Annotated in this window: 48 protein-coding genes and 2 tRNA genes (2 of these 50 cut by a window edge); 25 read left to right on the top strand and 25 right to left on the bottom strand. The window is 70.3% G+C overall.

Features of this window, described 5'->3' with window-relative positions; translation table 11 throughout:
- From EBN03_RS02665 to EBN03_RS02645, 5 genes are all read left to right on the top strand, one after another.
- A protein-coding gene (locus EBN03_RS02665; protein ID WP_147471438.1) for a serine hydrolase crosses the window boundary here: on the top strand, positions 1-756 show its 3' portion. It extends 462 nt beyond the left edge of the window; the window shows 756 of its 1,218 coding nt (coding positions 463-1,218); its start codon lies beyond the left edge, outside the window; its stop codon occupies positions 754-756.
- Between the two features lie 262 nt (positions 757-1,018).
- Complete coding sequence (locus EBN03_RS02660; protein ID WP_122186188.1) at positions 1,019-1,417, top strand: roadblock/LC7 domain-containing protein; 399 nt, start codon at positions 1,019-1,021, stop codon at positions 1,415-1,417.
- A complete protein-coding gene (locus EBN03_RS02655; protein WP_122186187.1) occupies positions 1,414-2,274 on the top strand; it encodes a hypothetical protein in 861 nt (286 codons plus the stop codon). Before EBN03_RS02660 ends, EBN03_RS02655 begins: the two co-directional genes overlap by 4 nt.
- Positions 2,275-2,327: 53 nt before the next feature.
- On the top strand, positions 2,328-2,750 hold the full coding sequence (locus EBN03_RS02650) for a roadblock/LC7 domain-containing protein (protein WP_233608069.1): 423 nt from the start codon (positions 2,328-2,330) through the stop codon (positions 2,748-2,750).
- 13 nt (positions 2,751-2,763) lie between these two features.
- Positions 2,764-3,135 carry a hypothetical protein gene (locus EBN03_RS02645; RefSeq protein ID WP_122186186.1) on the top strand — a complete coding sequence of 124 codons (372 nt, stop codon included), beginning with the start codon at positions 2,764-2,766 and terminating at the stop codon, positions 3,133-3,135.
- A gap of 51 nt (positions 3,136-3,186) precedes the next feature.
- On the opposite strand, the gene hrpB is transcribed toward EBN03_RS02645, so the two are convergent.
- The gene (gene hrpB / locus EBN03_RS02640; RefSeq protein ID WP_199742571.1) at positions 3,187-5,628 is read right to left on the bottom strand and encodes an ATP-dependent helicase HrpB; all 2,442 of its coding nucleotides are present in this window, start codon (positions 5,626-5,628) and stop codon (positions 3,187-3,189) included.
- A 238-nt stretch (positions 5,629-5,866) separates the two neighbouring features.
- Between hrpB and EBN03_RS02635 the strand changes: the two genes are divergently transcribed.
- Together EBN03_RS02635 and EBN03_RS02630 are read left to right on the top strand one after the other, a co-directional pair.
- Positions 5,867-7,114 (top strand): alkaline phosphatase family protein, encoded by a 1,248-nt coding sequence (locus EBN03_RS02635; RefSeq protein ID WP_122186185.1) that lies wholly within the window; start codon positions 5,867-5,869, stop codon positions 7,112-7,114.
- Positions 7,115-7,292: 178 nt separating this feature from the next.
- Positions 7,293-7,811 carry a DoxX family protein gene (locus tag EBN03_RS02630; protein ID WP_122186184.1) on the top strand — a complete coding sequence of 173 codons (519 nt, stop codon included), beginning with the start codon at positions 7,293-7,295 and terminating at the stop codon, positions 7,809-7,811.
- Between the two features lie 90 nt (positions 7,812-7,901).
- Here EBN03_RS02630 and EBN03_RS02625 read toward each other — a convergent pair.
- Positions 7,902-7,975: transfer RNA gene (locus EBN03_RS02625), tRNA-Met, on the bottom strand.
- A gap of 622 nt (positions 7,976-8,597) precedes the next feature.
- Between EBN03_RS02625 and EBN03_RS02620 the strand changes: the two genes are divergently transcribed.
- The 6 genes from EBN03_RS02620 to EBN03_RS02595 all read left to right on the top strand — a co-directional run bounded on the left by EBN03_RS02620 (position 8,598) and on the right by EBN03_RS02595 (position 16,409).
- Positions 8,598-10,004: a condensation domain-containing protein gene (locus EBN03_RS02620; RefSeq protein WP_122186183.1), complete on the top strand. Its 1,407-nt coding sequence runs from the start codon at positions 8,598-8,600 to the stop codon at positions 10,002-10,004.
- Positions 10,005-10,006: 2 nt separating this feature from the next.
- On the top strand, positions 10,007-11,245 hold the full coding sequence (locus tag EBN03_RS02615) for a glycosyltransferase (RefSeq protein WP_122186182.1): 1,239 nt from the start codon (positions 10,007-10,009) through the stop codon (positions 11,243-11,245).
- A gap of 55 nt (positions 11,246-11,300) precedes the next feature.
- Positions 11,301-12,659 (top strand): hypothetical protein, encoded by a 1,359-nt coding sequence (locus tag EBN03_RS02610; RefSeq protein WP_122186181.1) that lies wholly within the window; start codon positions 11,301-11,303, stop codon positions 12,657-12,659.
- Positions 12,660-12,663: 4 nt separating this feature from the next.
- On the top strand, positions 12,664-14,028 hold the full coding sequence (locus EBN03_RS02605; protein ID WP_147471437.1) for a hypothetical protein: 1,365 nt from the start codon (positions 12,664-12,666) through the stop codon (positions 14,026-14,028).
- Positions 14,029-15,387, top strand: coding sequence for a hypothetical protein (locus EBN03_RS02600; RefSeq protein WP_122186179.1), 1,359 nt, complete (start codon positions 14,029-14,031; stop codon positions 15,385-15,387). It begins immediately after the preceding gene.
- A 458-nt stretch (positions 15,388-15,845) separates the two neighbouring features.
- Positions 15,846-16,409, top strand: a complete 564-nt coding sequence (locus EBN03_RS02595) for a transglycosylase family protein (protein ID WP_122186178.1) — start codon at positions 15,846-15,848, stop codon at positions 16,407-16,409.
- Between the two features lie 174 nt (positions 16,410-16,583).
- Here EBN03_RS02595 and EBN03_RS02590 read toward each other — a convergent pair whose 3' ends face one another.
- From EBN03_RS02590 to EBN03_RS02580, 3 genes are all read right to left on the bottom strand, one after another.
- On the bottom strand, positions 16,584-19,598 hold the full coding sequence (locus tag EBN03_RS02590; protein WP_122186177.1) for a UPF0182 family protein: 3,015 nt from the start codon (positions 19,596-19,598) through the stop codon (positions 16,584-16,586).
- A 169-nt stretch (positions 19,599-19,767) separates the two neighbouring features.
- A complete protein-coding gene (locus tag EBN03_RS02585; protein WP_122186176.1) occupies positions 19,768-20,370 on the bottom strand; it encodes a PPA1309 family protein in 603 nt (200 codons plus the stop codon).
- Between the two features lie 30 nt (positions 20,371-20,400).
- Positions 20,401-21,426, bottom strand: a complete 1,026-nt coding sequence (locus EBN03_RS02580; RefSeq protein ID WP_199742570.1) for a YlbL family protein — start codon at positions 21,424-21,426, stop codon at positions 20,401-20,403.
- A gap of 86 nt (positions 21,427-21,512) precedes the next feature.
- Here EBN03_RS02580 and EBN03_RS02575 point away from each other — a divergent pair, with 86 nt between their 5' ends.
- Both EBN03_RS02575 and EBN03_RS02570 read left to right on the top strand, forming a co-directional pair.
- Positions 21,513-22,925 (top strand): zinc-dependent metalloprotease, encoded by a 1,413-nt coding sequence (locus EBN03_RS02575; RefSeq protein WP_122186174.1) that lies wholly within the window; start codon positions 21,513-21,515, stop codon positions 22,923-22,925.
- A 57-nt stretch (positions 22,926-22,982) separates the two neighbouring features.
- A tRNA-Met gene (locus EBN03_RS02570) sits at positions 22,983-23,056 on the top strand.
- A gap of 59 nt (positions 23,057-23,115) precedes the next feature.
- Here EBN03_RS02570 and EBN03_RS35440 read toward each other — a convergent pair.
- The gene (locus EBN03_RS35440; RefSeq protein WP_267899248.1) at positions 23,116-23,238 is read right to left on the bottom strand and encodes a hypothetical protein; all 123 of its coding nucleotides are present in this window, start codon (positions 23,236-23,238) and stop codon (positions 23,116-23,118) included.
- Positions 23,239-23,449: 211 nt separating this feature from the next.
- Between EBN03_RS35440 and EBN03_RS02565 the strand changes: the two genes are divergently transcribed.
- On the top strand, positions 23,450-24,307 hold the full coding sequence (locus EBN03_RS02565) for a TOMM precursor leader peptide-binding protein (RefSeq protein WP_122186173.1): 858 nt from the start codon (positions 23,450-23,452) through the stop codon (positions 24,305-24,307).
- A 23-nt stretch (positions 24,308-24,330) separates the two neighbouring features.
- Here the strand turns inward: EBN03_RS02565 and EBN03_RS02560 are convergent, their stop codons facing one another.
- From EBN03_RS02560 to EBN03_RS02540, 4 genes are all read right to left on the bottom strand, one after another.
- Positions 24,331-25,035 (bottom strand): NUDIX domain-containing protein, encoded by a 705-nt coding sequence (locus EBN03_RS02560; RefSeq protein WP_233608067.1) that lies wholly within the window; start codon positions 25,033-25,035, stop codon positions 24,331-24,333.
- Between the two features lie 336 nt (positions 25,036-25,371).
- Complete coding sequence (locus EBN03_RS02555) at positions 25,372-26,661, bottom strand: adenylosuccinate synthetase (protein ID WP_122186759.1); 1,290 nt, start codon at positions 26,659-26,661, stop codon at positions 25,372-25,374.
- 611 nt (positions 26,662-27,272) lie between these two features.
- A complete protein-coding gene (locus EBN03_RS02545) occupies positions 27,273-28,259 on the bottom strand; it encodes a hypothetical protein (RefSeq protein WP_233608066.1) in 987 nt (328 codons plus the stop codon).
- A 2-nt stretch (positions 28,260-28,261) separates the two neighbouring features.
- Positions 28,262-29,263 carry a hypothetical protein gene (locus EBN03_RS02540; protein WP_122186171.1) on the bottom strand — a complete coding sequence of 334 codons (1,002 nt, stop codon included), beginning with the start codon at positions 29,261-29,263 and terminating at the stop codon, positions 28,262-28,264.
- A gap of 108 nt (positions 29,264-29,371) precedes the next feature.
- On the opposite strand from EBN03_RS02540, the gene EBN03_RS02535 reads away from it, so the two are divergent.
- Positions 29,372-30,769 (top strand): ABC1 kinase family protein, encoded by a 1,398-nt coding sequence (locus EBN03_RS02535; protein WP_199742613.1) that lies wholly within the window; start codon positions 29,372-29,374, stop codon positions 30,767-30,769.
- A 492-nt stretch (positions 30,770-31,261) separates the two neighbouring features.
- On the opposite strand, the gene EBN03_RS02530 is transcribed toward EBN03_RS02535, so the two are convergent.
- The 6 genes from EBN03_RS02530 to EBN03_RS02510 all read right to left on the bottom strand — a co-directional run bounded on the left by EBN03_RS02530 (position 31,262) and on the right by EBN03_RS02510 (position 35,820).
- The gene (locus tag EBN03_RS02530) at positions 31,262-31,528 is read right to left on the bottom strand and encodes a WhiB family transcriptional regulator (RefSeq protein ID WP_199742612.1); all 267 of its coding nucleotides are present in this window, start codon (positions 31,526-31,528) and stop codon (positions 31,262-31,264) included.
- 176 nt (positions 31,529-31,704) lie between these two features.
- Entirely contained in the window at positions 31,705-32,031 is a 327-nt protein-coding gene (locus EBN03_RS33580; RefSeq protein ID WP_147471435.1) for a hypothetical protein, read from the bottom strand.
- Between the two features lie 132 nt (positions 32,032-32,163).
- Positions 32,164-34,287, bottom strand: a complete 2,124-nt coding sequence (locus tag EBN03_RS02525) for an ATP-dependent DNA helicase UvrD2 (RefSeq protein WP_233608065.1) — start codon at positions 34,285-34,287, stop codon at positions 32,164-32,166.
- Positions 34,288-34,457: 170 nt separating this feature from the next.
- Positions 34,458-34,931 (bottom strand): MarR family winged helix-turn-helix transcriptional regulator, encoded by a 474-nt coding sequence (locus EBN03_RS02520; protein ID WP_233608064.1) that lies wholly within the window; start codon positions 34,929-34,931, stop codon positions 34,458-34,460.
- Entirely contained in the window at positions 34,928-35,395 is a 468-nt protein-coding gene (locus tag EBN03_RS02515) for an EVE domain-containing protein (RefSeq protein WP_122186169.1), read from the bottom strand. The genes EBN03_RS02520 and EBN03_RS02515 overlap by 4 nt, the downstream gene beginning before the upstream one ends.
- The gene (locus tag EBN03_RS02510; RefSeq protein WP_122186168.1) at positions 35,392-35,820 is read right to left on the bottom strand and encodes an SRPBCC family protein; all 429 of its coding nucleotides are present in this window, start codon (positions 35,818-35,820) and stop codon (positions 35,392-35,394) included. Before EBN03_RS02510 ends, EBN03_RS02515 begins: the two co-directional genes overlap by 4 nt.
- 95 nt (positions 35,821-35,915) lie before the next feature.
- On the opposite strand from EBN03_RS02510, the gene EBN03_RS02505 reads away from it, so the two are divergent.
- The gene (locus tag EBN03_RS02505; RefSeq protein WP_122186167.1) at positions 35,916-36,146 is read left to right on the top strand and encodes a mycoredoxin; all 231 of its coding nucleotides are present in this window, start codon (positions 35,916-35,918) and stop codon (positions 36,144-36,146) included.
- A 48-nt stretch (positions 36,147-36,194) separates the two neighbouring features.
- Here the strand turns inward: EBN03_RS02505 and nudC are convergent, their stop codons facing one another.
- The gene (gene nudC, locus EBN03_RS02500; protein WP_122186166.1) at positions 36,195-37,118 is read right to left on the bottom strand and encodes an NAD(+) diphosphatase; all 924 of its coding nucleotides are present in this window, start codon (positions 37,116-37,118) and stop codon (positions 36,195-36,197) included.
- A 129-nt stretch (positions 37,119-37,247) separates the two neighbouring features.
- Between nudC and EBN03_RS02495 the strand changes: the two genes are divergently transcribed.
- Positions 37,248-37,628: a DoxX family protein gene (locus EBN03_RS02495; RefSeq protein WP_122186755.1), complete on the top strand. Its 381-nt coding sequence runs from the start codon at positions 37,248-37,250 to the stop codon at positions 37,626-37,628.
- A gap of 123 nt (positions 37,629-37,751) precedes the next feature.
- A complete protein-coding gene (locus EBN03_RS02490; protein ID WP_122186165.1) occupies positions 37,752-40,493 on the top strand; it encodes a hypothetical protein in 2,742 nt (913 codons plus the stop codon).
- A 6-nt stretch (positions 40,494-40,499) separates the two neighbouring features.
- On the opposite strand, the gene EBN03_RS02485 is transcribed toward EBN03_RS02490, so the two are convergent.
- Both EBN03_RS02485 and EBN03_RS02480 read right to left on the bottom strand, forming a co-directional pair.
- Positions 40,500-44,204, bottom strand: a complete 3,705-nt coding sequence (locus tag EBN03_RS02485; RefSeq protein WP_122186164.1) for an ATP-dependent helicase — start codon at positions 44,202-44,204, stop codon at positions 40,500-40,502.
- Between the two features lie 25 nt (positions 44,205-44,229).
- Positions 44,230-47,820 (bottom strand): ATP-dependent helicase, encoded by a 3,591-nt coding sequence (locus tag EBN03_RS02480; RefSeq protein WP_233608063.1) that lies wholly within the window; start codon positions 47,818-47,820, stop codon positions 44,230-44,232.
- 133 nt (positions 47,821-47,953) lie between these two features.
- Between EBN03_RS02480 and EBN03_RS02475 the strand changes: the two genes are divergently transcribed.
- Genes EBN03_RS02475 through EBN03_RS02465 form a run of 3 tightly spaced genes read left to right on the top strand, consistent with a single transcriptional unit; the run spans position 47,954 to position 50,791 of the window.
- Complete coding sequence (locus EBN03_RS02475; RefSeq protein ID WP_122186162.1) at positions 47,954-48,712, top strand: alpha/beta fold hydrolase; 759 nt, start codon at positions 47,954-47,956, stop codon at positions 48,710-48,712.
- On the top strand, positions 48,713-49,015 hold the full coding sequence (locus tag EBN03_RS02470) for an MGMT family protein (protein ID WP_122186161.1): 303 nt from the start codon (positions 48,713-48,715) through the stop codon (positions 49,013-49,015).
- Positions 49,016-49,060: 45 nt separating this feature from the next.
- A complete protein-coding gene (locus EBN03_RS02465) occupies positions 49,061-50,791 on the top strand; it encodes an NTP transferase domain-containing protein (RefSeq protein WP_122186160.1) in 1,731 nt (576 codons plus the stop codon).
- A gap of 97 nt (positions 50,792-50,888) precedes the next feature.
- On the opposite strand, the gene EBN03_RS02460 is transcribed toward EBN03_RS02465, so the two are convergent.
- The 6 genes from EBN03_RS02460 to EBN03_RS02435 form a co-directional block, all read right to left on the bottom strand.
- On the bottom strand, positions 50,889-51,677 hold the full coding sequence (locus tag EBN03_RS02460; protein ID WP_122186159.1) for an SDR family NAD(P)-dependent oxidoreductase: 789 nt from the start codon (positions 51,675-51,677) through the stop codon (positions 50,889-50,891).
- A gap of 70 nt (positions 51,678-51,747) precedes the next feature.
- A complete protein-coding gene (locus EBN03_RS02455; protein WP_122186158.1) occupies positions 51,748-52,323 on the bottom strand; it encodes a TetR/AcrR family transcriptional regulator in 576 nt (191 codons plus the stop codon).
- Between the two features lie 47 nt (positions 52,324-52,370).
- Complete coding sequence (locus tag EBN03_RS02450) at positions 52,371-53,111, bottom strand: SDR family NAD(P)-dependent oxidoreductase (protein ID WP_122186157.1); 741 nt, start codon at positions 53,109-53,111, stop codon at positions 52,371-52,373.
- 92 nt (positions 53,112-53,203) lie between these two features.
- Positions 53,204-53,527: a hypothetical protein gene (locus EBN03_RS02445; RefSeq protein ID WP_147471434.1), complete on the bottom strand. Its 324-nt coding sequence runs from the start codon at positions 53,525-53,527 to the stop codon at positions 53,204-53,206.
- Positions 53,528-53,544: 17 nt separating this feature from the next.
- Positions 53,545-55,968, bottom strand: coding sequence for a WXG100 family type VII secretion target (locus EBN03_RS02440; RefSeq protein WP_122186155.1), 2,424 nt, complete (start codon positions 55,966-55,968; stop codon positions 53,545-53,547).
- An 18-nt stretch (positions 55,969-55,986) separates the two neighbouring features.
- Positions 55,987-56,289: a hypothetical protein gene (locus tag EBN03_RS02435; RefSeq protein ID WP_122186154.1), complete on the bottom strand. Its 303-nt coding sequence runs from the start codon at positions 56,287-56,289 to the stop codon at positions 55,987-55,989.
- A gap of 168 nt (positions 56,290-56,457) precedes the next feature.
- On the opposite strand from EBN03_RS02435, the gene EBN03_RS02430 reads away from it, so the two are divergent.
- Together EBN03_RS02430 and EBN03_RS02425 are read left to right on the top strand one after the other, a co-directional pair.
- Positions 56,458-56,904 (top strand): cupin domain-containing protein, encoded by a 447-nt coding sequence (locus tag EBN03_RS02430; RefSeq protein WP_122186153.1) that lies wholly within the window; start codon positions 56,458-56,460, stop codon positions 56,902-56,904.
- 139 nt (positions 56,905-57,043) lie between these two features.
- On the top strand, positions 57,044-57,671 hold the 5' portion of the coding sequence (locus EBN03_RS02425) for a DUF72 domain-containing protein (protein WP_122186152.1). It continues 209 nt past the right edge of the window; only the first 628 of its 837 coding nucleotides appear in the window; its start codon is at positions 57,044-57,046; its stop codon lies off the right edge, out of view.

Raw genomic sequence — 57,671 nt, 5'->3', positions numbered from 1 at the left:
GCGCCTGCCACGTCGGCGCAGCCCGCCCCGACCGGCATCGCCCAGCAGATGGCCGACGCGGTCAATGCCGTCTCCCCCGGCTCGGACATCGGCATCGAGGTGGTCGACACCCAGACCGGTACCGTGCTGGCCGCCCTGAACACCGACAAGCAGTTCTACACCGCGTCGGTGGTGAAACTGATGATCGCGCTGGACGATCTGCAGTCCCGCGACTGGCAGCCCGACCCGGACCGCGAAGCCCTGATCCGCCGCATGCTGGAAGCCAGCGACGACGACATCGCCAACCAGCTGTGGGATACCAACGGCGGCACCGCGATCGTGGACCGCACGGTGGCGCTGGTCGGGCTGACCGGCACCCAGGCTCCCGACGACCAGTACGAGTGGGGCGAGACGCGCACCACGCCGGCCGACGTCGTCACCCTCTACCAGTACATCGAGAGCAAGATCCCGTCGCGGGACCGTGCCCTGATCCTGGGCTCGCTGCGCGGTACCAACGAGATCGCCGGCGACGGCACCAACCAGTTCTTCGGGATCCCGAGCGGGCTGACCGGGCACAGCTGGGCCATCAAGCAGGGCTGGATGACCCTCGACGATTCCACGACGCTGGACACCACCGGACTGGTCGGTGTGGACCCCGAGTATCCGCTTCGCTACGCGGTGGTGCTGCTGACCCAGCAACCGGCCGAAACCTCCTGGGTCACCGGCGGTGCCGCGCTGACCGCCGGTGTCGCGGTACTGCACGGCCTGCTCCGCTGATCGCCCGCTCGAGGCCCGGTGTGACGGCATAACGCCGTCACACCGGGCCTTTTCGCATTCTCCGGATATTCCCCCGGACCGAATTTCTGCGTGGTTCGTTTCGTACCCTCGCCTCAGTAAATACCGACGGGTATTTCTTTTTACGCACGACAATGGCCACGGGAGCTACCGTGCGTAAACATCAGTGAATTCGCACTCATGCGTCCGGGCAATTGTGTAGCGTCACTCCGCGTACGACGACAGCACTACAGACGGTGGCAGGGTGATCGGTATCGATGTCTGCCTCGGACGGATCATCGAGATTCCCGGGGCACGCAATGTGACACTGGTCGACGCCGACAGCGGCCTGGCCGTCGCCGCGGTCGGCCGGCACGAACCGGCCGATCAGCACGAGGTCGCGGCGACCACCACCGATGTGGTCAGGGCAGTGCTCACCTGCACGGGGCTGGCCTCCGCCGACCCCGCCGACGATATCGACGAGGTCATCATCTGCGGCACCAGCGGATATCACATCATGAAATTCGTGGGCAGCGATTTCGGCGCCCGGCTGTTCGTCCACATCCTGTTCGACGACGTCACGGGGAATTTGGGGATGGCACGATTCCAGCTCCGGAGCATTCTTGCCGAATTCACGCCGAGCGGTCCCCGGGCCACGATATGACCGCCACATTGGCGACCGCATTGCGGCGTCTGGAAACCGAGGAACGTACGGGTGTGCTGTGCGCCGGCGACGGCGCATTCCATCTCGCCGGTGGCGCGATCGTCTCCGCGGATTGCCGGCGCACGACCGGACTGGACCGGCTCGTCGTCGAATCCGGGGTCGCCACCGCCGAGGACTGGCAGCGCGCCCGCGCCGGCGACCCGAGCCGGGTCCTGGGCCGACCGCGCCTGGAGAGCCTGGCCCTGCTGTCGGTGTTCGACGCCGCCTACTTCCTGCTGGCCGAGCCGGTGATCCCGGAATTCCGTCCCTCCCCGGCACATTGGCTGGCACCGGTGTGCCGGGTGACCCCACACGTGCTGGTCCGGGAATGCGCCCGCCGCAGCGACCCGCAGGACGGGCCGTGGCCCGCCGACCTGGTGGACTGCGCGCCCGTCGTCCCGGTGCGGCACATCCGGCGCAACCGGGTGGCCCTGACCGCGAGCGAAGTCGAGGTGCTCGCCGCCGCCGACGGCCGCCGCAGCATCGCCGACATCGCCCGGGACCTGGGCCGCACCACCTACGGCTGCCTCGAGGCGGTCCGCACCATGACCGCGAGCGGACTGGTGGAGCGCCCGGCCGACCTGGCGCCGATCGCGCCCGCCCCGGACACCGTCCCGGTCGCCGACGGCCTGCGCCCGCTGGCGCGCCGCCGGCCCCGCATCTCCGGCCCCTACGAGAGCTACGGGCCGGCCGGTGACGGGCCGCTGCCCGCCCGGTCTCCCGCACCCGTACCCAGGGAACGTCCGCAGCCGCAATGGGATCCCGTCGACCGGGATCTGCTCGTCCGGTTGCAGGCCGCGCTGGAGGACCTCGATTGACCGTGCGGAGAAAACTGCTCGGCGACTGGATGGGAAGGCGAACCAAAGTGGCGATGACCGGACCCGAGCCTGACGGCGCCGTACTGGCGGAGCTGAAGGCCCTGCGCGACCGCATCCCACGGCTGACCGGAACCCTGGTGGCCTCCAACGACGGCCTGCTCATTGCCCACGACCTCCCCGACCACCTGGAACCCACCGGGATGGCCGCCATGACCGCCACCCAGCTGGCGCTGTCCTATCGCCTGGTGACCACCGCGCACGGTGGCTCCTTCCAGGAGGTCGTGGTCAACGGCAGCGGCGGGCACGTGGTCATCTACGCGGCCGGCTGGACAGCCCTGACCGTCCTGGCCGCGCCCGAGGTGAACATCGGCCGCCTGCACCTGGAATCGCGGCCCGCGGCCCGCGCCATCGCCGCCCGGCTGAGCGCCCTGACGACCACCGACGCCCGCAACGGGCAACCGCTGGAAACCGAATGAAAGGAATCGACGAATGTCGAATATTGATCTGGCCCTGAAAGACATGATGACGATCGACGGTGCCCTCGGTGCCGCGGTCGTCGACTACAACAGCGGCATGGCGCTGGGCGCGCTCGGCAGCTCCAAGGCCCTCGATCTGCAGATCGCCGCGGCGGGCAACACCGAGGTGGTGCGGGCCAAGATGCGCACCATCGAGCAGTTGGGTCTCAACGAGGGCATCGAGGACATCCTCATCACCCTGACCAACCAGTACCACCTCATTCGGCCGCTGACCGGCCGCAAGTCCAAGGGGCTGTTCCTGTATCTGGCGCTGGACCGCGGCCGGGCCAACCTGGCGCTGGCCCGCCACCGGCTCAAGAGCATCGAAGAGGACCTGGAGGTCTGAGCACCGCGGCCGCGCGGCGGACGCGCGAATCCCCTACATCGCCACGGCGATTCAGCGAGCGTTGCGCGCGGTACCGCGATGGGGGGCCACCGTCGCCGGATCCTCCGGCCAGGCGTGTTTCGGGTAGCGGCCACGCAGATCCGATCGAACCTGCGGCCAGCCCGTCCGCCAGAACGAGGCCAGATCGGCCGTGACCGCCACCGGTCGCCGGGCCGGCGACAACAGGTGCAGCAGCAACGAGATTCGGCCGCCGGCCAGCCGGGGCAGTTCGGCCCAGCCGAAGATCTCCTGCACCTGCACCGCGAGAACCGGTGGGTCACAGGAATAGTCGATGCACACGCGGCTACCGGAAGGCACCGTGATCCGCTCGGGGACCAGTTCGTCGAGGCGGGCCGCGTCCGGCCACGGTAGCAGCCGGCGCAGGGCCTGCCCGGCGTCGATGCGGGCCAGGTCGGCGCGCCGCCGCGCCGAGTCCAGGTCGGGGCCGAGCCAGGATTGCGGGTCGGCCAGCAGCGCTTCGTCGCTCACGTCGGGCCAGGGGTCGCCGTGCGTGCGCCGGAGCAGGTCGAGCCGCTGCCGCAGTGTGGCGGCAGCGGCGTCCCAGCGCAGCAGCCCGATCCCTTCCGCTTGCAGGCCGCGGCGCAGCGCGGCTGCCACCAGGGCGGGGTCGGGATCGCGAATCGGGTTCTCCGCCAGCGTGATCGCGCCGAATCTGGTGACCCGGCGGGTGACGACATCGCCGTCGACCCAGTCGACTTCGTCGGTCGTGGTGCGCAGGTGGGGTGCCGCGACCCGGGCGAGCTGTTCGTCGGCGGGTGCGGCCAGCCGGATCCGGCCCTCGGCCCGTCCCGGGTCGCGGTCGGCGATCGCGACGGCCAGCCATTCCGGCCCGTCCCCGCCGGGCAGGGTCACGGCGGTTCCGCCGGCCAGCAGATAGCTCGCGGAGCCGGGCGCCCGGCGGCGGGCCAGCCGTTCGGGGTGGGCCAGCGCCACCACGAACGCTGGATCATCTTTCACCGCAACAGGTTCCGTGCCCTCCCGCTCGACCCTGCGGACCAGGCGATCGACCTCGCGCACCCAGCGCGCGGGGCGGTCCCGGCGCAGCGCGCGCAATCCGGTCACCAGATCGGTGCCGGAGATCAGGCCGTCGTCGTCGAGGACGGCCACCACCTCCGCTGCCGGCCGGGCCCCGAGTTCGGCGGCACCGTCGAGCAGGGCCCGCGCCAGCCGCGGATGCAGGCCGACCTCCGCCATCCGGCGCCCGCGGGTGGTGACCGCGCCGGTGTCGTCGAGCGCGCCGAGGGTGGCCAGCACTTCCCGGCCGGCGGCCAGCGCGCCGGCCGGTGGCGGGTCCCACCAGGCCAGGCCGCTACCGTCGGGGGTCCCCCAGCACGCCAGTTCCAGTGCCAGCGTGGTCAATTCGGCCGTGCGCAGTTCCGGGTCGGGATAGGCGGGCAGGGTGGTGTGTTCGTACTCGGGCCAGCACCGCCACGCGTGGCCGGGTGCCTCGCGGCCGGCGCGGCCGGCCCGCTGTTCGGCCACTGCCGCCGAGACCCGGACCGTGGCCAGCCCGGCCAGGCCGCGCCGGTGGTCGACCCGCGGCACCCGGGCCAGCCCGCTGTCCACCACCGCGCGCACCCCGGGCACGGTGAGGCTGGTCTCGGCGACCGCGGTGGCCAGCACGACGCGCCGCCGGGCGCCGGGCCGCAGCGCGCGGTCCTGCGCGGCCGCGCTGAGCCGGCCGTGCAGCGGCAGCACGTCCACCGCGGCGAGATCGCTCAAAAGACCTGCGACCCTGGTTATTTCGGGAACTCCCGGCAGGAACACCAGGACGTCGCCGGTAGTCGCGGCGAGGGCGGCGCGGGTGGCGCGCGCGACGTGCGCCTCGACCCGCTCCCGCGGCAGGGACGGCAGGTAGCTCAGCTCTACCGGATGGGCCCGGCCACGCACCTCGAGGATCGGCGCCGGGGTACCGCTGCCCAGCAGTTCCGCGGGGCGGGTGGCGGCGACGGTCGCCGAGGTGGCCAGCAGCCGCAGGTCGGGGCGCAGGCCGTCGCGCGCGTCGAGCAACAGCGCCAGCAACAGGTCCGCGTCGAGCTGGCGTTCGTGACATTCGTCGAGCATGACGAGGGTGGTGCCGGTGAGCTCGGGGTCGTGCTGCAGCCGGCGGACCAGCAAGCCGGACGTGACCACCTCGATCCGGGTGTCCGGGCCTACTCTGCGCTCGCCACGAACCGCGTAACCGACTGTGGCACCCGCCTTTTCGCCGAGCAGCGCGGCCATGCGCGCGGCGGCGGCGCGGGCGGCGATCCGGCGCGGTTCGGCGACCACGACCCGGCCGGGCAGGGCCGCGGCCAGCGCCAACGGCACCAGGGTGGTCTTGCCGGTGCCCGGGGGCGCCACCAGCACCGCGGCACCGGCGGTGGTCAGCGTCTCGGTGATCCGGGGCAGGTCCGCGCGCACCGGAAGGTCGGGAAGTTCGGGCAGTTTCATCCCCCTCAGTGTGCCCGGTGCGCGGTGGTCGCAGCGGCGAAGGGTGATGCCGGAACGGCTATGAAATTGCAACGTGTGCCAGGCCGAGCCGAAACCCCGCGCGCCCCAACTGAACTGTTGTCCAATTCGTCGCCAAGCCGCCCCATCCGTTCGCCGATTCTTCACTCCACCAGCCCAACTCGGTCACCGGCCGCTGGTTAGCTCCGTCGCGGCACAGCGCCGAGATGAGGAGTTCCACATGAAGAAGCCGCAGATGATGCGGACCGCTACCGCCGCGGCAGCGGCGGCGGCAGCCGTCGTACTGGCCGGCACGATCGCGCAGGCCGACACCGGTAGCGCGTCGGGCAGCGCCGGCAGCAGCACCGGTAGCGCGGGCAGCAGCACCGGTAGCGCCGGTAGCAGTACCGGCAGCTCGGGCAGCGCCGGCGACCAGGGCCCGGACCACATCTTCTACATCATGATGGAGAACCACGGCTACTCCCAGGTCATCGGCAACACCGCCGACGCCCCCTACATCAACCAGCTGGCGCAGACCGCCAACGTGGAGACCAACTTCCACGGCGTGACCCACCCCAGCCTCCCGAACTACCTGGCCGCCGTCTCCGGTGACTTCCAGGGCATCTGGGACGACTGCAAGGCCGGCGCCGCCTCCACCTGCGCGCCCGAGGAATTCGTTCCCAGCTCCGGCGACGCCACCGACCAGGTGTCACTGACCCCGGACCAGATCGCCGCCGCGACCGCGAAGGCGCACATGTTCGGCGGGGACACCATCGTCGACCAGCTCGAGGGCGCCGGGAAGTCCTGGAAGGCCTACATGCAGTCGATGCCGTCTGCCGGTTTCACCGGCGAGTACGCGCCCGGCCTGGTCAACGGCCAGAACGTGAAGCTGTACGCGCAGAAGCACAACCCGTTCGCCTACTTCTCCAAGGTGTACGGCAACCCGACCCGCGCCGCGAAGGTCGTTCCGCAGGAAGGCAATCTGGACGCCGACCTGGCCAGCGGGAACGTGCCCAACTTCGTCTGGATCAGCCCCGACCAGTGCCACGACATGCACGGCATGGCCCCGGCCGCCGCGCAGGCCGCCGGCTTCCCGGCCTGTGGCTACCCGGACTCCGGCCTGGACCACGGCGCCATCGGCATGGGTGACCAGTACCTGAAGGACACCATCGCCAAGATCACCGCCTCGCCGGTGTGGAGCAAGGGCCGCAACAGCATCGTCATCTCCTGGGACGAGAACGACTACTCGGGCAACTCCGGCGGCCCGGGCAGCCCGGTCGGCCTCAACGGTGGCGTGCTCGGCGGCGGCGACGCCCCGATGATGGTCCTGAACAACCAGGGCAACGACCAGAAGGGCCACCAGGTCACCACCCTGGCCGACCACTACAGCGTGCTGGCCACCATCGAGAAGCTGTGGCACATGGGCTGCCTGGCGAACACCTGCTCGCCGGCCACCTCCGGGTCGCTCGAGGAGATGTTCCACCAGTAGCCGATACCGGGCTGGACAGCACCGCGCGACTGCCCGCTCGCCTTCTCCGGCGAGTGGGCAGTTTGTCGTTCCCGGCGCATTCGAACGCCTATTTGCTGGCATGTCGCGGGCGCACCGGGAATGCTGGAGACATAACCCAGGCTTACCTTCACTGCCCGACCGGACCGAGGAGAGCGGCATGACCACCAGCAGCACCGGGCGCACCCCGATTACCAGTCATTCCGGCCTGGATCTCGGTTTGCTGATCCTGCGCGTGGGATTCGGCGGATTGCTGGTCGTACACGGCACACAGAAGCTGTTCGGCTGGTTCGGCGGGTCCGGACTCGACGCGGCCGCGCGCGGTTTCACCTCGATGGGCTATCACCCGGGCAAGGTCTTCGCAACCATCGCCGGACTGTGCGAGGCGGGCGGCGGCGCGCTGCTCGTCCTGGGCCTGTTGACCCCGCTGGCTGCGGCGATCGCGATCGGGACCATGATCAACGCCGCGAACGCCGGCTGGCACCACGGCTTCACGAAGGGCATCGAGCTGCCGCTGCTGTTCGGCCTCGCGGCCGCTACCCTGGCCTTCACCGGCCCGGGGCGCCTGGCGGCCGATCACGGCCGTCCCTGGCAGCGTGAGGGCCTGCTGTGGGGCTGCGCGGCCTTGGTGCTGGCCGTGGTGGCCGCGGTGGTCACGCTGCTGATCAAGTGGTCGTGATAGCAGCGAGATAGACACTGTCGCGACGGCGCGGACCGCCGAGAACGAAGAAGGCTCCGGGATCATTGATCCCGGAGCCTTCTCGTCTAGTAGCGGGGACAGGATTTGAACCTGCGACCTCTGGGTTATGAGCCCAGCGAGCTACCGAGCTGCTCCACCCCGCGTCGGTGAACGCAACATTACACACGTCGCGAGCCCAGGTGCAAATCGCTATCGTGACCAGGGAGAACTTTGCCGAGCCCGCGTCCGGCGCGACCGGCGAGCACAGCGGCGGCAGCCCGGGCCGCACCACACGAGCACAGTGGCTAACTTTCAGCACATCTACCGCCCGAGCTTGTGAAGTAACAACGAGCGCGGCCGCATCGTCCACACTTGACCCCGCGTTACACCTCTGTGATTATCTTCTCTAAAGTTCTCAGCGATCAAGGCGACCGACCAGCTCGCGCGGCCGGATTCGAATCTCCACACCCCCGATGTCCCCGGCGTAGTGGACAGCCACCTGCGAAACAGTTAACGTCATGTTTGCTTGCTATCGCAATGCAGCGCGGCGAGGATGGATCTGCAATCCGAGGGAATCGGCCGCCGCAACCCGGCTCATCGGCTAACCTGCCGCTGTCCGTGTCGTCAGTCCGGACACCGGCGCTCGACGAGCATGGGATTAGGGAGTCGAGCCTATGGAGTACACACAGCGGCATGCGGATAAGAGAACTGACCGGTAACTCGCCTCAAGGTTCTACCGTTCAGAAATCGACAACCCGGCCCGCAATTCGATGAGGTTCGACCGAGATGGAATACACTCACCTTTCCGAGTTCCACATTCGCCCAGGCGCACTAGCCGTCTGGCACGGCGAGTTGGCACCCGGCCACCAGTGGCAGGACGACCCCCGTCCGCTGACCACCGTGCACAGCCTCTACTGCTACGGCACCGACCCGGCCGACCCCCGTCCCGGAAAAGGTAAGTGGATCGGCACCGTCTGGGAGATGGACGCTCCGCTCGAGCACGAGGCCTGGGCCGAGACCCTGCGCCTGTGGCACGCCCGCCACGAAGGCCTGCGCACCACGCCGAAGATGAACGCCGACGGCGGCCCGACCCGCCTCGTCTGCGCCCCCGACGCCGTCACCATCGTCCACGAGGAATTCCCGGAGGTCACCGGCTCCGACGAGATCAACGCGTTCCTCACCGACGTCTCCGAGCGTTCGCTGTCCCCGCTGGTGTGGCCGCACGTCCTGTTCGGCACCGTCGACCACGGCGACGGCAACTTCACCGTGCTGGTCGCCGCCGACCACTCCGCCTTCGACGCCTACTCCCAGGCGATCGTCGTCCTCGAAATGCGCCTGCTGTACGACCAGGTCCGCAACGGCCAGCCGATCCGCGAGTCCGAGACCTTCCTCAGCGCCTGCGACTACGCGCAGTACGAGGTCGAACAGGCCAACGCGCTCACCATCGACGACCCGGGCGTCACCGTCTGGCGCGACATGCTGGAAGCCGCGGACGGCACCATGCCGGCCTTCGCCCCGGAGCTGCACCCGGACCCGCTGCCGGAGAACCCGGAGATCCAGACCAGCGTCAACTACCACCTGCTGACCCTCGAGGAGCAGCAGACCCTCGAGGCCGCCCTCGACGTGCGCAAGCACCGGATGTCGGTCGCGGTCAACGCCGCCCTGGCCCTGGCCTACAAGCAGACCTTCGGGATCGACTCCTTCCGCGCGATCATGCCGATCGCCAGCCGGCCCGACCTGCGCTGGCTGGAGTCCATGGGCTGGTTCGTCAACGTGGTACCGGTCGACATCACCGTCGACGACACCAACGCCGAGACCGTGCTGGCCAGCACCCGCGACGCGCTGCGCCGCACCCGCGACGCCAACAACACCAGCTGGACCCGCGCGCTGGAGCTGCTCGGCTTCGACGGTGGTCCGCGCCTTGGCATTTCGTTCCTCGACGTCCGGATCCTGCCGGAGTACGACGTGCTCGAGAAGATGCGGGCCCGGGCGCTGCGCGCCGAGTGCTACTCGCCGGACGAGGTCTTCCTCTGGATCCTGCGCGCACCGGACGGGCTGCGGGTGTCGACCCGGTTCCCGGCGACCTTCCCGCGTGAGGCGATGGACCGGTACCTGGAGGCGTTCACCACCGCCATGCGGTCGTTCGCCGACCTGTCGTCCTCCGCGGTCACCGAGTCGGTGCTGGCGGGCTGATCGTGCGAATTTTGCTGGCGTTCGCGGGGAGCCGCGGCGACGCCCAACCCGGGGTACTCCTGGCGCGGGAACTGCTCGGCAGGGGCCACGACCCCGTCCTCGCGGTTTCCCCGAACCTGGTGGAATTCGCTACGTCACACGGAGTTTCGGCGGTCGGATACGGTTGGGACAGCGACGAGCTGTTGCGCACGGAGCACAACGATCGCCGCTTCTCCTCGGCGAATCCGGCCCGCCGGATCCAGGCCATGCTCGATCTGCAGCGTCGCGGCTTCGCCGAGGCCGCGACGGATCTGCTCGGGTTGGCGCCCGATGCCGACCTGATCGTCACGGGCATGGCCTTCGAGGAGGTCGCCGACGGCGTCGCCGGACGTCGCGGAATCCCGATGGCCTCCATGCACTTCTGCCCGGTCGTACCCAACCGGGCCATCTCGGTGATCCCGACCCGCTGGGCCAATTCGCTGCCCGGCTGGGTCAACAAGGTCGCCATGTCCGGCGGGCACAAGGCGCGCGCCTGGGCGCTGTCCGACGAGGTCGGCCGGCTGCAAGGCGGCGTCGAGCCGAAGCCCGTGAGCCGCACCTACATTCAGGCCTACGACGCCGACATGTTCCCGGGCCTGCGCCGGGAGCTCGGCCCGAACTATCCGGTGACCGGCTTCCCCGTCGTGCCCGAGGGCACGCCCGTTCCGGACCCGGCGCTCAAGGACTGGCTCGACGCCGGCACCGCGCCCGTGTACGCGGGTTTCGGATCGATGCTGGTCGCCGACCCGGTGTACGTGGCGGGCCTGTTGCGGGACGCCTGTCTGCGGCGTGGCCGCCGCTTGCTGTTGGTCGGTTCGGCGTTCACCCCCGAATTCGGCCCCGAGGTCGCCGTCGTACCGCGCGTCGACCATGGTTCGGTACTGCCCCGCTGTGCGGCGGCGGTGCACCACGGTGGCGCCGGAACCACGGCGGCCGTACTGCGCGCCGGCATCCCCTCGGTGATCTGTTCGGTCCAGGCCGACCAGCCGTTCTGGGGACTGCAGATGGAACGGCTCGGCTTGGGTTCGACGGCTCCGCTGCGGCGGCTGACGCGCCGCAAGCTGGACCGGTTGCTCGACCGGGCACTCGACCCCGAAGTCGCCCGCCGCAGCGCCGTCTATGCCGCGGGTTTCGACGACAAGGGGATCGCGCACGCCGCGGACATCGTCGAATCTTTGGTGCCCGCAACAATTTCCGGACCCACGCAAGGACGGCTACGGTAATCCGCCGCAGCCTGCACCACCCCTGCCTGCGTACCCGCCTAATGGAAGACCGACCGTGAACGACCCGATGAACCGGCTCACCGCCGACGACGACCTGTTCCTGAAACTGCATCACCTGTACCCGAACCTGATCAACACCCAGATCGGCTGGGTCTTCGAGAAGCCCTTCCCCAAGGAGTTCTGGCAGACCTTCACCGACCACCTGGCCAACGGGTTCGGCGGCCGTCGCGTGCGCAAGACCCGGATCCCGTTCGCACGCCCATGGTTCGACCGGACGCTGGTGGAGTTCGAGGTCCAGGAGGAGACCGAACCGGTGCCGGCCGACCAGTACCTGGACTGGATGTGGCGCAAGGGTGATATCAAGGTCGACCCATACACGGGCATGGTCGGCGGCGTGTCCATCGCACCCACCGAGGACGGCGGGCAGATCGTCATCTTCACCGCGTCGCATATCGTCGCCGACGGCGGTGCGGGCCTGGTCGCCCTGCACGACGCGATCTCCCGGCAGAACGCGGGTCTGCGGGTTTCCTGGAAGGACAGCTCCGGCAAACTGGTCGGCACCACGCCGGACCGGGGCGCCTGGAAGGGTCATCTGGCCGACGCGCGGCACCAGCTGAAGGCGGCCGCCACCGGTATCCGCAAGGCCTATCAGGCGCGCAATGTGGCCGAGCCGCCGCGTAATCCGCGCCCGGCCGACGTGCGCCTCGACATCCCCGGCGACTGGACGCCGTCGGTGTGCATCGTCGACGTGCCGATGGCCGACGTCAAGCGGATCGCGGGCGAGCACGGCGGCACCCCGAACGGCCTGGTGATCGCGCTCACCACCGGCCTGCTCGGCCGCAGCGGCCGGGCCACCGAGGGCCAGAAGGTACGCGTCGAGGTGCCGCACGCGCTGCGCACCGGTCTCGACGACCCGCGCGCCAACGCGACCACCGCGCTGCCGATCCAGGTCACCTACCGTTCCGGCGGCAAGGTGGATCTCAAGGAGATCCGTTCGGAGATGCGCCGGGCCGGGTTGGCGTACAAGGATTCCTCGACCATCCCGCCGATCCAGCACCTGCAGCCGATCGCCATGATGATCCCGCAGTTCCTGGTGCCGTACATGGCCCGCGCGGCGAAGTCGCCGGAGGCCCTGGTGTCCAATATCGGCCCGATCATGCAGACCATCGACACCATCGGCGGCCAGAAGGCGACCAAGATCGTCGGCCGCCCGCGCCTGGGTGCCGGGCCCGCGGACCGGTTCCGCGACGCCGAGGCCGGCCTCAACATCATCTGCATGAACGACAGCGAGACGATGACGATGACCATCAACGGGTGCGACCCGGACCGGTATCCGACTCGCGAATCGCTACAGAAGATGATCGTGGACGAGTTCAACGAGTGGGGGCTCACTCCCACGTTCTGGGGCTGCTGACATCGTGACCGACCGTTTGAACCGGCTGAATCCAGCCGACGACATGTTCCTGAAGATGAACTCGGTGCGGCCGAATCTTCTTCTGACCCAAGCTGCCTGGGTGTTCGACCGCCCGCTGCACCGCGACACCTGGCTGCGGCTCGACGATCACCTCGCGCACGGTTTCGCCGCCCGCCGGATCCGCAAGACCCGGGTGCCGTTCGCACGGCCGTGGTTCGATCGTCCGATCGAGCGGTTGCCCGTCGTGTTCGACGAGCAGCCGATCCCCGCGGACGGCTATCTGGACTGGTTGCGCGACAAGGGCGATGCCCCGCTCGACCTGTTCACCGGCGCCGTACACCAGCTCGCGATCGCGCCCACCGCGAGCGGCGGTCAGATCGTCAGCTACATTGCCTCCCACGGGACTTGCGACGGCGGCGGCACGATGGTCGCGCTGGAGGACGCGCTCGGCCGCCTCGCCTCCGGTGCGGCGGTGTCCTGGGAGGAGAGCACCGGTCGGCTGGTCGGCACCACGCCCGCCTACGGCCGCGGTCGCCTGCGCAGTCACCTGTCCGACTCCCGCGCACAGGTCAAAGAGGTACGCAACGCGGTGCGCTCGGCGTGGCAGGCCCGCAAGGTCACCGAACCGCCACGCAATCCGCGCCCGGCCGAGCCGCGGCTGAACCTCCCCGGTGAGTGGACCCCGCCGAACTCGATCGTCGATGTGTCGCTGGCGGATTGGACCGCGGTGGCCAAGGAACGCGGCGGCACGGTGAACGGGCTGTTCATCGCCGTGTCGATGGGCCTGCTGGGCCGGAGCGGACGCATCCCCGACGGTGCGACCGTGCGCGTGGACATCCCGCACTCGGTCCGCACCGGACCCGAGGACCCGCGCGGCAACGCCATGAGCGGGCTGCCGATCTCGGCCACCTACCGCTCGAACGCCCGCACCGATCTCAAGGAGATCCGGGCCGCGCTCAAGGCGGCGGGCACGGCGGCCCACGACCCAGCGAACGTGCCCGCGATGGCGCAGCTGGGGCCGATCCAGATGCTGGTGCCGGCGGCCGTGGTGCCGTTGTTCGTCAGCAAGGGCCGCTCGCCGGAGCTGCTGACCTCCAATATGGGTCCGGCGCTGAACGGAATATCCTCGATCGACGGGATCCCGGCCGCGAAGGTGGTGCTGCGGGCGTGGATGCGCCCGGTCCCGGCGGACATGTTCCGGCAGCTGGAGGCGGGCCTGCACGTCACCTGCGCCAACGACGACGACACCATCACGCTGTCGGTCACCGGTGAGGACCCGGACCGGTTCCCCACCCGTGCCGTCCAGCAGGCCCTGATCGTCGACGAACTCGACGCCTGGGGGTTGAAGCCGACGTTCTGGGGTAGCTGAATGTCCGTGCCGGACACGATGAACCGGCTCAACGCCGAAGACGACATGTTCCTGAAGATGTACTCGTTCCTGCCGAACGTGATGACACCCCAGGTGGCGTGGGTCTTCGACGAACCGCTGCCGCGTGCGACGTGGGCGCGGTTCGACGACCATCTGGCGCACGGCTTCGGGGCCCGGCGGGTCCGCAAGACCCGGATCCCGTTCGCACGGCCCTGGTTCGACGAGCCGCTGGACCGGCATCCGCTCGACTTCGACGAGATCCCGGTCGCCGAAGACGACTATCTGGGCTGGCTGTGGCGCAAGGGCGAGGTCGACCTGGACCCGTATCGCGGCTGCGTGCACCGGTTGTCGGTGTCGCCGACGACGGCGGGCGGCCAGATCGTGAGCTTCGTGATGTCGCACGCGGTGCTCGACGGCGGTGGCATCTCCTATGCGCTGTCGGATGCCATGCGGCGGCTGGCCGACGACGCCCCGGTGTCGCGGGCGGAGAGCTCGGGCAGGTTCATCGGCAGCACGCCGGCGACGCGCCGCCGCCGGGCGCACCTGGCCGACGCCCGCGGCCAGCTGCGCGCGGTGGGATCCGCGGTCCGTTCGGCGTGGGCGGACCGCAACATGACCGAGCCGCCGCGCAATCCGCGTCCGGAGTCGCCGCGCCTGGACTTCGCCGGCGACTGGGATCCGTCGGTGACGATCCTGGAGACGCCGATGGCGGACTGGAATCGGGTCGCCGCCGAGCGCGGTGGCACGGCCAACGGGCTGTTCATCGGGCTCTCGGTCGGTATGCTCGGCCGGTGCGGCCGGGTCGCCGACGGGGCCTCGGTGCGGGTCGACGTGCCGCACTCGCTGCGGACCGACGACAACGATCCGCGCGGCAATGCCGTTGGCGGCCTTCCTATTCCGGTCGTGTACCGGGCGGGCGCGCGCACCGATCTGACCGAGATCCGGGCCACGATGAAGGCGGCCCTGACCAACCACGATCCGAACCACAAACCGGCCATGGCCCACATGGGCCCGATCCAGATGATGGTGCCCGACCGCGTGGCCAAGCTGGCCGTGAAGTTCGGGAAGTCGCCGGAGCTGCTGTGCTCGAATCTCGGTACGGCCACCCGGCAGATCGACACCATCGGCGGGGTGCGGGCGCGCAAGGTGGTGTTCCGCAACCGGCTGGCGCCGGTCCCGGCCGACCTCTATCGCCGCCTGGAGGCGGGCCTGAGCATCGGCCTGGCCAACGACGGTGAAACGGTCACCATGGCCGTCGCCGGGCTGGACCCGGACCGCATCCCGACCCGGGAGGCGCTGGAGAAATTGATCACCGACGAGTTCGGCGCGTGGGGTCTGGTCCCTACGTTCTGGGGCTGATCGGGACCACGAAAGCCTCGCGATCGAACCGATCGCGAGGCTTTTTCGCGTCCGAAGACCCGGTCCGGGGCAACCCTGTCGGGCCTGCGAGCTGCGGTTCTGCATATTCGGACATTTCGAAGTGCTCGAGGTCACATTAAACCACCGAATATCGGTGATTAGAGTCACATTCATTGCCCATAACCGACCGACCGGAATTCCGCCTTATGGCATAGCCAACCTGCATCGATGGTCTTTACGGCGTCATACGCTTCATACAGATATGCCTGTTATCAAGACGTGATTCGCCGATATTTGTTCGTTATGGTCTGGATCCGGCCCGGAACACACCGTGATGGGCTCCGACCGAACCGTCGAACACCGGCAACCCTGCCCCGCGGTACGGAAACCCCAACTCCTGGGGGCAGGGACCCGGCAGCAGCATCGCCGGCGCCGGTGGCCGCAGGGAGGGAAACCACATGAACAAGAACCGGAAGATCAGCAACCGCATCCTCGGCGCCGCCGCGGTCACCGGAGCACTTGCTGCCGTCCCGTTCGGCATGACGGCCGCCGCTTCCGCCGCCCCCACCCACGACTGGGACGGCGTCGCCCAGTGCGAGAGCGGTGGCAACTGGGGGATCAACACCGGCAACGGCTACTACGGCGGCCTGCAGTTCTCGCAGAGCACCTGGAACGCCAACGGCGGCACCGGTCTGGCGAGCAACGCCAGCAAGGCCGAGCAGATCCGCGTGGCCGAGAACGTCCTCAACAGCCAGGGCCAGGGCGCCTGGCCGGTCTGCGGCCAGTACCTGCGCTGGGGTCCCGCCGAAGAGGCGCCCGCCGCCGAGCCCGAGGCCCCCGCCGCCGCGGCCCCCGCCGTGAACCCGGCCGCCTACCTGCCGGCCCTGCCCGCCGACCAGGAAGCGCTGGCCCGGCAGGCCGCCGACGCCGGTCAGCAGGCCATCGCCCAGCTCGGCGTGCAGAACCAGGTCGACGAGCTGGTGCAGCAGGGTCAGGGACTGCTCGGCGCGCTGCCGCACTGACCCACCCGGACGAGCCCTACCGGCCCGCAACGAACGGGGGTCGCCATCACTGTCGATGGCGGCCCCCGTTCGCCGTACGCGGAGCCGACGGTGCCGGGCTGGAGACGTTCGGCTACGGATGCCGAAAGAATAAGGGCCGCCGTCGAATTCGACGGCGGCCCTTATCGTCCGCTGCTACCCCCCGGCCTTCTGGTAGTCGTCGATCGCCTTCTGCAGCCCCTCGAACGCCTTGCCCAGCTGCGCGAGGTCACCGGAGCGCTGCGCGTCCTGGACCGCCTTGAGCGCGTCATTGAGCTGCTTGACCGCGGCGTCCTTGGAGGGCGAGCCGGTCGGCGGGGGCGGGGGCGTACCGGTGCTGGGCGGCGGAACCGCGCCCTGCGACGGCGGTGGCGTGCCCTGCCCCGCCGGAGCCTGACCGGGCAGCGGGGTCGCCGCCGTGGCCGCGCCGGGCAGTACACCACCCAGCTTGCCCAGTGCCTCGCTGAGGGTGGCGCCGATGCCGACCTGGTCGCGGTAGGCGACGAGCACCCGGGCGAACTGCGGGTAGGACGGGTTCGCGGCCGACGCCGAGCCCTTCTCCAGATACCACGGCTCGACGTAGAGGATGCCGCCGTCACCGATCGGCAGGGTCAGCAGATTGCCGTACTTGATCTTGTTCGTCTGGCCACCGGTGAGCAGCGTCCGCGCACTCGAGACGTCACCGTTGTTGAGCAGATTGTTCTGCGTCTGACCCGGACCCGGCATCTGCACGTTCGTCGGCAGATTCAGCACGGTGATCTTGCCGTAGCCGTCCGGATCGCTGTTGGCCATGATGTAGGCCGCCAGATACTGCCGCTGGTAACCGAGCATCGCGCTGGTCAGGTTGAACTGCGGCTTGCCGGTCTTCCGGTCACCCAGCATCACGTAGTACGGCGGCTGATGCGCCGGGCTGGTCGCGTCCGCGGTCGGGTCGTTGGGCACCGACCAGAAGGTGTTGTTGGCGAAGAACGCCCGCGGGTCGGAGACGTGGTACTTCGCCAGCATCTGCCGCTGCACCTTGAACAGGTCCTCCGGGTAGCGGAAGTGCGCCCGCAGCTCCGCCGGGATCGCGCTCGCCGGCTTCACCGTGTTCGGGAACACGCCCATCCACGCGTGCAGCACCGGGTCGTCGGGGTCCACCTCGTACAGGCTGACCGTGCCGTCGTAGGCGTCGACCGTCGCCTTCACCGAGTTGCGGATGTAGCCGACATCCTTGCGCGGCACCACCCGGCCCGTGGTCTGATCGATGCTGTCCTCGACCGCGCCGTCGAGCGAGGTCTGCTCGGCGTACGGGTAGCTCTCCAGCGTGGTGTACCCGTCGACGACCCACACGATGTGACCGTTCACCGCGGCCGGGTAGGCGTCGCCGTCGGTGGTCAGCCACGGTGCCACCTGCTGCACCCGGGTCCGCGGGTCGCGGTTGAAGATGATCTTCGAGTCCGGGCCGATCGCCCCCGAGAACATGATGTTGCGCTCGGTGTACTTGGCCGCGAACGCCAGCCGGTTGAACCAGCTGCCGATCGGCACCCCGCCCGCGCCGTTGTAGGTGAACTGCTGCTTGTCGGTGTCGTACTCGCGCGGGGGCTGGCCGTTGGCGCCGACGATCGAATAGTCGTCGTCACCCTTGCCGATCAGCTCGCCGTAGTAGACCCGCGGCTGCGTGACCGGGATGGCCAGCTTCGCCGGATCGGCGATGGTGTCCAGGTCGCTGACGGTCGTCAGGTCGCCGACGGTGAAGGTCGGATAACCGTAGCCGCCGGTGGCGTTGTTGCCCGCCGACTCCTGCGCCGCGTTGTTCTCCTGCGGCGGTGCGGCGTTCACCCGGTTCGCCGGCGAGGTCACCAGACCCTGGCCGTGCGTGTACACGGTGTGCTTGTTGATCCAGTCGGTCTGGTTGCCCGACAGGTTGCGCGGATCGAGTTCCCGCGCGGTGACCAGATAGTCGCTGGTGTTGCCGGCGACGTTGTAGCGGTCCACCCGCAGCGGGTCGGCGAAACCGTAGAAGTTGGCCAGCTGCTGGTTGCGCTGGGCGAACGTCGTGGTCAACAGGTTCGGGTCCAGCAGCCGGATGTTCTGCACCGTCACCTGGTCAGCCGGCGACAGTGTCGTCGAGTCGGACTGGTTCTTACTGCTGTAGTCGACGTAGTTCACGTTCTCCAGGCCGTACGCCTGCCTGGTCGCGTCGATATTGCGCGCGATGTAGTCGTATTCCTTGGTGGCCGCGTTCGGGCGCACGTCGAACTGTTCGACGATCAGCGGCCACACCGCGCCGACCAGGATCGAGGACAACACCAGCAGCGCCGCCGCCATCGCCGGAACCCGCAAGTCCCGCAACACGATTCCCGCGAAGAACGCGATCGCGCAGATCACCGCGATGGTCATCAGGATCAGCTTGGCCGGCAGCACCGCGTTGACATCGGTGTAGGAGGCGCCGGTGAAGGTCGGTTCCTTCCGGGTGCTCATCAGCAGCGAGTAGCGGTCGAGCCAGTACGCGACCGCCTTGAACAGCACGAACAAACCGGCCAGCACCGCCAGCTGGATGCGCGCCGGACGAGTCAACGCACCCTCGCGGCCGGCCAGCCGCAGACCACCGAAGATGTAGTGCGTCACCAGATTCGCGAAGAACGCGATCACCACGGCCACGAACAGCCAGTTCAGCACCATCTTGTACATCGGCAGATCGAACGCGTAGAAACCGATGTCGAGGTGGAACTGCGGGTCCTGCCGATGGAACGCGCCGCCGTGCAGGAACAGCTGCACGGTCACCCAGTTCGATTGCGCGACCAGGCCACTCAGCAATCCCACCACGGCCGGGATCCCGATCCCGAACAACCGCAGCCGGCCCATCACCGTGGTCCGGTAACGGGCGATCGGATCGTTGGGCCCGGCGACCGGAATGAACACCGGCCGGCCCCGATAGGCCAGGAACAGGGCCAGCCAGATCACCGCGCCCACCACGACGCCGACGATCAGGAACAACAGCAGCCGGGTCACCAGCACGGTGGTGAAGACCCGGCGGTAGCCGACCTCCCCGTACCAGAGCCAGCTCGTGTAGGTGTCGATGAGCCGGGGGCCGACCAGCAGCAGGCCCGCGACGACCAGGGCTGCCGCCAGCAGCAGCCGATTCCGTCGGGACAGCGTAGGTAAGCCTGTCGGAGGGCGCATGCCCACGAGCCACTCTCCAGGGTCCGGCGGCACCGCGACCGGTCCGGCCGCCGCACCGCAGTCCGATGTTGCGCAGGTCCCTCAGGGGCGTGCCCTCATGATCGGACCGTTTCGGCCCACTCTACGGAAAAGCCCACAGCGCGGGGAGTTGCCGGTGAGCCTGTGTCCGGCACGGTCAGTCGTCGAGGTCGTTCTCGAACGTATGCCGCAGGGCCTCCACCAGATTCGGGGCCAGGTTGGGCGCGGTGCGCAGTTCCAGGTCGTGGCCGAACGGGTCGTCGGCCTCCTCCTCGTTCTCGCGCAGCTGCAGCAGCGACAGGCTCGCGCCCTCGCGCAGCACGCCGACGTAGAGCCGGGCGTCGCGGCGCTCGGGATGGGTGACCGCGGCGTCGCGACCGGCGCGGTCGGCGGCGTCCTGGTCGGCCAGCAGCGGGGCGATGGCGTCGTCGAGGGTCTGTTCGGCGGCCGGCGGCAGCACCACGATCTGCTGCACCAGCAGGCAGCCGCTCACCGCCGGAGGCCAGCTGGTGGTGGCCAGGAACTCGTCGAGCGCCATCTGGTGGTCGTGGACGTCCTCCGGAAACGCTTCCTGCGCAATGGGAGTCAGCTCGGCGCCGGTGTCGAGCTGGTCCTGCAGGCTCGGTTCGGCGGCGACCAGATCGGCGGTCGGCACCAGCGCGAACATCTGCGGCGGCCGATCCCACCCCTCGGCGTCCGCGAACTCGGCGACCTCACGGATGCAGCGGTACAGGGCGGAGGCAGGGTTCGCGATGGTCACGTGACCGAAGTCTAGGGGAGATGGCCGGTTCTAACCGCAGGCCGGGGCCGGTTGGCCGGCATCCAGCGCCCGCAGGGCGTCCACCGCCGTGTTCAGGGTGTCGACCTTGACCAGGCGCAGGCCGTCCGGGTGGTGTTGCAGGGCTTCGGTGCAGTTGTCGGCGGGGACCAGGAAGGTCTCGGCGCCGGCCTCGCGGGCCGCGACCATCTTGTACTGGATGCCGCCGATCGGGCCGACCTTGCCCTGCGGGTCGATGGTCCCGGTCCCGGCGACGAACTTGCCGCCGTTCAGGTCGCCGGCGCTCATCTTGTCGATCACGGCCAGGGTGAACATCAGCCCGGCCGACGGGCCGCCCACGTCGCTGAGGTTGAAGGTCATCTTGACCGGGCCGTCCGGGGTCTCGTCGGGGGTGACGCCGAGGTAGCCCTTGGCCGAGTCATCGGGGCGGGCACCGAGTTTGACGTCCACAGTCTGCTCGGCGCCGTCGCGGCGCAGCCGGACCGGGACCACGGTGCCGGGCTGGGCGCCACGCACGGCGTCGACCACGTCCTGGGAGGTCGCGATCGGCTTACCCGCGACGCTGAGCAGCTGGTCACCGGCGCGCAGGGCGTCGTGGGCCGGGCCGTCGGCGGCGACGCTGCCGAGCTTCACGACGGTCGGGTACTTCAGGTAGTGCAGCGCCGCGAGCTCGGCGTTGTCCTCGGACTGCTTGAAGTCCGCCTTGTTCGACTCGTCGACCTTGTCGCGCGGCACGTCCGGTGGATACACCTCGGCGCGCGGCACCAGACCGTAGCGGCCGTCGACCCAGAACCCGAAGGCGTCGAAGATGTTGAGCCCGTCCTGCACGGCCACCGTGGTCATGTTGAGGTTGCCGGAGGTCTGGTGGATCGGCACCCCCTGGATGTCGACGACCGGGCCGCCGTCCTTGTCACCGAGGGTGTTGAACGTCGGGCCGGGGCCGAGTGCGACGAACGGCACAGTCACCAGGGAGCCGGCGATCGCCAGCACGAAGACGGGGAGCAGGGCCACCAACAGGGTGCGGATCCGGCGATTCACCAGGCCCACAGTAGCGGCTGCGCCTGTGGCGAACGGAGCGGCTCGGCCGCTGCAGGTGGCACCCGCCGCCGCGTAGTGTTGGGAGCATGAGTGACGTGCCCTTCGGTTTCTCGAATCGAGACGACGATCCCGACCGCAAACGGGACGACCAGTCCGGCTCGGGCGCGAACAATCCGTTCGGCTTCGCCTTCGGCGGCCTGCCCGGCGGCGCTGCCGCCGGTGGCGCGGGTGGTTTCGACCCCGCGGCGCTCGGTCAGATGCTGACCTCGCTGGGACAGATGTTCTCCGGCATGGGCCAGCCGGGCGCGCAATCCGGTCCGGTCAACTACGACCTGGCCAAGCAGCTGGCCCGCCAGCAGCTCAGCTCGGCGGCACCGCTCACCGACGGCAGCCGCAAGGCGGTCACCGACGCCGCCCACCTGGCCGAACTGTGGCTCGACCCCGCCACCACGTTCCCAGCGGGCGCGGTCAAGACCGTCGCCTGGTCGGCCGGCGACTGGCTCGAGCAGACCCTGCCGACCTGGAAGCGGCTGTGCGACCCGGTCGCCGAGCAGGTGTCGGGGATGTGGTCGTCGACCCTGCCCGCGGAGGCCCGCGAGTTCGCCGGCCCGATGCTCGGCATGCTGACCCAGATGGGCGGGATGGCGTTCGGGTCGCAGCTGGGCCAGGGCCTGGGCCAGCTCGCCGGTGAGGTGCTCACCTCCACCGAGATCGGCCTGCCGCTCGGCCCGGCCGGCACCGCGGCCCTGCTGCCGGGTGCCATCGCCGAGTTCAGCAAGGGCCTGGAACGGCCCGAGAGCGAGATCCTGGTCTACCTGGCTGCCCGCGAGGCCGCCCACCAGCGCTTGTACGCGCACGTGCCGTGGTTGCGCCAGCAGGTGCTGGGCGCGGTCGAGGACTACGCGCGCGGGATCCGGATGGACTTCTCCGCGATCGAGGAGGCCGCGCAGACCATCGACCCGATGGCCCTGACCGACCCGTCGAAGCTCGAGGAGCTGTTGTCGCAGGGCACGTTCGAGCCGCAGACCACGCCCGAGCAGCGGGCCGCGCTGGAGCGCCTGGAGACCCTGCTGGCGCTGATCGAGGGTTGGGTGGAAGTGGTCGTGACCGACGCGGTCGGCGACCGGCTGCCCGGCGCGGGCGCGCTGGCGGAGACGTTGCGGCGCCGACGTGCGACCGGCGGTCCCGCCGAACAGACCTTCGCCACGCTGGTGGGCCTGCAGTTGCGGCCGCGCAAGCTGCGGGAGGCGGCGGCGCTGTGGCGTTCGCTGACCACGCAGGCGGGTCTGGACGCCCGCGACACGGTGTGGTCGCACCCGGACCTGCTGCCCGGTTCCGCCGATCTCGACTCCCCCGCCGGTTTCATCGACAGTGTGATCGGGGGCGGAACAACGGCTTTCGACGACCCGCTGGCCCAGCTCGCCGAAACCGAGGCTCGCGAACGGGAGCAGCGTGCCGCCGAGAACGGGGACGACAGCGACGAAGCGCCGCAAAAGTAGGCTCGGACCAGGCGTTTTGGTTAATGGCCCGGATACCGCGTAAGGTTGATCTCGCAACGCGGGGTAGAGCAGCTCGGTAGCTCGTTGGGCTCATAACCCAGAGGTCGTCGGTTCAAATCCGGCCCCCGCTACTAACGAAAAGACCCGGAGAGAATTTCTCTCCGGGTCTTTTCTTCACGCTGCGCCCGGATCAGTTGCCGAACGGGCCCAGGCCCCAGGCCTGCATGACGTAGGTAATGTTGGCCGCCATACCGGCCAGGCCCTCGGCCCGGTCCAGGATCGCCGAACCACCGTCGATGAGACGTGCAGACATCGCAGATTTCCTTTCGAGTAACGAACAAGTAACAGCCTAACGTATTGCCCCGTATGCCGTTTAGGTCCTGATGTGGAAAAGCCTGTGCCGGGACCACACTGGGAACGCGCTGGGAATCGGCTGCCGAATTGCCCTGTGGACAAGTCGAATTCTGTGGACAACTTGCCCTTCACCTGCGGGTATCCGCGGCCGGACCCTCGATACTGCTGTCATGTCGAACTTTCGCCTGCGCGGTCCGATGGTGCATCCCCGGGTGCCGGTGCTGCGGCGGCCGTCCGGTGCGGTCCAGCTCGGCTGGGATCCCGAACGCGCGGTTCTGGTCGAGCCACCCGGGCTCGATGCCGACACCGTCGCGAATTTCCTGCGGCTGCTCGACGGTATGCACAGCCATCCACAAATTCTGTGGCAGGCGGCGGAATTCGGTGTACCCCCGGACCGCACTCTGGAGCTGCTGGCCGAACTCGGCGCGGCCGGGCTGCTGCTCGCGGCCACCGACCGTCCGGTGCGAGTGGACGCGGTCCACATCCACGGCCGCGGCCCGCTGTCGGACGCGCTCGCCGACGGCACCCGCCGGCTGGGCCTGCGGCCCGGCCGCTCCCGCGACTATCCACTCACCGCCTCCGCCTCCAGCTGGAGCGCCGACCTGGTCATCCTCGCCGACGCCCTGGTCCCCGATCCGCGGCTCACCGGTGACCTGGTCCTGCACCGAATTCCGCACCTGGTGGTCCGGCTGCGCGACGGCCGCGGCGTGGTCGGCCCGCTGGTCCTTCCCGGCGCCACCAGCTGCCTGCGCTGCGCCGACCTCACTCGCGGCGACCGCGACGCCGAATGGCCCCACCTGGCCGCCCAGCTGCTCGGCCGCATCGGCCACGGCTCCCCCGCGGCCGTCGCCGCCACCGCCGCCCTGGCCCTGCGCGAACTGGAGACCATCCGCGAGGCCGACGCGGCCCGACCCCCGGAATCACTGGACACCACACTGGAACTCGACCCACAGACGATGACGATCGAGCGGCGGGCGTGGGTCGCGCATCCGGACTGCGGATGCCGCGGCGAGACCGGTGCGCGGTGAACGGGCGCGAGGCGATGGCCGGGTTATCCCGCGGCGTCGTGGTTCGCCGGGTCGAAGGCCCAGACCGCGGCCGGGCGGCCGGTCGACTTCACCCGCACGCGTTCGTCGGTGCGGGTGAGGCCCGGCAGGGCGGCGAGGGTGCGGTTGAGGTTGCCCGGGTCCGGTTTCACGCCGTCGAGGGCGGCGGTCGCCTGCACCGCGCGGGTGGCGGGGAAGCGTTCGCCCAGCAGGGCACGGGTGAACGGCAGGTCCTTCCACAGCAGCCGTGCCAGCAGGCTGCGCGCGGTGGCGACGATGGCGTCATGGTCGAAGGCCAGCGGCGGGAGGTCGTCGAACGCCGCCCATTCGGTATCGGGCCCCGAACGTTCCGGCCCGGCCACCACCGCCCACATGACGATCGACAGGGTCGGGCCGCGCGGATCACGCGCCGGTTCGTCGAACGTGACCAGCTGCCCCGCCGCCGCGATCGCCCCTTCGGGCACACCGAGTTTCGTCTGCACCGCCCGATACGCCGCCTCGACCAGCCGCTCCCCTCGCCGCAACAACACGCCGGGCAACGCGAGCTGCCCGGCGAACGGATCCCACTGCCGCGGCGCCACCCCCACGGTCACGGTCGGATCATCGGCGCCGTAGCGCAAGGTCACCACGTCCAGCGACACCGCCGATTGCTGTTCCACGCCCAGCATCATGCCCCACCGCCCGACCGCCACCCCGCGCCCAGCGTGCATCGCTGCGATTCGGCGGTCACCGCCACCGCGACCCGAGCCGATTCCGGACAGCGAGCACTCGATCCCAGCGTGCGCATGGTGCCACTCCTGGCGTTCGCCTCAACGGCAGCGGCTCCTGCCGAACCTCTAGGCACACAAGCCAACTCGCACCAGGCCCGGAGCCGATCGGAATCCGGGTGGTCGCAGGGGCCAGTGGCTCCTGCCGAACATCCTGGCGCACAGCCCAGCTCGAATTCGATCGAAATCCGGTCGTCGAGTGGGCAAACCAGTGATCTGGACCCGCCGACGCACGTGCCGGTTCCACCCGTTCCCGGCGGGCAACCGGGATCCAGCTGGTCATCGCACTGCGGCGAGCAGTCCGGCGTGAATCGGGTGACGCACCTGCCGGTCCGCGCGGTCGGGGCCGGCAGCGGTCAGTACTACCGGGGCGCCGAGGGCGCGATCCAGTTCGGCGGGCAGGTCGGTGGGCAGGTCGGTGAGGATCGGGGTGGCGGTGGTGAGGAGGTCGGTGAGGTGTTGCTGGTGGGTGAGGTCGCACCAAGGGCCGTAGGGGATTCGGGTGAGTTCGCCTGCGGCGGTGCGGTAGGCCGTGGCCAGGCGGAGGCCGGGCTCGGTGGCCAGGGCGTCGAGGTGGTTGACGACCAGGCCGTCGATGCCGGCGCAGGCGGCCACGGCGTAGCGCAGCAGGATCGGGTCGAGGTGGCCGCGGCGGAAGGCGCCCTGGTAGCGGCCGGTTCCGTTGTGCGGCTCGGGAATCCGCAGCGCCGGGTCCTCGGTGGGGAACGGTCCGGCACCGTGCCGGGTCTGGTACGCGCGGGTCACGCCGAGTACCGCACCCGCAGCGCCGATCTCGGCGAGCAGGGCGCGGGCATTGCGCGGTTCCACCGTCGACCACGTCGTATACGGGTGCAGCCCACGCCATTCGTCGAGCAGTACGCCCTGCGCGCCTTCGAACACCAGCCGCCCGGCCGCCGCGAACCCGGCCAGTGCCGTACCGGGCCCGATCCGCACGGCCCGGCCGAACTCGCGGTACATCTCGACCAGGTCGGCGATCGGCGGATACCCGTGCGCACCACCGGCCAGCAGCGGCCGGTAGTGCTCGGCGAGCTCGATCAGCTTGCGCCGCAACGCCTCCGGGCGAAGGCAGTCGCCGACCCGCGGGGCGTCGGTGGGGTGGTCGAGCGCGTAGGCCGCGGTCTCCCCGATCCCGATCCCGCACGAACCGTGCCGGGCGGCACCCCGCGCATCCTCCCGGCAACGGTTGGCGGCCCCGTGAATCGGGGTGGTGAGCAACGCGTCCGCGTCGACGGTCAACAGCGACAACGGATCCCGCACCCCGAGCGCGGCCAACTCCCGCGCCTCACCGGCCAGCCGGATCGGCTCAACCAGCATGTGCCGCGACAGGAACGTGGGCACCCCCGACAGTGTCCCCGCCCCGAACTGCTGAAACGTGTGGTGCCGCCCGCCCACGACCACGTTGTGCGCGGCCTGCGCGCCACCGTTGAACCGGACCACCGCCGCCACCCCGAGATCCGCTTCGGCCGAACACAACCAGTCGACGGTCGCGCCCTTCCCCGCATCTCCGAACCCCAGATCCACCACAATCAGGTGCTTGTCGCCGAACATCCTCGCCTCCATCAGCAGTTCATTCACATACCGACCGGCCGCACGACACGAATCGAGACCCGCCATCGGCGATGCCGACCGGGACGGTCGGCAACTGCGGCGGTGACCCGCGGCTGAACGACCGAAGCCGATCGGCCGCGCCGATACGGCGGCCCCGGCCTTCCCGGCGGCCCCGGCCTTCCCGGCGGCCCCGGCCTTCCCGGCGGCCCCGGCCTTCCCGGCGGCCCCGGCCTTCCCGGCGACCCCGACATTCCCAGCGACCCCGACATTCCCAGCGACCCCGACATTCCCAGCGACCCCGACCTTCCCAGCGGCGTCCGCACCCCACGACCGGACCCACCGACCCCGACCACCTCGGCCGGACCAGGCCGCGAGCGCGGCGAGAGTACCCGTGCTCCACAACCTGGCCCACCGATCCCGTCCACCACGGCCGGACCAGGCCGCGAGCGCGGCGAGAGTACCCGTGCTCCACAACCTGGCCCACCGATCCCGTCCACCACGGCCGGACCAGGCCGCGAGCGCAGCGAGAGTATCTGTGCCCCACAACCTGGCCCACCGACCCATCGAGGCGGCGGGCCCGGCCGCGGAACGGCGAGGCGCCGCGCGACCGATCAGAGCCCGTCGACCTCGTCGATGCCGACTGTGGCCGGTGGCAGCACGCCCACGCTGCGGTTGCGTGCCACCGCACCCAGCGGTGCCAGCGCCTTGCCCACGGCTTCGGCCTCGGCCGGTGAGCCGATGTCGCGCAGATCCGCCAGTCCCGCACCGAGATCCACGCGGTCCTCGGTGATGCCGATGGTCAGCGCGATGAGTTCGCAGACCGCGGCGGGGTCGTCGAGGCGCAGGAACCGCTCGCCGAGCAGGCCCTGCCAATGCTCGGCGATCTCGGGGTCGGTGTAGTACGCCGACTGATTCGGAAGCACGTAGTGCACGTGCCAGCGGTCGCTCAGCTCCCGGTAGATCGAGGGCACCGAGATGTCCTGCGCCACAGCGTCACCGAGCACCGAGCGCACGTGCCGCGCCGACAGCCGGGGCTTGTTCAGTTCGTCGCCGACGATGAACAGGTAGCCCTTGCGGCCGCGCTTGTCCCAGGCGTCGGCGGCGGTGTGCCGGGCCATGAAATAGGCGGCGAGCTCGTAACTTTCGCTCTTCTGTCCGCCGCCGCCGCCTTCGAGCAGGATCAGGCGCAGCTGGTCGTCCATCCGGTTGTCGGATTCGAACTGGCCGACCTGCAGCGGTGCCCGGTCGGTGTCCGCGTCGCCGATGGCGCCGAACATGATCTGCGGGTCGTCGGCGTAGCCCTTGCGCTGCAGCAGGCCGTGCAGTTTGCTCAGCTTCTCCTGCATGATCCGCGGTACCCGGCCCATCGAGCCGGTGACGTCGAACAGCACCGCGATCGGCAGCGACGCGCCGTGATCGGCCGAGTCCCGCGATTCGCGCACGGCCACTCCCGCCGGGTCGAGCGAGGTGTGTACGACCCACTCCGCGTACGGCTTGTCCCGCATCTCGGCGGTGTAGCCGAAGTCGTCGAGGCCGTGGGCGGCGCGGAAGGTGCGCGCGGCGGCGTAGGTGCTGTCGTCCCAGGATCCGTATCCCATGGTCACTGTCCTTTCGGTAGGTCGAACGGCCGGAAGCGGCGCTGTCCGTAGAGCCGGTCGAGCAGGTCGTCGAATTCGTCGAGCAGGTCGGCCGCCGCGGGCCGCAGGCGCGGCTCGGGTTGCAGGCAGCCGGTGGCGAAGGCGCGCATCGGTGCGGGCGCGCGGTCGCCGAGCATGGCGAGCATGAGCCGATGTGCCTGGAACACGTCGGTTTCCGGGGCCACGGCCACGGTGAGTTCGGGTGGGCCGGCGGCGGCCCGCAGCGTGGCGGCGGCCGGGCGGCCGGGGCGGGTGGCGAACGACCAGCCGGCCAGCACCACACCGTGCAGGCGGGGATGGATCAGCACGTTCTCCGGGACCACGGCGGTGTGCACCCAGCCGGCCAGCGCGGCGCCGGCCAGGCAGCGCAGTAGCCGCCGGTGCATCCAGGCGTAGTCCCGCGGGTCGAGGCCGCCCGGGTACGCGGCGCGCACCTGGGCGAGTGTGACGAAGCCCTCGGTGAGCGCGCCGAGCACGTTCACGGTGCGGGTCTGCCCGGTACCGGTGTCGAGGTGGTCGACGGTGTCGCGCAGCTGCGGGAAGTAGGGCCGCAGCCACGGCTCCCGTGCGGCGAGGTCGCTCAGGTCACCGAGGGCGTTGCGCTCGCCGGCCAGCAACCGGTTGGCCGCGGTGGTGCGCGGAATCTTCAGGACCGCATCGGATCCGGAGCGGTAGAGGTCGGCGACCGAGCCGCGCGCGTGCAGTGGCCCGATCGGGTGCGCGCCGCAGTATCCGGCGATCGGGTCGCCGGCACTCCCGGACATCCATTGGCGATAGAAGTCGTTCAACCGGTGAAAGGCCGTGCCGGAGCCGCCTGTTCGGTCCGGGTGCACCAGGGCGGCCAGCCGGTGGTACCGCCGGCGGGCGGCCTGCCGGGCCGCGGAATCTGTTGCGGCGCTACCGAACAGATCCTCGGGCCGGTCTGCCGCCGCGATGGTGTCGGCGGCCTCTCGTGCGGTGTTCATAGTTTTAGCCTACTCGACTAAAACAGCGCGCAACACCCCCTCGGGCAATTTTTTGTCACAGAGACAAAAAGTCTTCGCCGCGTGACGCACACCACCGCCCGCGCGCGGATGATCAAATTCTCCGTGCGGACCCCGGCTCCCCTCGGCCATGATGGGTGTGTGTCCGATATCGTGCGCCGCCGCTCCTCCCGCAATGCCAAGCTCGCCAAGATCCCGCTGGGCATCGCCGGCCGCGCGGCCGTCGGCTTCGGCCGCAAGCTCGTCGGGGGCGACCGCACCGAGATCAACGCCGAGCTCAACGAGAAGGCCGCCGCACAGCTCTTCGCCGTCCTGGGCGAGCTCAAGGGCGGCGCCATGAAGTTCGGGCAGGCCCTGTCGGTCATGGAGGCCGCGGTGCCCGACAAGATGGGCGTCCACTACCGCGAGGCACTCACCAAGCTGCAGGCCCAGGCCCCGCCGATGCCGGCCGCCACCGTCCACCGGGTGCTCGCCCAGCAGCTCGGCACCGGCTGGCGCGACCGGTTCCAGGACTTCGACGACACCCCGGCGGCCTCCGCCAGCATCGGCCAGGTCCACCGGGCCACCTGGTCCGACGGCCGCGCGGTCGCGGTGAAAGTGCAGTACCCCGGCGCCGACGAGGCATTGCGCGCCGACCTCAAGACCCTGCGCCGCATGGGCGGCACCATCGCCTCACTACTGCAGGCCTCCGACGTCAAACCGCTGCTCGACGAGATCAGCGAGCGGATGGAGGAGGAACTCGACTACCGGATCGAGGCGGACCACCAGCGCGCCTTCGCCGCGGGTTTCGCCGGTCATCCCCGGTTCCTCATACCCAAGGTGGTCGCCAGCGCACCGAAAGTCGTTGTGACCGAATGGCTTCCCGACGCGACGCCGCTGTCGGCGATCATCGCCGACGGGCTGGCCGACCCGGAGGGCACCGCGCAACTCCGCAACCGGGTCGCCGCTCTGCTGACCGAATTCCACTTCACCGCACCGCACACCGTCGGACTGCTGCACGGCGACCCGCACCCGGGCAACTTCATGCTGATGCCGGACGGCCGGCTCGCGGTGATCGACTACGGCCTCTGCGGTCCGATGCCCGACGGCATTCCCGCCGTTCTCGGGCAGATGGTCGCGCTGCTGGAGGACGACCGTTACGAGGAACTGACCGCGCTGCTGCACGAGGACGGCTGGGTACTACCCGGCAAGACGGTCACCGCCGAGGAAGTCGAAGCCTTCCTGCGCCCGTTCCTGGACCCGATTCGCTCCGACACCTTCCACGTCTCGCGCCGCTGGATGCAGCGCGTCGCCGGCCGCGCCACCGACATCAACTCCCCCGAGATCCGCACCTCCTGGTCGCTCAAGCTGCCCGCGGAACACACGATGGCGGTCCGCGTCCTGATGGGCTCGCTGGGCATCGCCGCCCAGCTCGACGCGGAGGTGCCGTTCATGCGCCTGATCCGCGAATGGGTGGCCGGGTACAACGAATTCCGCGCCGCGAGTTGACAATTCGCCCCTGCTGAGCCGGACACCCGAGTCGGAAATCTGATACAAGGGAGTCTCAGAGAGTTCTACGGGGATAGGGGGCGCCCATGGCCGACACCGGGGAAGGCTCCGCCGCCGGTCCGGTTCTCGTCGGGCGGTATGCACTCCGCATCCAGCGACCGGCAGCGCCACCTGGCGCGCACCGCACATCACCGACGGGAACGAGTCGAGTATGGAAGCCAAGGTGGATACCACGAGTGGCCGCGTCATCGTTTTGACCGCGCAACGAACCTCGAGCGCCCAGCACACCCCCGAGGAAATCCTCTGCATCGAACGCCGATGACATTGGCCTGCAATCGATGCCAATCACACCGCGCAGGTCGCGGGGACTCGATGCACTCGGTGCGGGACCGGTAGCGAGAACGAACGACCCCCGGACGCAAAACGAGCCCCGCACCGGGGTCCCCAGTGCGGGGCTCGAGTTGTCTCGAGATCGATCGGACGCCTTCATTTCTAGGCGACGGCGATCTTGCGCGGACGGCCACGCGGCCGCTTGCGGGCGATGACGACACCCTGGTCGAAGATCTCGCCACCCCAGACACCCCAGGGCTCGGCGCGATCGATGGCCGCCGTCAGGCAGCCCGAGCGGATCGGGCAGCTGGCGCACAGCGCCTTCGCCTCCTCCAGCTGAGCAGGGCTCTCGGCGAACCAGAGGTCAGGGTTGCCGGCCCGGCAGGGCAGCGTGAGTGCGATACCCCGGGTGCGAGGCGTCGAGGCCACGGTCGTCCGGCATGTCTCGCGAGTAGTGGTCGCGATCGACACGTCTTACTCCTTCAGCTAATGCAGCGGTTGGTTGTCTTCCGCGAAACCGGTGCCTGGGCTGAAGGCCCTAAAACTATGGCCACGGTTTCGCTTCGGGCGACCCGTGGCCAGGTGTTCGGTAAGGGGCTTGTCCCCTACCTAGTTCGACTTCGGTGTCGAACCCTGATCACGGATCTGTGGGTTGCGTCGAGGTGGTCGGCAATGGTGCGGAGTCCGGCCTGGCGGTCCGTTCCATAGGTACCGGCGATTGCGTTCGCATTCACCGGCTGCCAACCCCGTTCGGGCTTGTCCTGCTCCATCAGATGCTTCGGCGCTTGCAGATCGGCACCGAAAATGCTTGCAACGGAGGACAAGACGGTCCCCTGCACGGCGAGGACCCCCCGGGAGGCCGGGATGCGCGAAACGGACTGTGCAGTAGCGCCGATGGCGCCGATGCTCGCGAAGTTCACGGTGCTGTTCATGATTGCTGGCCTCCCTCCTGATCTGGATCGGTAGTATGTACTGGGCGCGCGCCGAGCTTCCGGGCGCGTGACATCCACCCTAGGCGGGCGTTGCACAACCGCACAACTTATTTTTCACCTGCGGTTTTGCCGTCACGTCCGGCGGCGGGCCCGCACCAGCCGCAACAGGTCGGTACCGAACTGCACGGCGCGGTGTTCACCCATGCCCGGAATCGCGGCGAGCGCCTGCTCGTCGGCCGGAAACTGTTCGGCGATCGCGGTCATGGCCTTGACGCCCAGCACCGCGAACGGCTTGATGCCGAGTTCGGCTGCGGTGTCCCGCCGCCAATCCTGCAGGGCGGCGAGCAGTTCGGTGTCCACCTCGCCCGGGCAGCTCGCGCAGCGGCCGAGCAGGGTGTCGGTGGCATTGAGCAGCGACTTGCCGCAGACCCGGCAGCCGGGCAGCTGCACCGCCCGCCCCCGGCCGCCCATCGCCCGGTCGGTGACCGGGGAATCGTCCATCAGGCCGGCCAGGAAGCGGCTGCGGCGACGCGGCCGGGCACCGCCCGCGGCCCGGGCCAGCGCCCAGGACAGCTGCAGGTGTTCGCGAGCACGCGTCACCCCGACGTAGAGCAGGCGGCGTTCCTCCTCGAAGGCGGCCTCGTCGGCGACCGAGCCGCCGTCGCCGAGCACGTGCGCGATCGGCAGGGTGCCGTCGGTCAGCCCGACCAGGAATACCGCGTCCCACTCCAGCCCCTTGGCGGCGTGCAGCGAGGCCAAGGTGACGCCCTGCACGGTCGGCGCGTGCCGGGCTTCGGCGCGGGCGCGCAGTTCCCGCATCAGACCGGAGAGGTCCAGGTCGGGATCGTGACCGGCCAGCTCCTCGGTCAGTTCGACCAGCGCCACCAGCGACGCCCAGCGCTCGCGGGCCTGCGCGCCGGCCGGTTCCTCGGCGGTGAGGCCGACCCGGGCCAGCGCCGCCCGGACCACGGAGACCAGCGCGTCGCCGCGGGCGTCGGGCAGATCGTCGCGATCGGCGGCCTGGCGCAACGCGGACACCGCCTGCCGCACCTCGGGCCGCTGGAAGAATCCCTCGCCGCCGCGCACCTGATAGCCGACACCGGCGGCCGTGAGCGCCTGCTCGTAGGCCTCGGACTGGGCATTGATCCGGTACAGCACGGCGATCTCGGCGGGCTGCACCCCCTTGGCGATCAGGCGGGCGACGGCCTTGGCCACCCCGGTCGCCTCGGCCGGCTCGTCCTCGAATTCGCGGAAGATCGGCTCGGGCCCGTCGGGCCGCTGGCCGATCAACTGCAGCCGGGTGCCGGCGATCCGGCCGCGGGCCGCGCCGATCACACGATTGGCCAGCGACACCACCTGCGGCGTCGAGCGATAGTCGCGTTCGAGCCGCACCACGGTGGCGTCGGGGAAGCGCCGGGAGAAGTCGAGCAGATGGGCCGGGCTGGCGCCGGTGAACGAGTAGATGGTCTGGTTGGCGTCCCCGACCACCGTCAGATCGTCGCGATTGCCGAGCCAGGCGTCGAGCACGCGCTGCTGCAACGGTGTGACGTCCTGATATTCGTCGACCACGAAACAGCGGTAGCGGCCGCGGAACTCCTCGGCCACCGCCGGATACTCCTCCAGCGCGGCCGCGGTGTGCAGCAGCAGATCGCTGAAGTCGAGCAGCAGACCGTCGGGGGTGTTCTTCAGCGCCTCGTAACCGCTGTAGACGTCGGCCACTCGGCGGGCCTCGAACGGGGTCTCGCGGCGGGCGCGGGCCGCGGCCGCCGCGTACTGTTCGGGGGCCACGAGAGAGGCCTTCGCCCAATCGATCTCGGTCGCCAGGTCGCGGACCGCGTCGGGTTCGCTGCTCAGGCCGACCTGCCGGGCCGCCTGCGCCACCAGCGGGAACGTGCGATCCGCCAGCTGCCACGGCACATCGCCGACCACCTGCGGCCAGAAGTACTTCAGCTGCCGCAGCGCCGCCGCGTGGAACGTGCGGGCCTGCACCGCGTTCGCCTCGCCGCCGAGCCCCAGCCCGCGCAATCGGCCACGCAGCTCCCCCGCCGCCCGCGCGGTGAACGTGACGGCCAGCACCTGATCGGCACGCACCTGCCCGGCCGACACCAGATGCGCGATGCGATGCGTGATGGTGCGGGTCTTGCCCGTGCCCGCGCCCGCGAGCACACACACCGGCCCGCGTGGCGCCACCACCGCGGCCCGCTGCTCGGGGTCGAGGCCGTCGAGCAGCGACTGGGGGTGGGAGGGGGCGGGCACGGGACCATCATGACAGCGCGGTCCGACAGGTCGCGGGCCGACGGCATTCGCGACCCCGATCAGCGGAGCGAGCCCAGCAGCAACGCCACCGCCCCAACAACAGCGCGACGGTCCCGCCCCACCGTGCGGCAGCGCGGCCCGCGACAGCGTCGGTGCCCGCCGCGCCGAGCTCAGCGCGAGCGCAAGCGGCGCAGCGCGGCAGTGAAATCTTTTGCGGCCGTGGCGGATTCACGGTCAAGTGGGGCGAAGAACTCGCGGTCGCAGGCCTCGACCACGACGACGGCCCGGTTGGCGAGCGCGGCGCCGGTCGGGGTCGGCACCAGCGACTTGGCGCGCCGGTCGGTCGGGTGGTCGCGGCGCTCGATCAGGCCCTTCTGCTCCAGGGCGCGCAGCACCTGCGAGGTCATCATGGGGTCGGTGGCGGCGAATTCGGCCAGGTCGCGCTGCATGACCGGCTCACCGGCGGACCTACCGGTGAGCCAGGTCAGGGTCGCGAGCAGCACGAATTGGACGTGGGTGAGGTCGAAGGGCGCCAGGGCGGCCCGCTGCGCGGCCTGCCAGCGGTTGGTCACTTGCCAGAGCAACAGGCCGGGGCTCTCGTCGTCGGCGTGTTCGGAATTCAGTCCCACCGGCGATTCGCTCACCCCGCGACCGTAGCGCGGGGGCCGCGCGCGGCCCGCACCGCCGCGAATTCGCCGGTCATCGCCGCTTCGATCAGCGCGAAGTCGTGTGCGGTGAGCGGGATCAGTCCGCGGCGCAGGACCATCCCCCAGTTCGGGGCGGCGGTGAGGTCGAGGACCTCGCGCAGCGTGTCGATCCCGACCTGCTCGACCGGCCGATAGGTCACCGACCGCCGCCAGGGCCGGAAGCATCCGGTCGGGTCGTCGGCCTGCCACGCGGGCACGTCGTCGATCACGCCGAGGGCGGTGAAGGCCCGGACGGGCGCGCCGGCGCGCATCCCGGTCCGGGGTGAGTAGTAGACGAGGCCGTCGCCGGGGCGCATCCGCTCGGCCGCGGCGCGTTTGCCGTGGTTGGCCTGGGCGATGCCGAGTTCGACCCCGCGCCGGACGTGGTCGCGGGAGACGACGCCGAGCCAGTACCCGGTCATGCCCGGACCTCGGCCGACTCGACGGTGGCGACCAGCGCGTCCAGGTCCGGCTGGACGGACTCGGCCAGGTCGGCGCCCAGGATCATGGTCCACAGCCGGCGCAGCGGACCCTCGATGGACACGGTGACCGACACCTCGGTGCGGCCGGCCACGACGTGGATCCGGTGGTCGAAGACGATGCGCGCGCCCGGCATCCGGGACACGTCGACGAAGGCGGTGTCGGTCAGTTCGGTGACGACGAAGCGAACCTTGGGTCCGCCCTTGGGCTTCAAAGTTCCGGTGGCGCCCTGCTCGAAAGGTCCGTCCAGGCGGGCCCATTCGGTGTCGGAGTTCCACTCGTGCCAGGTGGCCATGTCGGCCCAGCGGGCGAAGAAGGCGGCGGGCGCGGCGGTGGAGGTGGCGTGTGCGGTGGCGATCTGCGTCATGAGAATTAGTATGCACGCTTACTATCTGTTGCGCAACCCCCGGGAACACCAGCGGTCGGACCGATGTTCAATAAGGCGTGACTAGCGACCTGACCATGTACTCGACCACCTGGTGCGGCTACTGCCGCCGCCTCGAGAAGCAACTCCAAGAGGCCGGCATCACCTACACCAAGGTGGATATCGAAGAGGACCCCGCCGCAGCCGAGTTCGTCGGCAGCGTCAACGGCGGCAACCACGTCGTACCGACCGTGAAATACGCCGACGGTTCCACCGCCACCAACCCCACCCTGGTCCAGGTCAAGCAGGCCCTGGCCGCGCAGGCCTGATCGCCGCACCCGCCCGAGGCACCCGCGCCTCGGGCGGATCCGCGCGAATTACTCAGCCGCCCAAGACTCCAGAATGGTCCGGGCGATCGAGATCGAACCCGGCAACGACAGCGCCGGCCGGCCGTCGACGCCCGCCACCGGCTCGCCCTGCCCCCAGGCTCCCGCGGCCAGCGCGGCCCGCACCTCGGCGCGGGTGAACCAGTACGCCTCCCCGATCTCGCCGTCGGTGAAGGCCAGCGGCTGCTCCGGATCGGCGACCGCGGCGAAACCCAGCATGAGCGAACGCGGCAGCGGCCACGGCTGACTACCCAGGTAGGTGATCTCGCGCACGTCGATGCCGACCTCCTCCTTGATCTCGCGCTCCACACACCGCTCCAGCGACTCCCCCGCCTCGACGAATCCGGCCAGGATCGAGAACAGGCCCTGCGGCCAGACCTGCTGCCGAGCCAGCAACACCCGCTCCCCGCCGTCGTGGACCAGGCAGATCACCGCCGGGTCCAGGCGCGGGAACTCTTCGTGGCCCGCCTCCGACATGCGCGACCAGCCGCCCTTCACCGGCATCGTCGGCGTACCGTCGGTGGCACTGAAGCCGGCCCGATCGTGCCAGTTGAGCAGGGCCAGAGCGGTGGTGACCAGCGACAGCACCACGTCGTCGAAGGGCAGCGCCGCGCCGAACGAGCGCAGATCCACCAGGTTCCCGCTCAGCTCCTCGTCGCGCACCGCCCACACGTGACTGCCCTCGACCACACCGAGGAACACCGCGCTCGGCACCGGTTCCGGAGCCAGATCGACGGCCGCGTCGAACACGAGCTCGGAGCCCGCCAGCCGGATCTGACCCCGGCGATTCATCCGCAACAGCCGGGCCTGCCCCCACCCCGCCCGCCGCGCCGCTTCGTCGGAACGCAACTCCTCCGCCCGGTCCAGGGCGGAACGCGACAACAGGGGCACAGTCTTCAGCTGAAATCCAGACACGCCATCGAGACTAACCGGCCACCGGAAACGGGCCGGAGCCGTCACGTGGCGGCCTGGAGAAGCCGCGGCCGAGAATCGATTCGGCCCCACCTCTGTCGGGTCGGACGCTGTGCGGGCATGATCACCCTCATGAGCTTCGCCCGACCTTCTCGTGTCCAGCTGCTGTCCGGACTGCTGCTCGGCGCCGGTGCCATGCACTTCGCCGCGCCGAAGCCCTACGACAAGATCGTTCCGCACGCGCTGCCCGGCTCGCCCCGCACCTGGACCTACGTGTCCGGCGTGGCCGAAATCGGGGTCGGCGCTGCGATCGCGATGCCCCGCACCCGGCGGCTCGGCGGACTGCTGGCGGCGCTGCTGTTCATCGCCGTACTGCCCGCCAACGTCCAGATGGCGGCCGACTGGACCCGCAACGAGAAGATGCCGCTGTGGCTGCGAATCGGCTCGTACCTCCGCCTGCCCCTGCAGATTCCGCTGATCACGTCGGCGCTGAAGGTGCGGCGCGAAGCCTGAGCCGGTCGGCGGCGGAGGTTCCGGCTCGCGAGCCCGGGCCGTTACACCTTCGATAACGCGGTCGCGAGAACTGTTCCAGGGTGGTTGAATTGGCGCTGGATCAGCTGCATATCGGGGGTGCGTATGCCCGTCTCGTTCCGGGGAATCGAGGCTCTGGAAAGCCTGTTCCTGCAGCTGGTCCCGCGTCCGCCGCGCAGCGACGAACCATTGCCGATCATCCGCCTGTCCGGTGACCACGCGAACACCGAGGGCGTACTGCCCATGGTCGCCGACGCACTGGGCGGGGCCGTGCACGCCTCGTGCTCCGCGACCAGGCTGGACGAGCTCACCGAAGGCAGTTCCGTTGCCGAGAACGGGGCGCCGGGACTGACGGATCTGCGGCGCTTGATGCTGACCCTGTGCCGAGCGATGTCCGGTGATCGTTTCGACGGAGGCGCGGGACCGCTGCTGTTCCGGCACTACCGCCTCGTCGAGTGGCTGATGGCGCAGCGGATCACCGGCTCCGACCAGCAGGCGCAGTTGGCCGCGCTGCTGCGCCGAGGTTTTCCGGTGTGGGGCAAGGATCTGCTGACCGAGGTACGTCCGGCGATGCGGCCGCTCCAAGGGATGCTGCTCGGGCTGCTGCGGCTGCTCCTGCCGGAGATGGTCTTCCGGGCGCGGATCAGCAGTTGGATCCCGGTGGTGGGCAGGGAGTTCCGCTGGCTCATGCGCCAGCAGTACCTGGCGCCGCGCCAATCACACCGGTTCCTCGGGTTCGCCGCGCGACTCACCGAGAACGGCCGCGAATACGAGGACGGCGACCAGCTGGCCAAGCTACTGGTACACGCCTTCCTGGAGGATCTGCGGCTGGCCTATCGGCGCCGCCCCTGGCACTGGAGCGCAGCCCGGCGCACCACCTATCCCGTCGTGCTGCTGGCCGGCGCGGATGACGATCCCGTCGCCCGTTTCCTCGTGCTGGTCAACGACATTCGGAACGAGACCGGCCGCAACGATCCGCTGTTGATCGTCGCGGCCGCGCCGCACAGCGCGGCGACACGGCCGGCCGCGCGCGCTGTGCGGGGATACCAGGCCTGGAAGAAGGACCTTCCGAAGGAGCGGCAACGCCGGGCGGCCGACGCGTGGGTGTTGGCGCTGAGCGTTCCCACGCGCGAGCCGGACGACACTCAGCAGCCCGACGACTTCCATCAGATATCCGGGCCCGCCGCGCCCGCGTGGAAGCGACCGGTCGGGCCGATCGTCCCGGTGGTGGTGGTCGCGCTCGTCGTCGCGCTCCTGGTCTGGCGGCCCTGGGTCGCGTCCCCTCCCGAATCATCGTGCGCGGCAGGCGGTCCCGGTGGTTCGACGTGGGTTTCCCGGTTCGACGACCCGGCGCGGCCGGACCCCGCCTGCGTCGGGTACAGCGCCGACGACGGCCCGCAGGGTTATGTGTTCGCCGCGCAGGAAGGCCAGCAGGCACAGCGGATCGTCAGCAGCGAGAAGCGGGTCTTCGCGCAGAATCGGGTCGCGGTGGAACTGGCGCGACGATATCCCCGACGGCCGCTGTTCACCCTGGTCTATTTCGGGCAGCTCAGTGGCCTGGAGGCGTACGACGCCGAGAGCGAGGACATCGAAGGGCTCGCGCTGGCCCAATACGCCGGGCTCGTAGCGAATTCGTCCAGGCCCTTGGATGACGACGTTCGCCCCCTGCTCCGCGTGATCCTGGCCAATGTGGGCTATCACGTCGATGCCGGCCCGTACGTGGTCGAAAAGTTTCTCCAACCGTTGATTTCGCGCGATCCGACCATCGTCGGGGCCGTCGGGCTCGACCAGAGCCGAACCGATACCGTCACCATGATCCAGCGCCTGACCGCCCTGGGCGTCCCCATCGTGGGAACGAGTCTGTCCTCCGACCAGCTCGAAGGCTCGTCCCCGCTGTATTTCCAGCTCTCGTCGTCGGATTCCGATATCGCTCCCATGGTCGGCGACTACCTGACCACGTTGAACCCGAAGCAGGTGCGGATCTACCGCCTGCCACCGGATGCGAACGAGCAGAACAAGGACCTCTACACCCAGGAGACCGCGGATGATCTGCGGACCGAGGTCGTGAACCGGCTGCCCGGTTCCGTTTCCGTCTGGACCGGGTCCTGGACCGACCCGGACGCGTTCCGGACCGGCGACGGCCACCCGGCCTGTGACAGTGTCGTGTACTACGCCGATCGCGACGACAGTTTCCCCGAGTTCCTGAACGCGCTGAAGAACGGCTGCCGCTCCTTCACCGGAACTCTCGTCGCCGACGACTCGGTCAACCGATTCATGTCCGGGTCCGATCTGCGCGCCAGGTCGGGGCTCGCCATTCCGCTGGTCTACGTGACCAAAGGAAATCTGGACACCTGCCAGGCACGGACCCTCGATCTGCAGGGCGACAAGGACTTCTTCCAGCTGGCCATACCATCGACCGGCGACGTCCTGCCCACCTTGCTGCCGGACGTCACGGTCCCCGGCTGGAACGCCTGCGCGTCCTCGACCGGGCACCCGCTGGGCGAACGGGTGGCGCTGACCTACGAGGCGGCGGAAATGTTCGACCACGCAGTGGGCACATTGCAAACACCGAGAGATACCGGCTGGACCAGCAAGATCCCGCTCACCCCGACCTCGGTCTGGGGGGAGATGCGCGAAATGCAGGAATTCGACACCACGACCGGTGTGGTGAACTACCCGGCGAACCCGACGTCGGGGCGGGTCGATCACCAGAAGTGGCGGGGACTGGAGCGGGTCGGCGACATCGCCGACCCGGCGGACCGCCCGACCCTGATCTACGGCTGCGGCCGGATCAGCTCGCGTGACACCATCGATCGCTGCCGCGCCTACCCGCTCGCCAACCGGTAGACGCCGCTACTCCTCCGGCCGGGGCGCGGTGGCTTCGATGAGCGCTTCCAGCTCGTCGGGTCCGGGCAGGTCCGGCGGGCGGATGGTGCGGCCGCTGCGGACGTAATGGAATGCGGCGTCGATGTTTTCGATGATCTCGTGCTCCGGCCGGCCGGTGCGCCCGGCGAGCAGCCGGGCCCAGGCCAGGCGGTAGACGGCGAGCTGCATGGCCACCGCCGACTCCTGCGCGGACGCGGGTTCGGCACCGGTCTTCCAGTCGATCACCAGCCAGCGGCCGCCCGGCTCGGCGAACACCGCGTCGATCCGGCCGCGCAGCAGCACACCCGCGATCGTGGTCTCGAACCCCACCTCGACCTCGGCGGGCTGCCGGTCGGCCCACGGTGAGGACAGGAACGCCTCCTGCAGCCGGACGAATTCGGCGTCGGCGGACCGGTCGTCGCCCTCACCCCCGAGCGCGTCGATATCGAGCAGCTGCGCGGCGCCGAACCAGCTCTGCAACCAGGCGTGAAACGCGGTGCCGCGCCGCGCGAACGGGCTCGGCGGGTACGGCAGCGGCCGGCGCAGCCGAGCGGCGAGCGCGGCCGGGTCGGCCTGCATGTCCACCAGCGCGGTGGCCGGCAGCTGGGCGGGCAGTTCCACCTCGCGCACCCCGTCGGTGCCGGCGAAGTACTCGGCCAGGAGGGCGTCGACATCCGCCGCCCAGCCCTCAGGATCGGATTCCGCGGGCTCGCCGGGGTCGGGCGGCGGCTCCAGATCGTCCGGATCCGGTTCGGCCGCAAGCGGTTCCGGATCGTCGAACAGGGTCAACTGTGCCGCCGGCGCCCCGCCGGCGCGCGTGCCGGCCTGCGGCTCGATCACCTCGGACGGCCGGCGCGCCAGCGCGTCTCGCACCAGCGCAGCACCTTCGGTGACGGCAGCGCGGCGCTTGCCGAGCGGGTCACGCGGCCATTCGGCAACCGTGGGATTGTCGGTGAACGGGTTGACCGCGTCGTCCGGCGGCGGGTCCGCCCAGCGGTCGACGAAAACCGAAGCGGCCAAAGCTGATTCGGGTTCCTCCACCGCGCGGCGCAGCTCCAGCAGGAAATCCGAGGGTCCCTTCGGCACAGAACCGGTTTCCGCCCAGTGATGGGCCGAAACGAACAGCGCGCGTTCGGTTCTGGTGAGCGCCACATAGAACAGCCGGCGTTCCTCGTCGAGCCGGCGCAGGCGCAGCGCGTCGCGGTGCTGCTCGATGGCCGCCTCCAGATCGGCCCGGTCGAACAGATCCGCGAGGTCGAGCACGGGAACCCCGTCCGGCGCGTCGGCGCGCCGGCGGTCACCGCGCAGCGACGTCGGCAGCTCGGCCAGTGCACCCAGCCAGGTCCCGGCCGCGGTGCCGGACGGGAAGACGCCGCGCACCACGTGCGGGACCGCGACCACCTCCCACTCCAGCCCCTTGGCGGCGTGCACGGTCAGGATCTGTACCCGGTCGTGCGCGACCTCCACCTCCCCGGGTTCCAGGCCGTTCTCCACCTCCTCGGCGGCGGCCAGGAACGCGATCAGCCCGGACAGGGTGGCCCGGTGGTCCCCGGCGTAACCGGCGACCACCTCGGCGAAGGCATCGAGGTGTTCCCGGCCGGCGCCGCTGCCGGTGGCGCGGCGGGTCTGGGCCTCGATCCCGATCCCGATCGTGCGCTCCACATCGGCCACCAGCTCCGGCAGCGGCTGGCCCGCGCGTTCCCGCAGCGCCGCCAGTTCGCGGCCCAGCTCGGTGATCCGCTCGAAGCCGACCGGCGAATACCGCACCGGCGCACCGGGATCGGCGATGGCATCGGCGATCCCGGCCCGTTCCGCCGGTTCCGGCGCGACGGCCCGCAGCGCCTGCGCCAGCCCGGCCGGATCGGTGATGGCCGGGGACTGTTCGGGGGCGCTTATCGACAGTTCGCGAGCGCGCCGGGCCAGTTCGGCCAGGTCGGTGACACCGAGTCGCCAGCGCGCGCCGGTGAGCAGCCGCATCGCCGCGCTCCCGGCGCCGGGATCGGCGATCAGGCGCAGCGTGGCGACGATATCGGCCACCTCCGGGGTGGCCAGCAGCCCGCCCAGGCCGACGATCTCGACCGGTAATCCCCGCTCCCGCAACGCCTCCGCCAGCCGCGCGGCATCGGCGTTGCGGCGCACCAGAACCGCCGAGGTGGGCGGGCTCCGATCGGCGTCGGCCGCGGCCTCCCATTCGGCCGCGATCCGCTCGGCCAGCCAATCCCGTTCGTCGGCAACGGTATCCAGCAGAGCGAGGGCGACGGTGCCCGGTGTGGCGTCGGGCCGCGGCCGCAGGGCGTCGACCGTCACGCCACTGTCGGTGCGCCGCAACGGATCCGCGACCAGGTTCGCCAGATCCAGCGCCTCGGGCGGATTGCGCCAGCTGGTCAGCAACGGCAGCACCGGTGCCGGCTCGCCGTTCGATTCCGGGAAGTCGGTGGTGAACCGAGGCAGGTTCGCCGCGGAGGCACCGCGCCAGCCGTAGATGGACTGCATGGGGTCGCCGACCGCGGTCACCGCGAGTTGCCGCCGACCACCCTCGACCGAACCCGCAGTGCTCAGATTGTGCTGCGCCCCAACCGGTTCCAGACCTGATTTCGAGCTTGGCTCGTCCGTCGACGGCGCCGACGGCTCCCTGGTGGCACGCAGATCCTGTTCCCGCCCGACATGTTCAGGCGTCGGATGCGGGCGTGCCTGGCCGTGGGCAGGCACGCCCGCGTGCCGGTGGCTCGGCTGCGATCGCACCGTCGGCGGCCGATCCGACGGCTCGGCCGCGCCCAGCGCTCCGCCGGGGTCGCCGAACAGACCCGACAGCAGAATGCGCTGCGCGTGGCCGGTGTCCTGGTATTCGTCGAGGAGCACGAGGGCGAAGCGGGCGCGTTCGGCCGCACCGACTTCCGGGTGCTCGACGGCCAGGCGCGCGGCCAGCGACATCTGGGCGCCGAAATCCAGGGCGCCGCGGCGGGCCAGTTCGTCGTGCAGGCGTTCCACCAGCGGCAGCAGGGCGACCCGTTCCCGCTGGGCGGTGACGATGGCCTGCAGGTCCCGGCTCGGGCCGCCGCGCTGGCGCGGTCCCTTGGGGAGCGTGAACACCAGGCGCTCCAGTTCGGCGTGGGCGTGCCGCAGGTCGTCGGGGGCGACCAGGTGTTCGGCGAGCTGACCCGACAGGGCCAGCACCGCCTCGGTCACCGACACCGGCGTTCGGTCGGTCTCGAGTTCACCGTCCCAGGTGGTGACCACCCGGTGCGCGAGCTGCCACAGCTGGGTCTGGGTGAGCAGCGTGGCGGTCGGCTCGACCGGCAGCAGCAGGCCGTGCTCGCCGAGCAGCCGGCCCGCGTACGAGTGGTAGGTGCTGATCTCCGGTTCCGAACCGGTCAGCTGGGCACGCAACCGGCCGTCGGGGTCGAGGTTGCGCAGCAGCGGCGCGCCCGCCAGCCGGGCCAGGCGGGTCCGGATGCGAGTCGTCAACTGCTGCGCGGCTTTTCGAGTGAAGGTGAGCCCGAGTACGGCGTCCGGCACGACCAGCCCGTTGGCCACCATCCACACGACCCGGGCGGCCATGGTCTCGGTCTTGCCCGCGCCCGCACCGGCCACAACCAGGGTGGGGCCCGGCGGCGCCGCGATCACCGCGGCCTGCTCGTCGGTCGGCGGCGGCAGGCCGAGCGCCTCGGCCAGCTGCCACGGCGACACCCTCACCGGGAGCCCCGGGTGGTCGGCGCGGTCATTCGTCGGTCACCTGGCGGCCCGAGTCCTGGACCGGGCAGCAGCCCGAGACCGAGCAGTGCCGGCAGCCGTCGTTGCGCATCGCGAGGTAGCTCGGCCCGCGCGTGGCGGCGGCCGCCTCGTGGATGGTGGTACGCCAGTCCCGCTCGGACTCTTCGTCGAGCGGGGACTGCATGCGTTGTGTGGCGCCCTCTTTGGCGCTGGGCTTGGCCACGTACACCAGACGCGCGCCACCGGGCCCGGCGGCGTCGGAGCCGAGGTCGGCGAGCCCGCCTGCGCCGGCCGCGACCTGATAGGTGGCCAGCTGCGCGTGATCCTGCGCGGCCGGCTTGGAGATCGGGGTCTTGGCCGTCTTCACGTCGACGATCACGAAGCGGCCCAACGCATCCCGCTCCACACGGTCGACCCGGCCACGCAAGCGCACCGGATACTCGTCGGCGTCGCGCGCGGGCAGCACCAGGTCGACCGGCACCTCCACACCCATCAGGGTCAGCTCGTGCCGGGTGTTGGCGAGCCAGGCCACGAAGATGTCCAGCATGTCGGACGTGCGCTCCAGGTCCTTGCGGGAATGCCAACTGCGCGGGCCGTTCTCGCTCGCGGACGGATCCACCGACCGCCAGGCCCGGGCCAGCGCCAGTTTCACCTGGTCCAGGGTCACCTGCCCGGCCAGCGCCTGCACGAGGGTGTGCACGAGGTTGCCCTTGACGGCGTGCGGGTTGTCGCCGTCGCTGCCGCCGTGCCGTTCCAGCGCCCAGCGCAGCGGACAGGTGCGCAACAGTTCGACCGTCGACGGGGACAAGGCGACCGGGCCCTGCTCGGCACCCCACAGCGGGAGCTGCGAGCTCGGTTCCGCGGTGCCGTACCACTGATCCGGGTGGGCGCCGGGGACTCCCGCCGCCGCGAGCCGGGCCAGCTGGGTCGCGGCGCGCTCCCGGCGCTCCGGAACATCCTCGACATCGCAAGCGACACCGCGTAATTCGGCGATCAGCGCCTGCATGACCAGGGCCCGGCCCGGATCCTCGGGCACCGGCACCCGGCCGGTCTCCCCCGGCCCGGCCTGCGGGTCGAGTTCGGCCAGGAACCGCGACGGCACCAGATCCCGGTCGCCGGTGACGGATTCGACCGCGGTGACCAGCAGCGACCGCCGGGCCCGGCTGCACGCCACCAGCAGCAGTCGGCGTTCCTCGGCCAGGATCGGCGCCGACCGGCTCAGCTGCTCGCCCGGATTACTCACGCCCGCACGCAGATCCACCAGGTCCTCGATGCCCAGCAGGGTCCCGCGCGGGCGCAGATTCGGCCAGATCCCTTCCTGCACACCGGCAACCGCGACGACCTCCCACTCCTGTCCGGCCGCCGCGTGCGCACTGACGATCGCCACCGCGTCACCCGGATCGGTCAGTGGGGCCGAATCCTGCGGAATCACCTGCTGTTCCAGGTATTCCACGAAACCCTCGGCGGTAGCCCGCGGCAGCCGGTCGACATACGCGGCCGCCGCGTCGAACAGGCCCACCGCCGCATCGAGGTCACGATCGGCCTGAATGCCGCCGGCCCCACCGCGCTCGGCCTGCCGAGTCCACCGCTGCTCCAGCCGCGACGCCGTCCACAGCCCCCACAGCACATCCTCCAGCCCCGCCCCGCGCGCCCGCACCTTCCGCGCCCGCCCCAGCGCCGCCAGCACCCGCCGCAACGGCGCCGCCTCGACATCGGTCAGCCGATCGAGCAGCGTGAGGTCCCCGGTGCCGACCATCAGATCTCGCAACACTTGCGCGGACGGCAGATCCATCTCCGACAGCGCGGGCACCGGCGCCCCGTCGGGGTCGGCTACACCGAGGAATCCGTCGTCCTTCCCACCCGCGGACGCCCGAGTCGCTCCGGTGGTGTCGGCCGCGGCCACGGTGGCGAGGGTCGCTCCGCCGCTGTCGCCCGCGCCCGGCTCGGCCTCCTCGACCACGCCGGGCCGGTCCGCGGTCTCCGAAACGACAGTATCGACGGCATCGTCCGCGTTCTCGGCCGCCGGCGAATCTTCGAACCTGACGCCGCCGCGTTCCAACACGGTTCGGCGGATGCCGCGGCGGAGTCGGCGCAGGCTGATCTGGTCGGCGCCGCCGAGGGGGCCGGCGAGCAGGTCGAGGGCATCGTCGGCGGTGAACAGTTCGGGACGGTCGCGTTCGCCGGCGAGCAGGGCACGCAGGGCGCACAGCATCCAGGCGGCGCCGTTGCGGCGGGCCAGCGGTACGGACGGTTTCGGCTGCCGGACCGGCACTCCCGCGGCCAGCAGGGCTCGGCGCAGCGGGGCCAGCGACAGCGGGACCGAGCGGACGATCACGGCCATCCGACCCCAGGGCACGCCGTCGGCGAGGTGCGCCCGGCGCAGGTGGTCGGCGATCAGCGCCGCTTCCTTGGCCTGCGTGGTGAGTACCCGGACCCGGAACTCGCCGGGCTCGAATTCCGGCAGATCCGAATCTGCCAGCTCGCCTGACGCACTGTGACGTTCGGCGCGGATTCCCCCATCGACCGGCCCGACCCCGAACCGGTGCGGCGCGAAACCCGGTAGCCGCGAACTGATTCGAGCCACAGCGCGGTGCACCGCACGAGCTCCCCGATAGTCGGTCCGCAGTACCAGGCGGCGGTCCGGTCGCGCGTCCACGTCGGCCGCGAAGGCCGGATCGGCACCCCGGTAGGAGAACACCGACTGGTCCGGGTCACCGGCGATCACGGTCGTCGCGGGTCCGGAGCCGATGACGCGCACCAGTTCCGCGGCCAGCGGATCCAGGTGTTGCGCGTCGTCGACGAGCAGGCAGCCGAGGCGGGAGCGCTCGGCGTCCAGCAGGTCGGGGTCGATCGCGAGCACCTCGAGCGCGGCACCGATCAGTTCGGCCGCGTCGAGGGCGGGTGCGCTGGCTTCGGGTGCGCTCACGCCCACCGACCAGCGCAGCAGCATGGCCTGCTCGTAGCGTTCGGCGAAACGGCCGGCGGCGATCCACTCGTCGCGGTCGTAGCGCTGCCCGAGCTCGATCAGGTCCTCGGGGCCGAGACCGCGTTCGGTGGCGCGCAGCATGAGGTCGCGCAATTGTTCGGCGAAGCCGGCGGTCTCCAGGGCCGGGCGCAGGCGGCGCGGCCACAGGTCGTCGGCGCCGGCGCGGATGTCCTCCAGGTCGCCGCGCAGCATCTCGCGCAGCACGACGTCCTGTTCGGCACCGGTCAACAGCCGGGGCGGCGGGTTACCGGCCGCGGCGGCGTGATCGCGCAGGATCGCGAAGGCGTAGGAGTGGACCGTCCGCACCATCGGTTCCCGGTTGGCGCCCGGCACTCCGCCGCGGCCGCTGAGGCGGGCGGTGATCGCGGCCCGCACCCGCAGCGCGGCCGGCTTGGCGTGGGTGAGGACCAGCACCGATTCCGGTGCGGCACCGGCGGCGATCCGTGCGGCGGCCAGATCGATCAGCAAGGTCGTCTTGCCGGTTCCGGGACCGCCCAGCACATGCCAGGGCAACCAGCCGGGTTCCGCTTCCGCGGCGGCGAACAGCGCCGCGACCTCGGCATCCCACGCACCCCCCGCGGATACCGACTCGCTGCGACGCACCAAACGCATCGAGCTATCGGATCGCATCACACCGGCTATTTCAACAGACAGCCCCGACAGGTTCGAAGAACGACCGACCGGTACCCCATCGGGGGACCATTTCTGTTTCGTCCAGACCAGGGAGAGACTGCACAATGGGCGGGTGAGTGAGCTGAACGTCCACCGATTCGGACCGGAGAGCGGCCCCACGATCCTGGCGCTGCACGGTTTGACCGGGCACGGGCTGCGGTGGCGGCTGCTCGCCGAGCGACTGCCGGACTGCCGGGTGATCGCGCCCGACCTGCGCGGTCACGGGCGTTCCACGAGCCTGCCGCCGTGGACGCTGGAGACGGTCGCCGACGATGTCGCCGCGCTGATCGAGCCGCGGCGACCGGTCACGGTGGTCGGTCATTCCTTCGGTGGCATGGTGGCGATTCATCTGGCGCACCGCAATCCGGAACTGGTCGCGGGGCTGGTGTTGCTGGATCCGGCGGTCGGGCTGCCGCCGGAGGCGCTGCTGCCGATCGCCGAGCAGACCATCGCCGACCCCGGCTACGCGGATGTCGAGGCCGCGCGCCGGGACAAGATCGCGACCGCCTGGCAGGACGTGGCCCCCGAGATCCTGTCCGGTGAGCTGGCCGAGCACCTGATCCCGCGCTCGGACGGCCGGCTGGGCTGGCGGATGCACACCGCCGCGGTCACCGCCTATTGGGGCGAGCTGGCCCGGGACGTGCTGCTGCCGCCCGCGGACCTGACCACGACGGTGGTGTACGGCAATCAGTCGCAGGTCACGGCGCCGCTGCGGGTGGCGTTGCAGCGGGATCCGCGACCGAAGCTGACACTGCGCGAATTCGACTGCGATCACATGGTGCTCGAGGCGCTGCCCGACGAGACGGCGGCCGTGGTGCGGAGCGCGCTGTAGATGCGGACCACCGATGACCAGATCGAGCACGTGCGCGCGCTGGTCGCCGCCATCCCGCCGGGCAAAGTCGCCACCTACGGCGATATCGCGGCAGCAGCGGGACTGTCGACACCACGCACCGTGGGCTGGATCCTGCGGACCGACGGGGCGGATCTGCCGTGGCATCGGGTGTTGCGTGCCGACGGGACACCGGCACCGCACAAGGCCGGACGCCAGCTCGCGGCGTTGGCCGCCGAGGGGGCGCCCATCCGCGGTGACCGCGTCGACCTGGCGACGGCGCGCCATCGATTCGGTGTCCGGTGACCCACTACGATCGGCGAACATGATCTATCGGGCGGCGATCCGCGGGTGAGTACCGTCGACGCCATCGTGCTGGCCGGCGGCCGCGCGACTCGCATGGGTGGAGTGGACAAGCCGGGGCTGGTGGTCGGCGGGCAGTCGATGCTGGAGTCGGCGCTCGCGGCGGTGGCCTCGTGCGCGCGCACCGTCGTGGTCGGGCCGCGCCGGCCGGAGCTGAATTCCGCTATCCGCCAGGTGCAGGAGATCCCGGCGGGTGCCGGTCCGGTGGCGGCGGTGGCGTCGGGGTTGCGCGCGCTGGCCGACTGCGATTTCCCGGCCGGCCTGGTGGTGGTGCTGGCGGCCGATCTGCCGTTCCTGACCGCCGCCGCGGTCGACGATCTGGTGGCGCAGGCGACCGCGTCCGGCGTCGACGCGGTGTTCGCGGCCGACGAGGCGGGCCGGCCGCAGTATCTGGTCGGCGCGTGGCGGGCCACGGCGTTGCGGGACGCGGTGGACAGTCTCGACACCCTGGTCAATCAGCCGATGAAGGCGCTGGTTCCGGCGGACACCCTGATGGTTCCGGTGGGCGGTGTCACCGACTGCGACACTCCCGACGAGGTGCGCCGGGCGCGCGCACAGGCCGCACCGGTCGAGCTGGACGAGGCCCGGAACCTGGTGCGCCGCACCCTGACTCCGGTTCCGGATCGGGAAACGAATGTTCGCTCGGCGCTCGGCGGGGTGCTCGCGGAGCCGCTGGTCGCGGCGGAGGCGCTGCCCCGCTTCGACGTCTCGGCGATGGACGGATACGCGGTGTCGGGTCCGTCGCCGTGGCGGCTGCGGCGTGATGTGGGCTTCGCGGGCGGCGAGCGCCCGATCGGGCTGCTGCCCGGCGAGGCGGTCCGGATCGCGACCGGCGCGCATGTGCCCGAAGGCACCGAGCGGGTGCTGCGCGACGAGTTCTCCCGCATCGAAGATGAACTGCTGCACCAGCTTCCGGATACTCCCGAGCGGGAGGACGTGCGCCGGCGCGGCGAGGACTGGCTGCCGGGCGACGAGATCGCACCGGCGGGCACGCCGGTGACCGCCGCCGTGGTCTCGGTCGCCGCGGCCGCCGAGGTGGGTTCGGTGCGCGTGCGTGGACCGATCCGGGCCCGAATCGTCATGACCGGCGACGAGATTCGCGGCGAGGGCCCGCTGCATCCGGGCCAGACCCGGGACTCGATCGGGCCGGTGCTGCCGATTCTGGCCGCGGCGCTGGGGATCTCCGCGGTGGAGCGCGTGCATCTGCGCGACACCGCGGGCGCGTTCGACGAATTACTGTCCGCGGCAGCCGATTGCGATCTGATCGTGATCGTGGGCGCGACGGGTGGTGGTGCGGCCGATCAGCTCCGTGACGCCCTGGACCGTACCGGAGCCCGGCTGCTGGTCCAGCGCTTGCGGATGCGGCCCGGCGGTTCCACGATCATCGCCGAAACACGCAGCGGCACAGCTGTTCTCGGGCTGCCCGGAAATCCGTACGCGGCGGTCGCGACACTCCTGGCCCTGGGCCCCGCGCTGGTCGACGGCCTGACCGCGCGACTGCCCACCCGGCGCCGGACCGTCGCACTCCGCAACGCCGGGACGGTCAGCGAGCAGGTGCCGCGGATCGTCCCGGTGCACGCGGTGGACGACGGATGGGTCGGCGATCCACAGGTCCGCACGGCACACCTTGCGGCACTTCTGAATCGGGACGGACTGGTGATCGTCCCGCCGGGACTCACCGACGGCGCCGAGGTCGAATTCATCCCGCTGCCAGGGTGACACTCCGGCCTGCACACGATGGCACAGCCACGCGGCGATGGGACGGCCGAGCCGCACGGCGGAGCGGGCTGCGCAGTGCGGGCCGGCCGTCACCGGGTCAGCTGTTCTTCAGTGTTCCCCCGTCCAGGACGTAATCCGCGCCGGTGATGTTGGTTGCCTTGTCGGAGACCAGGAAGGTGACCAGGGCGGCGATCTCCTCCGGTTCGGTGATCCGGCGGGTGGCGATCGAGAACAGTTCCGGGATGGCGGCCAGGAAGTCCTGGTGGGCGGCGCCGTTGGCGGCGGCGACCTTGGCGCCGAAGCTGTTCTCCCCGCGCCACAGTGGGGAACCGACGACGCCGGGTGAAACGGTGTTCACCCGCAGGCCGGACGGGCCGAATTCCTCGCTGAGGCGCTTGGAGAAGGTTTTCAGCGCGGCCTTGGCCTCGCTGTAGCCGACTGGGCCGGTGGCCGGGACGTGGGCGTTGATCGAGGAGATGTTGACGATCGAGCCGCGCCGTTCCAGCAGGCTGGGCAGGGCGGCGCGGGTGGTGCGGACCGCGCTGAACAGGTTGAGGTCGAACAGGGTTGCCCACTGTTCGTCGGGGATGTCGAGGAAACCACCGAGCACCATCTTGTCGACGTCGCCCGCGCCGACGTTGTTGATCAGGATGTCGATGGCACCCAGCTCTTCCAGTGCCGAGCTCACCACGCCGGTCGCGCCCGCGGCGGTCGACAGGTCGACGGAAACACTTGCGACGCTGGCTTTTTCCAGCTCGGGAGTGACGGTCCGCGCGGCGCCGACGACGCGCACGCCCTCCGCGGTGAGTGCCTGCGCGACGGCCAGGCCGATGCCGCGGCCGGCTCCGGTGACGAGGGCGGTCTTCCCGGTGAGTCCGAGGTCCATGAGCTACCTTTCTTGACCTGAAGGTCAACAATGAGGGTACGAGAAGGCCGCCGGGGCGGCGGCCCGAAGGTCAGAGGGTGGCTACTGCGATGTCGGCGATCCGATGCAGTGATTCGGCGTCGTAGGTCTTGGCGGTGATGCGCAGGCCCGCAACGGTATTCATGAGGAACTTGGCGTGGTCCGCCGCGTCGAGGTCGGCCCGGATCTCACCGGCGCGCTGCCCCTGCTCGATCCGCTGCTGCAGGGCCGCGACGGTGTGCCCCTGCATCCGGTGCGCGGCCGCGGCGATCTCCGGGTCGTGCGGCGCCAGCTCGACCGACACGTTCACCACCAGGCACCCGCGCCGAATCGGCTGCGCCAAATCGGAATCCGCCAGCGCGTACAGGAACTCCCGGATCACTTCCCGCGCGTCGCCCGGCGCGGCCAGGCAGTGCTGTACCCGCTCCCGCCCGATCTCGTCGTACCGCGCGAGCACCAGCTCGAACAGTTTCCGCTTGCTGCCGTACTGGTGATACAGACTGCCCTTGCCGACCCCGGTGGCCGCCGCCAGCCGCGCCGGCGAGGTACCGGCGTAGCCGTGCGTCCAGAACACCTCCAGCGCGCGGTCCACGACCGAGTCCGGATCGAAGTTCCTGGGCCTGCCCACGATTCGAGACTAACGAGTTGTGGACCTCGAGGTCAACAACCCGACCGTCAGAACACGACGCCGCGGTCGACGACGAGGTTGGTACCGGTGATGGACTTCGCGGCGTCGGAGGCGAGGAACAGCACCGCGTCGCAGACGTCGGCCGGCGGCATGAAGCCGGGGAATGCGCTCGTCGATTTCATGAGCAGGCTCCAGTCGATGTCGGCGGGCAGTGCCCGAGCGGCGTTGTGCGGCATCGGGGTTTCGATTCCCCCGGGCGAGACACAGTTGACGCGCACGCGCTGCTGGGCCAGTTCGATGGCCAGCGACCGCATACCGAGCAGCACCCCGGCCTTACTCGCGCAGTAGACGGAGTTGTACGGCTGCGCGAACGTCGCCGAGATCGACGCGATCGTCACGACGTTCCCACCGCGCCCGGCGGCAGCCGACGCGACCAGCGCCGGCGCGACCGCCTGCGTGAGCAGCATCGGCGCCACCAGATTGACATCGGTATGCAGGCGGAGTTCGGCTGCCGTGATATCGCCCAGCCGGGCGAAATGCTGGACGCCGGCCACGTTGCACAGAATGTCGAGGCCACCGAGATCGGCGACCGCCTGCCCGGCGAAGTCCGTGATGGCGTTCTCGTCGCGCAGATCGCACGCCACAACGCCCTCCCCCGGCACGACATCGGTCCCGATCACCTGTGCGCCGGCGTCGCGGAACAGCCGCACGAGTGTGCCGCCGACGCCACCGGAAGCGCCGGTGACGATGACGCGCCGATCGGTGAAGGAGGGAGAAGAGTCGGTCATGGTGTGCCTCCGTCTGACGAGTGAAGGCCAACACTAGAACGTATTGCAGTTTTTCGATGGAAGTTCCGGTGGGACCCGGCCGTTCTCGGTCGCTAACTCACCCAGGAGGGCGGCGGGCCGTCATCCTCGTCTCGGGCGCGATCGACGTCGGTCCAGTCCGATGGGTAGACGACCTCTTCGCGGCCGTGCGCCGGGTACCGCCTCGGATGCGTGGCTGTTCGGGCCTGCCGGTCGCGTTCCGCACGAGCCTCCCGCGCCGCACGCTCCGGTGGAGTTTCGGGCCGATCGAGCTCCGGCTCGGTGTGCGGTCGGTCGAATACCGAGCCGCCGGCGCGGGTGGTTTTCGCGTCGATCTCGGTCAGGTGTTCCAGTACGCCGCGGGACGCCGCGGTGTAATCGGCCAGGATGCGGGCCATTTCGGCTCGGTAGTCCACTACGTGCCGCCCTTGTCGAGGGCGGGGCCACGCGGTGACTGAGTGGAGGAGTTCGGCTGCGGCGCGGCGGCCGTCGGCTGTGGCGCGGCGGCCGTCGGCTGTGGCGCGGCGGCCGTCGGCTGCGAGGGGGTGGCGGTGGGCTGGTGCGGCAGAGCGGGTTCGGCGCTGTCGATCGGGCCGGCGAGGGCCAGGACCGCACCGGGGTCAGGGGTCGCACCGGTCGGCTGCGGGGGCGCGGATGTCGCGGGATCATGATGGGCCGGAGGACTTTCCGGCGGTCCGATGGGTGCACCGGGGTCATTGCCGGGCGGCGGGGTGTCTGGTCGCGCGGTGCCGGTAACCGTACCCGGCGGCTCGGCACCAGGCGACCCCGTCGACGGAGCAGCGCCGGACGTGCCGTCGCCTGGCGTTGCAGGGGACGAGTCGGTAACGGACGGACCGTCGCTCGGCGCGGCAGGCGACGGACCAGAAGCGGACGGACCTTCACCCGGCGTGACAGGAGACGAATCAGTAAGCGACGGACCATCACCCGGCGTGACAGGAGACGAATCAGTAAGCGACGGACGATCACCCGGCGTGACGGGAGACGAATCAGTAAGCGACGGACGATCACCCGGCGTGACAGGAGACGAACCAGGAGCGGACGGATCGTCGATGGGGCCCGTAACAGGTTCTCCCGGTTCGGGTGTCGTCAGAGATGGCGATTGAGTTGTGGCGTTGTCGGGGGCGGTTGCCGACGGATCGGTTGCGGTGTCGGGTGTGTCGGTGCGCAGCGCGGCGGTGCCAGGAATATCCTGTGGCGCAACGACTTCGGTGACGACGGGGATGCCGTTGTGCAGTGACAGCTGGTATTCGTGGGACTTGCCGTCGGCGGCTGTGACGGTCGCCAGCAAGGAACCGTCGGCACCCGGTGCGAGAGAGAACTTCTCGCCGCCGATGGTCAGGGTGGCCGATGGGTGATCGCCGCCGGTGATCGACAGCGGTGATTCGATCGACAGTGGCGATTCGATCGCAGCGAGCAGGGCCGAGATCACCGCGGACGACAGCACCGCGCCGCCGGTCACCATGCCGCCGGTCGGCTGGCTACCCGACGTTGTGCTGCCGATTGTCTGGCTGCCGGCCGTGTTCCCGGTCGGCTGAAGGCCCAGCGTCGATTTACCGGTTGTGGTGTTGCCAGTTGTCTTGGTGCCGTTAGTCGTCTGGGTGGTGGTTCCGCCGCTGAGTCCCAGCAGGTCCTGCTGCACTGTGCCGCCCAGCGCGGCCAGGGACTGATCCGCTTGTCCCAGGGTGGAGGCGATCGATTGCAGCGGATTCGACTGCGACATGGTGTTCGTCGCGGGTGCGGTTGTGGTGGCCGAGGGTGCGGCGGTGGTCGGTGCCGGTTCGGTGGGGGCCGCGGTGGACGGGTCACCCGGGGCGGTCGGTGCCGATTGTTCCGGGGGCTGGGGAAACTTCCGGTCGTCCTTGTCGTCCAGTAGGTCCATGACCGGCTGGTAGGCGGCCTTGATGTAGTGGTCGGCGAGGCGGCACTGGTAGACGAAGGACTTGACGGCCTCGCGGACGGCCGGGCCGAACTGGCCGGACAGCCATTCGCGGCAGGCGGCGGACACGTGCTGGTCGTCGAAGATGTCGGGGCGCAACTGGGTGTCGGCGGCCGCCAGGTCGGAGCTGGTGGACTTGCCGGTGGCGACGGTGATGATCACGCTCACCGGGTCGTTCGCGGTTCCGGTGAGCCGCATGGCGTGTGCGGCGACCGGGCACTGCGGGCTGTCGAAGCCGCCGACGAACCGGGCCTTCTCCCGGACGATACCGAGCAGCGTCTCGGGTAGGGAGTCCATGGCGGCGGCGACGGCCTGCAGGTACTGGGTCTGTGTATCGGCGTGCGCGTGGAAACCGGCCAGGTGGTCCAGGGCCGATTCGCCCGCGTCGCCGGTCCACGCCTCGGGTACCGCGTTCTTGATGTCGCCGAGATCGGCGGTGATATCGGCAGGCGCGGAACGGGTTTCGGTGCCGGCCGCGACGCCGGCCAGGGTGGTGGCCACCTCGGCAAGTTTCGCGGTGTCCACCCCGTCCTGCTGGTGGTAGAGCTCGCTCAGCGTTCGGTACGCCGCGGCCGGGTCCTCGGTCGAGAGCCGCAGGCCGACCACCGGCACGCCGCCGATGAATGTCGCCGGCACGTCGATGCAGTCGAATCCGGGCAGTTCCGAACGCAGCACGTCCCACACCCGGTGGTAGCGGATCAGGGCGAGCCGAAACCATTCCAGGCCCGGTTCGGCGCCGGCGAGCAGCGCTTTCGCCGTGGTACCACCGAGATTCGGTGCGTCGTTCCAGAACGTGCGGTCGAAGACGTTGCGGCCGTCGTCCCGCAGGAACCGCCGCAGTTCGACCGTGGGGGCGGCCACTTCGTCGCTGTACTCACTCATGCCGCCCCCCGATCGCGGTCACTGACCGGAATTCAGGCCGTCGAGCCGGCCGCGGAACCGGTCGTCCACGCCGGTCATCGCCGTGACCGCGGTGCGCAGCGCGGCGGCTGTGGCGCTCGAGGTCGCCGACCAGTCCCGCAGCATGGTGACGATCCCGTCGAGACCGTCGGCGAGCTTCGCCCCCTGCTCCGAATACGCCTGTCCCGCATGCCCGGCCTCGAATCCGATGGCCGTGACGGCCTGCGCGTGGGCGGCGGTGGCGTCGGCGGCGGGCTCGATCCGGTCCGCGAATCCGAGCACATACTCCGGGTCGAACAGCATGATTCCCCTCCTCCGGCACTGCGGCATCGCCCCAGGTCACGAATACTACGCGTGCAATGCCATCGTCGTGTCGCACGTCTGTAACCGCGGCACGGCAGCGCAACGGCTGCATCATGTTTGGACGCACACCGGCTCGATCCGGTTCCCCGCATTCGAAAGCAGGTCCGCATGTCGTTCCGCTCCACCCGCGCCACGGTTCTCGCCGCCGCCGGCACCCTCCTCGCCCTGGTCCCGGCGCTGGCCGTGCAGCCCGCGAGCGCCACCCCGTCCACCGGCGTGACCGCAATCGTCCTGGCGGACACCACGATCGGCGACACCCACTACGTCCTGCGCGAAATCACCATCGCCCCGGGCGGTTCCACCGGCTGGCACTACCACGACGGCACCCTCTACGGAATCGTCCGCGCCGGCACCATGAACCACTTCGACCACACCTGCACCCGCGACCTGACCGGCGGCCCCGGCGACGCCATCGTCGAACCCAGCGGCCCCGACCACGTCCACATCGAGATCAACTCGACCCCCGACCCCCAGATCCTCGACGTGCTCTACGTCTTGCCGGTAGGCAGCCCACTGTCGCAGGACGCCGCCGCCCCGGACTGCACACCGTCGTAACACCCGCTGCCTGTGTGTTTCGAGCGGCCCGCCCGCATCCACACACCTCGACGACCGGGTGTGGGAGTGCCGATCAGGGCGCCGGTCCGACACCACGTCCGGGTACCGCGGGGCAACGCCTACGCGATACGGTCGCTCGGTGCGGTTGGCTGTCGGTTGTGCGATGTTCACCCACCCGGCTTGGCAGGACTGGCAGCCGGGGCGGGAGAAGCTGCGGGCGTATGCGCAGCGGTGCACGGCCGTCGAGGGCAACACCACGTTCTACGCGGTGCCGTCGGTGAAGACGACGGCGGCGTGGGCGGCGCAGACGCCCGAGGATTTCCGGTTCGCGGTGAAGATCCATCGCACGGTCACGCACGACAAGCGGCTGACGGGGGTCGAGACCGAGATGCGCGAATTCCTGGCCGCCGTCGAGCCGTTGGGCAGTCGCGTTCACCCGCTGTGGGTGCAGTTACCGCCCTCGTTCGGCCCGTCGGAGCTGGCGGTGCTGGGCAGTTTTTTGCGCCGCCTGCCCCGCGACTACCCGAAGGCGGTCGAGGTCCGGCATCCGGCGTTCTTCGAAAACCCGCGTGCCGCAGCGGCTCTCGTCGCGACGCTGGACAGCGCGGGCGCGGAGTGGCTCACCTTCGATACCACCGTTCTGTTCGAAGCCGCGCCGGGCAGTGCCGCCGAACGGGAGGCGTCGGCGAAGAAGCCGCGGGTCCCCCGCCTGGTCACGGCGCTCACCGACCATCCGGTGGTCCGCTATCACGGCCGGGACGCGCCGG

This window comes from Nocardia stercoris, assembly GCF_003696265.1.
Lineage (GTDB): Bacteria > Actinomycetota > Actinomycetes > Mycobacteriales > Mycobacteriaceae > Nocardia > Nocardia stercoris.
Note: the sequence above shows the minus strand (reverse complement) of the source record. Positions and strands in the feature narration are given on the sequence as shown.

Coding starts and splice junctions, on each gene's coding strand:
- EBN03_RS02655 (WP_122186187.1), top strand. CDS start 1,414: ATGACCGCCACATTGGCGACCGCATTGCGGCGTCTGGAAACCGAGGAA.
- EBN03_RS02650 (WP_233608069.1), top strand. CDS start 2,328: ATGACCGGACCCGAGCCTGACGGCGCCGTACTGGCGGAGCTGAAGGCC.
- EBN03_RS02645 (WP_122186186.1), top strand. CDS start 2,764: ATGTCGAATATTGATCTGGCCCTGAAAGACATGATGACGATCGACGGT.
- hrpB (WP_199742571.1), bottom strand. CDS start 5,628: ATGAAACTGCCCGAACTTCCCGACCTTCCGGTGCGCGCGGACCTGCCC.
- EBN03_RS02635 (WP_122186185.1), top strand. CDS start 5,867: ATGAAGAAGCCGCAGATGATGCGGACCGCTACCGCCGCGGCAGCGGCG.
- EBN03_RS02630 (WP_122186184.1), top strand. CDS start 7,293: ATGACCACCAGCAGCACCGGGCGCACCCCGATTACCAGTCATTCCGGC.
- EBN03_RS02620 (WP_122186183.1), top strand. CDS start 8,598: ATGGAATACACTCACCTTTCCGAGTTCCACATTCGCCCAGGCGCACTA.
- EBN03_RS02600 (WP_122186179.1), top strand. CDS start 14,029: ATGTCCGTGCCGGACACGATGAACCGGCTCAACGCCGAAGACGACATG.
- EBN03_RS02595 (WP_122186178.1), top strand. CDS start 15,846: ATGAACAAGAACCGGAAGATCAGCAACCGCATCCTCGGCGCCGCCGCG.
- EBN03_RS02575 (WP_122186174.1), top strand. CDS start 21,513: ATGAGTGACGTGCCCTTCGGTTTCTCGAATCGAGACGACGATCCCGAC.
- EBN03_RS35440 (WP_267899248.1), bottom strand. CDS start 23,238: ATGTCTGCACGTCTCATCGACGGTGGTTCGGCGATCCTGGACCGGGCC.
- EBN03_RS02565 (WP_122186173.1), top strand. CDS start 23,450: ATGTCGAACTTTCGCCTGCGCGGTCCGATGGTGCATCCCCGGGTGCCG.
- EBN03_RS02560 (WP_233608067.1), bottom strand. CDS start 25,035: ATGCACGCTGGGCGCGGGGTGGCGGTCGGGCGGTGGGGCATGATGCTG.
- EBN03_RS02555 (WP_122186759.1), bottom strand. CDS start 26,661: ATGTTCGGCGACAAGCACCTGATTGTGGTGGATCTGGGGTTCGGAGAT.
- EBN03_RS02545 (WP_233608066.1), bottom strand. CDS start 28,259: ATGGGATACGGATCCTGGGACGACAGCACCTACGCCGCCGCGCGCACC.
- EBN03_RS02540 (WP_122186171.1), bottom strand. CDS start 29,263: ATGAACACCGCACGAGAGGCCGCCGACACCATCGCGGCGGCAGACCGG.
- EBN03_RS02535 (WP_199742613.1), top strand. CDS start 29,372: ATGATCAAATTCTCCGTGCGGACCCCGGCTCCCCTCGGCCATGATGGG.
- EBN03_RS33580 (WP_147471435.1), bottom strand. CDS start 32,031: ATGAACAGCACCGTGAACTTCGCGAGCATCGGCGCCATCGGCGCTACT.
- EBN03_RS02515 (WP_122186169.1), bottom strand. CDS start 35,395: ATGACCGGGTACTGGCTCGGCGTCGTCTCCCGCGACCACGTCCGGCGC.
- EBN03_RS02510 (WP_122186168.1), bottom strand. CDS start 35,820: ATGACGCAGATCGCCACCGCACACGCCACCTCCACCGCCGCGCCCGCC.
- EBN03_RS02505 (WP_122186167.1), top strand. CDS start 35,916: ATGTACTCGACCACCTGGTGCGGCTACTGCCGCCGCCTCGAGAAGCAA.
- EBN03_RS02495 (WP_122186755.1), top strand. CDS start 37,248: ATGAGCTTCGCCCGACCTTCTCGTGTCCAGCTGCTGTCCGGACTGCTG.
- EBN03_RS02490 (WP_122186165.1), top strand. CDS start 37,752: ATGCCCGTCTCGTTCCGGGGAATCGAGGCTCTGGAAAGCCTGTTCCTG.
- EBN03_RS02480 (WP_233608063.1), bottom strand. CDS start 47,820: ATGCGTTTGGTGCGTCGCAGCGAGTCGGTATCCGCGGGGGGTGCGTGG.
- EBN03_RS02470 (WP_122186161.1), top strand. CDS start 48,713: ATGCGGACCACCGATGACCAGATCGAGCACGTGCGCGCGCTGGTCGCC.
- EBN03_RS02460 (WP_122186159.1), bottom strand. CDS start 51,677: ATGGACCTCGGACTCACCGGGAAGACCGCCCTCGTCACCGGAGCCGGC.
- EBN03_RS02450 (WP_122186157.1), bottom strand. CDS start 53,111: ATGACCGACTCTTCTCCCTCCTTCACCGATCGGCGCGTCATCGTCACC.
- EBN03_RS02445 (WP_147471434.1), bottom strand. CDS start 53,527: ATGGCCCGCATCCTGGCCGATTACACCGCGGCGTCCCGCGGCGTACTG.
- EBN03_RS02440 (WP_122186155.1), bottom strand. CDS start 55,968: ATGAGTGAGTACAGCGACGAAGTGGCCGCCCCCACGGTCGAACTGCGG.
- EBN03_RS02435 (WP_122186154.1), bottom strand. CDS start 56,289: ATGCTGTTCGACCCGGAGTATGTGCTCGGATTCGCGGACCGGATCGAG.
- EBN03_RS02430 (WP_122186153.1), top strand. CDS start 56,458: ATGTCGTTCCGCTCCACCCGCGCCACGGTTCTCGCCGCCGCCGGCACC.